The sequence below is a fragment of the Campylobacter sp. BCW_6877 genome, assembly GCF_001762445.1.
In the GTDB taxonomy this organism is placed as follows: domain Bacteria; phylum Campylobacterota; class Campylobacteria; order Campylobacterales; family Campylobacteraceae; genus Campylobacter_D; species Campylobacter_D jejuni.
Genome location: NZ_MJWW01000033.1, coordinates 1 through 57,052, shown reverse-complemented (window position 1 = coordinate 57,052; position 57,052 = coordinate 1). Strand labels below are relative to the sequence as shown.

61 protein-coding genes, 9 tRNA genes and 1 pseudogene (1 of these 71 cut by a window edge) are annotated in these 57,052 nt (G+C 30.7%); 41 read left to right on the top strand and 30 right to left on the bottom strand.

Annotated elements, in window-relative coordinates:
- The 3 genes in view from AJ936_RS03440 to AJ936_RS03430 are tightly spaced (each overlapping or abutting the next) and all read left to right on the top strand, a layout consistent with a single transcriptional unit that may run on beyond the window.
- Positions 1–690, top strand: the 3' portion of a protein-coding gene (locus tag AJ936_RS03440; RefSeq protein WP_070248920.1) for an iron ABC transporter permease. The gene continues 297 nt to the left of window position 1, outside the view; the window shows 690 of its 987 coding nt (coding positions 298–987); the start codon falls outside the window, past its left edge; it ends in the stop codon at positions 688–690.
- Positions 690–1,466: an ABC transporter ATP-binding protein gene (locus tag AJ936_RS03435; RefSeq protein ID WP_044778649.1), complete on the top strand. Its 777-nt coding sequence runs from the start codon at positions 690–692 to the stop codon at positions 1,464–1,466. The genes AJ936_RS03440 and AJ936_RS03435 overlap by 1 nt, the downstream gene beginning before the upstream one ends.
- Positions 1,463–2,269 carry an ABC transporter substrate-binding protein gene (locus AJ936_RS03430; protein ID WP_044778648.1) on the top strand — a complete coding sequence of 269 codons (807 nt, stop codon included), beginning with the start codon at positions 1,463–1,465 and terminating at the stop codon, positions 2,267–2,269. Before AJ936_RS03435 ends, AJ936_RS03430 begins: the two co-directional genes overlap by 4 nt.
- On the opposite strand, the gene AJ936_RS03425 is transcribed toward AJ936_RS03430, so the two are convergent.
- Positions 2,266–3,123 (bottom strand): radical SAM/SPASM domain-containing protein, encoded by an 858-nt coding sequence (locus tag AJ936_RS03425; RefSeq protein ID WP_070274062.1) that lies wholly within the window; start codon positions 3,121–3,123, stop codon positions 2,266–2,268. The genes AJ936_RS03430 and AJ936_RS03425 overlap by 4 nt on opposite strands.
- 165 nt (positions 3,124–3,288) lie before the next feature.
- Between AJ936_RS03425 and AJ936_RS03420 the strand changes: the two are divergent.
- A pseudogene (locus AJ936_RS03420) lies at positions 3,289–4,547 on the top strand (MFS transporter).
- Here AJ936_RS03420 and mutY read toward each other — a convergent pair.
- On the bottom strand, positions 4,533–5,552 hold the full coding sequence (gene mutY, locus AJ936_RS03415) for an A/G-specific adenine glycosylase (RefSeq protein ID WP_070248911.1): 1,020 nt from the start codon (positions 5,550–5,552) through the stop codon (positions 4,533–4,535). The pseudogene AJ936_RS03420 and the gene mutY sit on opposite strands and share 15 nt — an antisense overlap.
- A 72-nt stretch (positions 5,553–5,624) precedes the next feature.
- Here mutY and AJ936_RS03410 point away from each other — a divergent pair, with 72 nt between their 5' ends.
- From AJ936_RS03410 to AJ936_RS03380, 7 genes are all read left to right on the top strand, one after another.
- Entirely contained in the window at positions 5,625–6,377 is a 753-nt protein-coding gene (locus AJ936_RS03410) for a hypothetical protein (RefSeq protein ID WP_070248909.1), read from the top strand.
- Positions 6,378–6,448: 71 nt separating this feature from the next.
- A tRNA-Gly gene (locus AJ936_RS03405) sits at positions 6,449–6,523 on the top strand.
- 9 nt (positions 6,524–6,532) lie between these two features.
- Positions 6,533–6,621: transfer RNA gene (locus AJ936_RS03400), tRNA-Leu, on the top strand.
- 18 nt (positions 6,622–6,639) lie between these two features.
- Positions 6,640–6,713, top strand: a tRNA-Cys gene (locus tag AJ936_RS03395).
- Positions 6,714–6,734: 21 nt separating this feature from the next.
- A tRNA-Ser gene (locus AJ936_RS03390) sits at positions 6,735–6,822 on the top strand.
- Positions 6,823–7,025: 203 nt separating this feature from the next.
- Complete coding sequence (ribD, locus tag AJ936_RS03385) at positions 7,026–8,036, top strand: bifunctional diaminohydroxyphosphoribosylaminopyrimidine deaminase/5-amino-6-(5-phosphoribosylamino)uracil reductase RibD (RefSeq protein WP_079463153.1); 1,011 nt, start codon at positions 7,026–7,028, stop codon at positions 8,034–8,036.
- Positions 8,017–8,538: a hypothetical protein gene (locus tag AJ936_RS03380; RefSeq protein WP_070248907.1), complete on the top strand. Its 522-nt coding sequence runs from the start codon at positions 8,017–8,019 to the stop codon at positions 8,536–8,538. Before ribD ends, AJ936_RS03380 begins: the two co-directional genes overlap by 20 nt.
- A gap of 7 nt (positions 8,539–8,545) precedes the next feature.
- Here AJ936_RS03380 and AJ936_RS03375 read toward each other — a convergent pair whose 3' ends face one another.
- The 4 genes from AJ936_RS03375 to AJ936_RS03360 all read right to left on the bottom strand — a co-directional run bounded on the left by AJ936_RS03375 (position 8,546) and on the right by AJ936_RS03360 (position 12,644).
- A complete protein-coding gene (locus tag AJ936_RS03375) occupies positions 8,546–9,910 on the bottom strand; it encodes an L-serine ammonia-lyase (protein ID WP_070274061.1) in 1,365 nt (454 codons plus the stop codon).
- A 14-nt stretch (positions 9,911–9,924) separates the two neighbouring features.
- Positions 9,925–11,175 (bottom strand): serine/threonine protein kinase, encoded by a 1,251-nt coding sequence (locus tag AJ936_RS03370; protein WP_070248905.1) that lies wholly within the window; start codon positions 11,173–11,175, stop codon positions 9,925–9,927.
- 244 nt (positions 11,176–11,419) lie between these two features.
- A complete protein-coding gene (locus tag AJ936_RS03365; protein ID WP_070248903.1) occupies positions 11,420–11,836 on the bottom strand; it encodes a PepSY-like domain-containing protein in 417 nt (138 codons plus the stop codon).
- Positions 11,837–11,900: 64 nt separating this feature from the next.
- Positions 11,901–12,644, bottom strand: coding sequence for a DUF4261 domain-containing protein (locus tag AJ936_RS03360; RefSeq protein ID WP_070248901.1), 744 nt, complete (start codon positions 12,642–12,644; stop codon positions 11,901–11,903).
- Positions 12,645–12,802: 158 nt separating this feature from the next.
- On the opposite strand from AJ936_RS03360, the gene exbB reads away from it, so the two are divergent.
- From exbB to AJ936_RS03345, 3 genes are read left to right on the top strand one after another with little or no spacing between them, the layout of a single operon-like run.
- Positions 12,803–13,228: a TonB-system energizer ExbB gene (exbB, locus tag AJ936_RS03355; RefSeq protein ID WP_002851166.1), complete on the top strand. Its 426-nt coding sequence runs from the start codon at positions 12,803–12,805 to the stop codon at positions 13,226–13,228.
- The gene (gene exbD, locus AJ936_RS03350; protein ID WP_002851470.1) at positions 13,221–13,610 is read left to right on the top strand and encodes a TonB system transport protein ExbD; all 390 of its coding nucleotides are present in this window, start codon (positions 13,221–13,223) and stop codon (positions 13,608–13,610) included. Before exbB ends, exbD begins: the two co-directional genes overlap by 8 nt.
- Complete coding sequence (locus AJ936_RS03345) at positions 13,607–14,290, top strand: energy transducer TonB (protein WP_002862271.1); 684 nt, start codon at positions 13,607–13,609, stop codon at positions 14,288–14,290. The genes exbD and AJ936_RS03345 overlap by 4 nt, the downstream gene beginning before the upstream one ends.
- A gap of 12 nt (positions 14,291–14,302) precedes the next feature.
- On the opposite strand, the gene AJ936_RS03340 is transcribed toward AJ936_RS03345, so the two are convergent.
- A complete protein-coding gene (locus AJ936_RS03340; RefSeq protein WP_002862272.1) occupies positions 14,303–15,172 on the bottom strand; it encodes a hypothetical protein in 870 nt (289 codons plus the stop codon).
- A 3-nt stretch (positions 15,173–15,175) separates the two neighbouring features.
- Positions 15,176–15,337 (bottom strand): hypothetical protein, encoded by a 162-nt coding sequence (locus AJ936_RS03335; RefSeq protein ID WP_002778908.1) that lies wholly within the window; start codon positions 15,335–15,337, stop codon positions 15,176–15,178.
- A 94-nt stretch (positions 15,338–15,431) separates the two neighbouring features.
- Between AJ936_RS03335 and AJ936_RS03330 the strand changes: the two genes are divergently transcribed.
- Complete coding sequence (locus AJ936_RS03330; protein ID WP_002862273.1) at positions 15,432–16,415, top strand: MnmA/TRMU family protein; 984 nt, start codon at positions 15,432–15,434, stop codon at positions 16,413–16,415.
- A gap of 84 nt (positions 16,416–16,499) precedes the next feature.
- On the opposite strand, the gene aroC is transcribed toward AJ936_RS03330, so the two are convergent.
- The 4 genes from aroC to AJ936_RS03310 are packed head-to-tail and all read right to left on the bottom strand — an operon-like array spanning position 16,500 to position 19,662.
- Positions 16,500–17,588 (bottom strand): chorismate synthase, encoded by a 1,089-nt coding sequence (gene aroC, locus AJ936_RS03325; protein WP_002862274.1) that lies wholly within the window; start codon positions 17,586–17,588, stop codon positions 16,500–16,502.
- On the bottom strand, positions 17,588–18,262 hold the full coding sequence (rnc, locus tag AJ936_RS03320) for a ribonuclease III (RefSeq protein WP_002862275.1): 675 nt from the start codon (positions 18,260–18,262) through the stop codon (positions 17,588–17,590). The genes aroC and rnc overlap by 1 nt, the downstream gene beginning before the upstream one ends.
- Positions 18,249–18,689 (bottom strand): ribonuclease HI, encoded by a 441-nt coding sequence (gene rnhA / locus AJ936_RS03315; protein ID WP_002851277.1) that lies wholly within the window; start codon positions 18,687–18,689, stop codon positions 18,249–18,251. The genes rnc and rnhA overlap by 14 nt, the downstream gene beginning before the upstream one ends.
- Positions 18,676–19,662 carry a hypothetical protein gene (locus AJ936_RS03310; RefSeq protein ID WP_044779894.1) on the bottom strand — a complete coding sequence of 329 codons (987 nt, stop codon included), beginning with the start codon at positions 19,660–19,662 and terminating at the stop codon, positions 18,676–18,678. The genes rnhA and AJ936_RS03310 overlap by 14 nt, the downstream gene beginning before the upstream one ends.
- A 69-nt stretch (positions 19,663–19,731) precedes the next feature.
- Here AJ936_RS03310 and dnaG point away from each other — a divergent pair, with 69 nt between their 5' ends.
- From dnaG to AJ936_RS03245, 13 genes are all read left to right on the top strand, one after another.
- Positions 19,732–21,549: a DNA primase gene (gene dnaG, locus AJ936_RS03305; RefSeq protein WP_070274060.1), complete on the top strand. Its 1,818-nt coding sequence runs from the start codon at positions 19,732–19,734 to the stop codon at positions 21,547–21,549.
- An 81-nt stretch (positions 21,550–21,630) separates the two neighbouring features.
- Positions 21,631–21,903, top strand: a complete 273-nt coding sequence (locus AJ936_RS03300; protein ID WP_002866611.1) for a NifU family protein — start codon at positions 21,631–21,633, stop codon at positions 21,901–21,903.
- Positions 21,890–22,441: a hypothetical protein gene (locus AJ936_RS03295; RefSeq protein ID WP_002855727.1), complete on the top strand. Its 552-nt coding sequence runs from the start codon at positions 21,890–21,892 to the stop codon at positions 22,439–22,441. Before AJ936_RS03300 ends, AJ936_RS03295 begins: the two co-directional genes overlap by 14 nt.
- The gene (locus tag AJ936_RS03290; protein ID WP_002862278.1) at positions 22,425–23,708 is read left to right on the top strand and encodes a UDP-N-acetylmuramoyl-L-alanyl-D-glutamate--2,6-diaminopimelate ligase; all 1,284 of its coding nucleotides are present in this window, start codon (positions 22,425–22,427) and stop codon (positions 23,706–23,708) included. The genes AJ936_RS03295 and AJ936_RS03290 overlap by 17 nt, the downstream gene beginning before the upstream one ends.
- 3 nt (positions 23,709–23,711) lie before the next feature.
- Entirely contained in the window at positions 23,712–24,023 is a 312-nt protein-coding gene (locus AJ936_RS03285) for a YbaB/EbfC family nucleoid-associated protein (protein WP_002851172.1), read from the top strand.
- Positions 24,020–25,114 (top strand): PDZ domain-containing protein, encoded by a 1,095-nt coding sequence (locus AJ936_RS03280; RefSeq protein ID WP_002862279.1) that lies wholly within the window; start codon positions 24,020–24,022, stop codon positions 25,112–25,114. Before AJ936_RS03285 ends, AJ936_RS03280 begins: the two co-directional genes overlap by 4 nt.
- On the top strand, positions 25,111–25,956 hold the full coding sequence (locus AJ936_RS03275) for a polyprenyl synthetase family protein (RefSeq protein WP_002883129.1): 846 nt from the start codon (positions 25,111–25,113) through the stop codon (positions 25,954–25,956). Before AJ936_RS03280 ends, AJ936_RS03275 begins: the two co-directional genes overlap by 4 nt.
- 9 nt (positions 25,957–25,965) lie before the next feature.
- Positions 25,966–27,864, top strand: coding sequence for a transketolase (tkt, locus tag AJ936_RS03270; protein ID WP_044779896.1), 1,899 nt, complete (start codon positions 25,966–25,968; stop codon positions 27,862–27,864).
- Position 27,865: 1 nt separating this feature from the next.
- Complete coding sequence (locus tag AJ936_RS03265; protein ID WP_070274059.1) at positions 27,866–28,975, top strand: ABC transporter permease; 1,110 nt, start codon at positions 27,866–27,868, stop codon at positions 28,973–28,975.
- Entirely contained in the window at positions 28,976–29,698 is a 723-nt protein-coding gene (locus tag AJ936_RS03260; RefSeq protein WP_002862283.1) for an ABC transporter ATP-binding protein, read from the top strand.
- 2 nt (positions 29,699–29,700) lie between these two features.
- Positions 29,701–30,591, top strand: coding sequence for an MlaD family protein (locus AJ936_RS03255; protein WP_002862284.1), 891 nt, complete (start codon positions 29,701–29,703; stop codon positions 30,589–30,591).
- The gene (locus tag AJ936_RS03250) at positions 30,591–31,190 is read left to right on the top strand and encodes an ABC-type transport auxiliary lipoprotein family protein (RefSeq protein ID WP_002862285.1); all 600 of its coding nucleotides are present in this window, start codon (positions 30,591–30,593) and stop codon (positions 31,188–31,190) included. Before AJ936_RS03255 ends, AJ936_RS03250 begins: the two co-directional genes overlap by 1 nt.
- 55 nt (positions 31,191–31,245) lie before the next feature.
- Positions 31,246–31,746, top strand: coding sequence for a flagellar FLiS export co-chaperone (locus AJ936_RS03245; protein ID WP_070209901.1), 501 nt, complete (start codon positions 31,246–31,248; stop codon positions 31,744–31,746).
- Between the two features lie 370 nt (positions 31,747–32,116).
- On the opposite strand, the gene map is transcribed toward AJ936_RS03245, so the two are convergent.
- The 6 genes from map to AJ936_RS03215 form a co-directional block, all read right to left on the bottom strand.
- Positions 32,117–32,875 (bottom strand): type I methionyl aminopeptidase, encoded by a 759-nt coding sequence (gene map, locus AJ936_RS03240; protein ID WP_002856112.1) that lies wholly within the window; start codon positions 32,873–32,875, stop codon positions 32,117–32,119.
- A gap of 9 nt (positions 32,876–32,884) precedes the next feature.
- The gene (gene murI, locus AJ936_RS03235; protein WP_002871264.1) at positions 32,885–33,628 is read right to left on the bottom strand and encodes a glutamate racemase; all 744 of its coding nucleotides are present in this window, start codon (positions 33,626–33,628) and stop codon (positions 32,885–32,887) included.
- 1 nt (position 33,629) lies between these two features.
- The gene (locus tag AJ936_RS03230) at positions 33,630–34,091 is read right to left on the bottom strand and encodes a C40 family peptidase (protein WP_002862288.1); all 462 of its coding nucleotides are present in this window, start codon (positions 34,089–34,091) and stop codon (positions 33,630–33,632) included.
- 8 nt (positions 34,092–34,099) lie between these two features.
- Positions 34,100–35,269: a Na+/H+ antiporter NhaA gene (gene nhaA / locus AJ936_RS03225; RefSeq protein ID WP_070274058.1), complete on the bottom strand. Its 1,170-nt coding sequence runs from the start codon at positions 35,267–35,269 to the stop codon at positions 34,100–34,102.
- The gene (gene nhaA, locus AJ936_RS03220; protein WP_032603391.1) at positions 35,266–36,414 is read right to left on the bottom strand and encodes a Na+/H+ antiporter NhaA; all 1,149 of its coding nucleotides are present in this window, start codon (positions 36,412–36,414) and stop codon (positions 35,266–35,268) included. The genes nhaA (AJ936_RS03225) and nhaA (AJ936_RS03220) overlap by 4 nt, the downstream gene beginning before the upstream one ends.
- Before the next feature lie 141 nt (positions 36,415–36,555).
- A complete protein-coding gene (locus tag AJ936_RS03215) occupies positions 36,556–36,738 on the bottom strand; it encodes a YjfB family protein (RefSeq protein ID WP_002856010.1) in 183 nt (60 codons plus the stop codon).
- A 360-nt stretch (positions 36,739–37,098) separates the two neighbouring features.
- On the opposite strand from AJ936_RS03215, the gene AJ936_RS03210 reads away from it, so the two are divergent.
- From AJ936_RS03210 to AJ936_RS03170, 9 genes are all read left to right on the top strand, one after another.
- Positions 37,099–37,311 carry a hypothetical protein gene (locus AJ936_RS03210; RefSeq protein WP_002862290.1) on the top strand — a complete coding sequence of 71 codons (213 nt, stop codon included), beginning with the start codon at positions 37,099–37,101 and terminating at the stop codon, positions 37,309–37,311.
- A 351-nt stretch (positions 37,312–37,662) separates the two neighbouring features.
- The gene (locus tag AJ936_RS03205) at positions 37,663–39,756 is read left to right on the top strand and encodes an FTR1 family protein (RefSeq protein ID WP_070274057.1); all 2,094 of its coding nucleotides are present in this window, start codon (positions 37,663–37,665) and stop codon (positions 39,754–39,756) included.
- On the top strand, positions 39,753–40,292 hold the full coding sequence (locus AJ936_RS03200; protein WP_002778842.1) for an iron transporter: 540 nt from the start codon (positions 39,753–39,755) through the stop codon (positions 40,290–40,292). The genes AJ936_RS03205 and AJ936_RS03200 overlap by 4 nt, the downstream gene beginning before the upstream one ends.
- A gap of 82 nt (positions 40,293–40,374) precedes the next feature.
- Complete coding sequence (locus AJ936_RS03195) at positions 40,375–41,778, top strand: Fe-S-containing protein (RefSeq protein ID WP_070274056.1); 1,404 nt, start codon at positions 40,375–40,377, stop codon at positions 41,776–41,778.
- Positions 41,768–43,057 (top strand): ABC transporter permease, encoded by a 1,290-nt coding sequence (locus AJ936_RS03190; protein WP_070274055.1) that lies wholly within the window; start codon positions 41,768–41,770, stop codon positions 43,055–43,057. The genes AJ936_RS03195 and AJ936_RS03190 overlap by 11 nt, the downstream gene beginning before the upstream one ends.
- Entirely contained in the window at positions 43,047–44,165 is a 1,119-nt protein-coding gene (locus tag AJ936_RS03185; protein ID WP_070274054.1) for an FtsX-like permease family protein, read from the top strand. The genes AJ936_RS03190 and AJ936_RS03185 overlap by 11 nt, the downstream gene beginning before the upstream one ends.
- Complete coding sequence (locus tag AJ936_RS03180) at positions 44,162–44,815, top strand: ABC transporter ATP-binding protein (protein ID WP_079860926.1); 654 nt, start codon at positions 44,162–44,164, stop codon at positions 44,813–44,815. The genes AJ936_RS03185 and AJ936_RS03180 overlap by 4 nt, the downstream gene beginning before the upstream one ends.
- Positions 44,812–45,300: a TlpA disulfide reductase family protein gene (locus tag AJ936_RS03175; RefSeq protein WP_070274052.1), complete on the top strand. Its 489-nt coding sequence runs from the start codon at positions 44,812–44,814 to the stop codon at positions 45,298–45,300. Before AJ936_RS03180 ends, AJ936_RS03175 begins: the two co-directional genes overlap by 4 nt.
- Entirely contained in the window at positions 45,261–45,764 is a 504-nt protein-coding gene (locus AJ936_RS03170; protein WP_070274051.1) for a conjugal transfer protein TraF, read from the top strand. Before AJ936_RS03175 ends, AJ936_RS03170 begins: the two co-directional genes overlap by 40 nt.
- 9 nt (positions 45,765–45,773) lie before the next feature.
- Here the strand turns inward: AJ936_RS03170 and AJ936_RS03165 are convergent, their stop codons facing one another.
- The 12 genes from AJ936_RS03165 to recA form a co-directional block, all read right to left on the bottom strand.
- Positions 45,774–46,211: a DUF411 domain-containing protein gene (locus AJ936_RS03165; protein ID WP_070274050.1), complete on the bottom strand. Its 438-nt coding sequence runs from the start codon at positions 46,209–46,211 to the stop codon at positions 45,774–45,776.
- Between the two features lie 283 nt (positions 46,212–46,494).
- Positions 46,495–46,938 carry a hypothetical protein gene (locus AJ936_RS03155; RefSeq protein ID WP_070274049.1) on the bottom strand — a complete coding sequence of 148 codons (444 nt, stop codon included), beginning with the start codon at positions 46,936–46,938 and terminating at the stop codon, positions 46,495–46,497.
- 175 nt (positions 46,939–47,113) lie between these two features.
- Positions 47,114–47,198: transfer RNA gene (locus tag AJ936_RS03150), tRNA-Leu, on the bottom strand.
- Positions 47,199–47,203: 5 nt separating this feature from the next.
- Positions 47,204–47,280: transfer RNA gene (locus AJ936_RS03145), tRNA-Arg, on the bottom strand.
- A gap of 14 nt (positions 47,281–47,294) precedes the next feature.
- Positions 47,295–47,371: transfer RNA gene (locus AJ936_RS03140), tRNA-Arg, on the bottom strand.
- A 3-nt stretch (positions 47,372–47,374) separates the two neighbouring features.
- Positions 47,375–47,451, bottom strand: a tRNA-His gene (locus tag AJ936_RS03135).
- A gap of 24 nt (positions 47,452–47,475) precedes the next feature.
- Positions 47,476–47,553 (bottom strand) — tRNA-Pro (locus AJ936_RS03130).
- A 42-nt stretch (positions 47,554–47,595) separates the two neighbouring features.
- Positions 47,596–48,444: a DNA ligase gene (locus AJ936_RS03125; protein ID WP_070274048.1), complete on the bottom strand. Its 849-nt coding sequence runs from the start codon at positions 48,442–48,444 to the stop codon at positions 47,596–47,598.
- Entirely contained in the window at positions 48,444–49,106 is a 663-nt protein-coding gene (gene cgpA, locus AJ936_RS03120; RefSeq protein WP_052794987.1) for a glycoprotein CgpA, read from the bottom strand. The genes AJ936_RS03125 and cgpA overlap by 1 nt, the downstream gene beginning before the upstream one ends.
- On the bottom strand, positions 49,096–49,299 hold the full coding sequence (locus tag AJ936_RS03115) for a hypothetical protein (protein ID WP_002839177.1): 204 nt from the start codon (positions 49,297–49,299) through the stop codon (positions 49,096–49,098). Before AJ936_RS03115 ends, cgpA begins: the two co-directional genes overlap by 11 nt.
- A gap of 65 nt (positions 49,300–49,364) precedes the next feature.
- Complete coding sequence (gene eno / locus AJ936_RS03110) at positions 49,365–50,609, bottom strand: phosphopyruvate hydratase (RefSeq protein WP_002856489.1); 1,245 nt, start codon at positions 50,607–50,609, stop codon at positions 49,365–49,367.
- Positions 50,609–51,640 carry a recombinase RecA gene (gene recA, locus AJ936_RS03105; protein WP_002862302.1) on the bottom strand — a complete coding sequence of 344 codons (1,032 nt, stop codon included), beginning with the start codon at positions 51,638–51,640 and terminating at the stop codon, positions 50,609–50,611. Before recA ends, eno begins: the two co-directional genes overlap by 1 nt.
- Positions 51,641–51,746: 106 nt before the next feature.
- Between recA and AJ936_RS03100 the strand changes: the two genes are divergently transcribed.
- The 4 genes from AJ936_RS03100 to AJ936_RS03085 all read left to right on the top strand — a co-directional run bounded on the left by AJ936_RS03100 (position 51,747) and on the right by AJ936_RS03085 (position 56,989).
- A complete protein-coding gene (locus AJ936_RS03100) occupies positions 51,747–52,607 on the top strand; it encodes a menaquinone biosynthesis family protein (protein ID WP_070274047.1) in 861 nt (286 codons plus the stop codon).
- Between the two features lie 11 nt (positions 52,608–52,618).
- Entirely contained in the window at positions 52,619–52,888 is a 270-nt protein-coding gene (fliQ, locus tag AJ936_RS03095; protein WP_070261516.1) for a flagellar biosynthesis protein FliQ, read from the top strand.
- Positions 52,885–53,661 carry a UDP-N-acetylmuramate dehydrogenase gene (locus AJ936_RS03090; RefSeq protein WP_070261517.1) on the top strand — a complete coding sequence of 259 codons (777 nt, stop codon included), beginning with the start codon at positions 52,885–52,887 and terminating at the stop codon, positions 53,659–53,661. Before fliQ ends, AJ936_RS03090 begins: the two co-directional genes overlap by 4 nt.
- 205 nt (positions 53,662–53,866) lie before the next feature.
- The gene (locus AJ936_RS03085) at positions 53,867–56,989 is read left to right on the top strand and encodes an autotransporter outer membrane beta-barrel domain-containing protein (RefSeq protein ID WP_070274046.1); all 3,123 of its coding nucleotides are present in this window, start codon (positions 53,867–53,869) and stop codon (positions 56,987–56,989) included.
- Positions 56,990–57,052: the final 63 nt, after the last annotated feature.

Below are 57,052 nucleotides of genomic sequence, written 5' to 3'. Positions count from 1 at the left end.
GCAACCTTTGGAGCGGTTTTAGCGTATTTGTTAAAATTGAATGATTATTATTATGGAATTTTAGGTTTTGTTTGCTCTGCCTTTTTTGCCCTAGGAGTTTTTAAAATTTCTTCTAAAGCTTCTATAGCAACTTTACTCATTATCGGCATAGCAGCTTCATCTTTTTTAGGAGCTTTTACTTCTTTTTTCACCTATCTTATAGGCGAGGATTCTTTTAAAATAGTCGCTTGGCTTATGGGAAATATAGGCAATGCTTCTTGGTTTCGTGTGGGAATTTTAATCTTACCTTTAATTTTTTGTTTGTTTTATTTTTACGCTCATAAAAACGAATTAAACATACTTTTAAGCGGAGATGATGAAGCTAGAAATCTAGGGGTAAATGCTCAAAAATTAAAGATAAATTTACTCATTGTCTCATCCTTGGCTGTATCTTTTGCGGTTGCTTTTAGCGGACTTATAGGCTTTGTTGGGCTCATCATTCCTCATACCATAAGACTTTTGCTTAAAAATTATGATAATGCCTTAGTTATCCCTTTATGTACAGCATTTGGAGGATTATTTTTACTTATTTGTGATACTTTAGCAAGAACTCTTTTAGCCCCTGTGCAAATTCCGATTGGAATCCTAACTGCATTTTTTGGAGCTCCTATTTTTTTATACTTGGCTTTAAGCGCTAGGAGATTTTTATAATGCTAAAAATACAAAATTTAAGCTTTGCTTATCACCAAAAAGATTTACTAAAAAACATTCATTTAGAACTTAAAAATCAGGCTTTTATAGGAATTTTAGGGCCAAATGGCTCAGGTAAAAGCACTCTTTTAAAACTTATACTTAAAAATTTAAGTCCAAATAAAGGAGAGATAAGTCTTTTTAATACAAATATCAAAGATTTTTCTCTTAAAGAATTTGCCAAAATTTGCGGCTTTGTGCCTCAAAAATCAGAATTAAACACCCCTTTAAAAGTCATCGATGTGCTTTTAATGAGCAAATATGCAAATTTAAAACACGCTTTTAGTTCTTATTCTAAAGAAGATATTATAGAAATTAAAGAATTTGCTAAGAATTTAAGACTTGAAAATTTTCTAGAAAGAAGCATACTTTCTTTAAGTGGGGGTGAATTTCAAAGAATGCTTTTGGCAAGAGCTTTGCTTAAAAAGCCAAAAATTCTTTTTTTAGATGAACCCACTTCAGCCCTTGATTTAAACTATGCTATAGAGCTTTTAAGTCTTTGCGAAAAACTAGTTAAAGAAAAAAATATAGCCGTTGTTGCTATCTTGCATGATTTAAATTTAGCTTCTATGTTCTGCGATAAAATCCTTTTTTTAAAAGAAGGGGAAATAAAGTATTTTGGAACGAGTAAAGAGCTTTTTACTCAAGAAATTTTAAAAGAAATTTATGATTTAAACTGCGAGATTATTTATAAAAATTCTAAACCTTATATTTTAGCTTTAAAGGAGAAAAAATGAAAAAAATTTTAATTATTATGAGTTTGTTTTTAATCACACTAAATGCAAAAGAACGCCTTGTAGTGCTTGATCCTGCAAGCATAGAAACCCTTTTTATGCTTAAAGCTGGGGATCAAATCGTAGGCATTGCCACTTTACAACACTCAAATATCTATCCTAAAGATCAAACCTCAAAACTTACAAGCGTAGGCACTTTTTCAAATCCTTCGCTTGAAAAAATAGTAGCATTAAAACCAAGTTTGGTGATTTTAAGCTCTTATTCTTTAAATTTAGAAGAAGGACTTAAAAATTTTGGTATCAAAAGTATCAATTTAAAAGCCGAGCGTTTAGAAGATATAACAAAAAATATCACAATCTTAGGTCAAATCACCAAGAAAGAAAAAGAAGCGGAGCTTTTAAAACAAGAATTTGCTCAAAATTTAAAAAAATTAAGCGATAAACCCTTAAATAAAAGTGCGATTTATCTTTATTCTAGCAACCCTTTAATGGCCTTTAATGATAATTCTTTAATAGCTGATATTTTAAGACTCATAGGGATTAAAAATTTAAGTCCGCAAAGTCAAATTTCAAGACCTGTTATATCAGCAGAATATATACTAAAACAAAATCCAGACATACTCATTCTTGGAATGAATGCCAAAAACAATCTTTTAGATACAAATGCTTTATTGAAAAATACCAAAGCAGTTAAAACAGGAAGTATTTATTTTAACAAAGATACACATATATTATTACGCCTTAGTCCTAAGATAATAGATAGAATTCAAGAATTTAAAACAAAGCTAGAAAATAACAATTTTTAATCACCCAATCTTGCTTTAAAAAATTCGCAAGTTTGACAAAGTTTTTCTATGCGTTTATCTTCTTCAAAAGCTTTTTTCATCATCTTTATACGCGGTGATTTAAAAAGCTTATCAAAGTTATTTTCAAAAACATTTCCTAAGTTAATATCTGCTTTAGTATCCAAACAGCAAGGCACCAAACTTCCATCACTTAAAATCCCAATTTGCTCTTTTAAAGCATGACATTTTCCTTTTTTATAAAGGGGCTCATCTTTTAAATTAGGCCATTTAAAAAGTTTATTTTGATGAAGCAAAATATGTCTTTGCAAGCGATTTTTACTTAAGTTTGTATCAATCTTAACTTCAAATTCTTTGGCTAAAAACTCATAAATTTTTAAATTTGACTTAGGTGCTTTAAAATTAGCATCTAAATTCCAAAGTCTTAGATTGATAAAAGAAAGGCTTTTTTGCTCTAAATGCTTTTTGCAAAGTTCTAAAATAGGCTTAAAATACTGTTCTAAAGAAATTTTGCTTTGACTTAAAAAAGATATTAAAGAAATATTGATTTGATGGATATTCTCATACCCTAACAATAAAGCTTGATTTTTAGAATTTAAATAAAAGCCACTTGTAGTGATTTCAAGTTTCATAGCTTCACCTTTTGCGATTTTTAGATAATTTTCCAAATTAGGTAAAAGCAAAGGATCGCCCAAAAGATGAAAGGTAAAAAGCTCAGCTTTATTAGAAATTTCATAAGCTAATTTTTGAAATTTTTCTTCACTCATTACCCCGCGAATTCCTTTTTGAGAAGGACAAAAATCACATTTTAAACCACAAATATCACTTAATTCTATATATATTTTTTTAAATTTCATTATATTTCCTAGAGTAAACATTTTACCAAAATTTATGAAATTTATTAAAATATGTAACATTTTTATCGATATTTTTATCTTTTTTATTTCTCTTCTTTATTTTTAAATATATTAAACAAAAATCACACTATACTTAAATAAAAATCTAAAATTAAGGAAGGGTTTATGCAAGAGCTTACTCGCACAAAAAAATTCGCTCTATTATTGCTGCAAGTAGCGGAAATTTAGTAGAGTGGTTTGATTTTTATATCTATGCTTTTACAGCAACTTATTTTGCTCATACTTTTTCAACTTCAGATAATCCTGTTATCCAGCAAATCAATGCCTTTGGGGTTTTTGCAGCAGGGTTTTTTATGCGTCCTATAGGTTCTTGGCTTTTTGGCTCTTTAGCTGATAAAGTAGGTCGTAAAAAATCTATGGTTATATCAGTGGTTTTAATGGCTTTGGGCTCTTTTATGATAGCAGCCTTACCAAGCAAAGATACAGTGGGAGATCTTGCTATTATCTTACTTTTAATAGCAAGACTCATTCAAGGTCTTAGTGTAGGCGGGGAGTATGGCATAGCAGCTACTTATCTTTCAGAACTTGCTACAGAAGGAAAACGCGGTTTTTACTCATCTTTTCAGTATGTAACCCTAATAGGCGGTCAACTTTTGGCCGTTGCAAGCATTAGTATAATGTTTTTATTTTTTAGTATTGATGATATGAAAGATTACGCTTGGAGAATACTTTTTGTAATAGGCGGAATTTTAGCGCTAGGCTCGCTTTTTGTAAGAAAAATGATGAATGAAAGTGCTACAAAACTTCACCAGCATGAAGATCGTGGTACTTTAAAAGCATTATGTAAATCTTGGAAACCTTTTTTAATGGTGCTTGGGGTTACTTCTGGAGGTTCTTTAGCTTTTTATACTATTACAACTTATACTAAAACTTTTATGGAAAATACGGGTATGGATAAAATGCTTGTTAATAATCTTTTCTTAGGTGCTTTATTTATACTAATGATCATTCAACCTCTTTTTGGATATATAGGAGATAAAATAGGTCACAAACGATCTTTAATTGTATTTTGTATTTTGGCATTGGTAGGAATTTATCCTATTTTTTCACTTATAGCCAATAACGCACAAAATAATCCTTCTTTGACATTTATGTTGGTGGTATTATTGTTTGTTATTTTAAGTTTTTATACTTCAGTTGCTGGGATTTTTAAAGCAAAACTTTTTCCTGAACATGTAAGAGCTTTAGGGACAGGTTTAGGTTATGCTATTGCAAATGCTGTTTTTGGAGGATCTGCTCCTTGGGTTGCTTTACAATTTAAAAATGCAGGTATAGAAAATGGCTTTTTTATCTATATAGCTATTTTTACAATCATCATGCTTATAGCTACTTTATGCTTGCCTAAAAAATCAGAGCTTAATTAATTTTAACGCTTTTAAAGAAAGTGCCGAAAGCGCGGTACTTTCTAACTCTTTTAAGGTTTTAAATTCATAATTTTTATTTTCATTGTTTAAAATTTGATGATAAACCTTGATATGAAGTTTATACTTAGTATAGCCGTGCTTAAACTCCCCTATAAAACTCATATCTTTAGAAAGTTTATACTCTCCTTCTTTAAAAAAAGGAAAATTATACATACCCTTATAAAGCTTATCTTGGCTTTTCTGTATCGCAAATTTTTTATTAAATTCAAACAAAAAAAGATTTAAATTTAAACTCTCATAAAGTATTTTTTTAACTCTTGGATAAAGCTCTGTATTAAATTTACCTTGACAAAAATCATACAAAGGACAAATTCCACACTTTGCATTTTTACTCACACAAACCAAAGCCCCTATATCAAGCAAAGCTTGGTTATGATCAAAGGCATGATTTAAATTTAAAAGCTCTTTAGCTCTTTTTTCAAGTTCTTTCATACTAGGATTTTCCAAAGCAAAAAGACGAGAAAACACACGGCGTATATTACCATCAACAAAAGAAACTTTTTGATCATAGCCAAAACAAGCTATAGCGCCTGCTGTATAAGCTCCTATACCGCTTAATTTTTTTAGATCCTCAACTTCTTTGGGTAATTTAGCTTCAAACTTATCCACGCATTCTAAGGCTACCTTTTTTAAATTTCTAGCACGAGTATAGTAACCAAGCCCTTGCCAAGCCTTTAAAAGCTCATTTTCATTGGCTTTAGCTAAACTTTGCAAAGTAGGAAATTTTTGCAAAAAGGGAAAATAAAACCTTTCTAAAACTGATTTAACTTGAGTTTGTTGAAGCATAATTTCGCTGATATAAACCCCATAAGCTCTATCAATATGCTTTAAATTTTCATCACAATTTTGACTTTGTAAATTACGCCAAGGCAAAGTTTTGCGTCCATTTTTTTCATACCAAAGAAGTAAATTTTCTTGTAGTTTTTCAAGCTCTTTTTTTTGCATAAATGAGAGTATAACAAAAAATTTTAAAATTTTTTGCTAAAATTAGCTCAAATTAAATTATTAAGGATATCCATGTTAGCTTTTTTTAAAGGTTTAGGTATAGGTTTTTTATGTTTATTACTTTTTGTTGCAGGAGTAGTTTTTAATGTAGAATTTTTAGGCAAAAAAGACTCTAATCATGATTTATATTTTTCAAGAAATATAGAAGTAAGCAATACGCTAAAACCCGATATTTTATATGCAAATATTAATTTTTGGGCAAATGAAAATTTAAGCTCAAAAATCACATTAGATAATAGTGAAAAAGCCGAAATCACAAATACTTTCAATCAAATTTTAGAACGCTCAAAAAAAGAAAATTTTTGTAGCGGAGGAAGTTTTTCTTTAGAGCCTAATTTTTCCTATAAAGATGGTATACAAACTCCAAAAGGTCAAAGATTTGATGCGAATTTAGAATGTGAATTTAAAGAAAACCGACTTGCAGATTTTAACAAGCTTTTAAATGACATCAATTCTATCATAGCTAAAAATAATTTCATCAGCGTTTCAACACCAGCCATACAAACAAGATTTTCAAAAGATACACTAAACAACAACAAAGAAAATCTCTACAAAGAGCTTTTAAAAACATCATACGAATATGAAAAAACTTACTCTTTAGATCTTAATAAAACTTGTGTATTGAAAAATTTACAAGTAAATACAAATGCCAATATCGCACCTAGAATGTTAAATGCAAAATCTGACAATATAGAACTTTCATCTCCAATTATCAGCGAAAAAGAACAAATTTTAAGCGCGAAAGCTTTATTTATTTGCAAATAACTTAAGGCAAAATAAACTCCTTTTAAGTTTATTTTGCTATACTTTTATCTTCAATTCTTTCAGAAATTTATGCGGGAATAGCTCAGGGGTAGAGCACAACCTTGCCAAGGTTGGGGTCGCGAGTTCGAATCTCGTTTCCCGCTCCATAATCACCCGCCCGGGTGGTGGAATTGGTAGACACAAGGGACTTAAAATCCCTCGGAATTTTTCTTCCGTGCCGGTTCAAGTCCGGCCTCGGGCACCACTTTTTCAACATTATCAGGGCGACATAGCCAAGCGGTAAGGCATGGGCCTGCAAAGCCTTGATCTCCGGTTCGAATCCGGATGTCGCCTCCAAAAGGCAAAACTTTACTTTATCGGGAGATGGCTGAGTGGTCGAAAGCGGCGGTCTTGAAAACCGTTGAGGGTCACACCTCCAGGGGTTCGAATCCCTTTCTCCCGGCCACCAAGACTTTCTAGTTTATCAAGCTTATATCATTCCTGAAATTATAAAGGATGCTACAAATGAAAAATAATACTTCGGTCTTACTATTTTTGTTATATCCTAAAAAACTTAGAAAAACTATGACTAATATAACTAAAAATAAGAAATAAAATGGAAAATTTAGAATTTATTATCTTAAAACAAAAATATAAAATTTTAAAAATATGTCAAATTTTAAAATACAAGGCAGGCAAATGAAAGAATTTTATATGAATTTAGCTTTAAATGAGGCTTGGAAATATCAGTTTTTAACCTATCCGAATCCGGCTGTAGGCTGTGTAATCTTAGATAAAAATGGAAAAATTTTAGCCATAAAAGCTCATGAAAAAGCTGGATTAGCTCATGCAGAACTTAATGCCATAACTCATGCTTTTAAAAGTTTAAGACCTGAAATTTCATTGCCTAAAGAAGCAAACGCTTTACATGAGTTTATTTGCAAAAACCATCAAGGTGTATTTAAAGATAGCATAGCTTTTGTCACACTTGAGCCTTGCTCTCATCAAGGAAAAACGCCTCCTTGCGCAAAACTCTTTAGCGAGCTAGGTTTTAAAAAAATTTTCATCAGCGTTAAAGATGAAAATAAAATCGCAAGTGGTGGGGCTGAATTTTTAAAAAAACAAGGCATAGAGGTTGAATTTGACATACTTAAAGAAGAAGGAAAAAAACTTTTAAAACCTTTTTTAAAATGGCAAAAAGGGCAATTTAAACTTTTTAAATTAGCCCTTTCTATGAATGGCTCGCCTTTTGGCAAAATCGTAAGCAATGAGCTAAGTCGCACTTATGCACATAAAATTAGAGCGGTGATTGATTTGCTTGTAGTCGGCGGAGAAACCATAAGAAAAGATCATCCTATACTAGATGCTAGGCTTTGCAAAGCAAAAGCGCCTAATCTTTGTATCTTAAGCCGTCAAAATATAGATAATTTTGATAAAAATATCCCTTTATTTAAAGTTCCAAACCGCCAAATTTATACCCAAATTCCAAGTGAAGCTAAATTTTTAATGTATGAGGGTGGAGAAAATTTTCTCAAAATCTTTAAAGATGAAATAGATATGTTTTTGATTTTCCAAAGTTCAAGTTTAAATGATGAAAAAAATGTTACAATACCTTTAAATTTCAAGCCACTTTATAGAAATTTTTTAGGGAGTGATACTTATGGCATTTATGAACTTTAGTGGGTTTTTTTATGCGAGAAATGATTTAAGATTATTTAAAATAGAAAAGAAAAATGAATTAAAATCCTTTTTTTACAAAGACTACACCTTATCAAGCTACAAAGATAATTTAAATTTAAACAATGAAATCTTTTTTTATCAAAGTTTAAAAGAAGGCTTATTTAAAGAAAATGATGAAATTTTAATTTCAAATTTGGGTAAAAAGATCATACTTTTTAGAAATTTCACTCAAAATTGCGATAATTTTAATGAAGCAAAATTAAAACAAATATTGCTTTTATTTTTTTTATTATTAGCGAGCATATTTTTTGCAAGTTTGGCTATGATTAATGAATTTGGAGCCATAGATCTTGTTTTTTTAATGATTTGCTTATTGCTTTTAGTGATGGGAGCAATCAATCTTGGCTTGCTTTTTAAGCAAATTCGTATTCTTAAAAGTTTTTCCAAAGAAGAAATGAAAGAATTTTTAAATCAAAGAATGAAAAAATACACTAAAGTGTAAAAACACTTTAGCATACTGTTTTTAAATTTGTAGCAAGACCACCTAAAGAAGTTTCTTTGTATTTATAATTCATATCTTTTCCTGTTTCGTACATGGTTTCTATAACCTCATCAAGGCTTACCATAGGAGTAGATTTACGTGTCATTGCCATTCTAGCAGCACTTATAGCCTTAATAGCTCCAAAGGCATTTCTTTCTATGCAAGGAATTTGCACAAGCCCTGCAACTGGATCGCAAGTTAAACCTAGATGATGTTCCATTGCCATTTCAGCAGCGTTACATGCTTTAAAAGCATTAGCTCCTAAAACTGTTGCCATAGCTGCAGCTGCCATAGAACTAGCACTACCAATTTCTGCTTGACAGCCTGCTTCTGCTCCGCTAATACTTGCATTTTTCTTATAAAAAGAACCTATAAGCATTGCTGTTAATAAAAACTCTATAGCCTTTTCATCACTAAAACCTATAGTATGATTTTTAAGATAAAGCATAACAGCAGGGATAACAGCACATGCTCCATTTGTTGGCGCGGTTACAACCTTTGCTCCGCTAGCATTTTCTTCAGCAATCGCAATAGCATATAAAGAAATAAAATCGATAATGCCCATAGGATCAGTTGTCATCGCCACTCTTTCTTTAAGTCCTTTAGCTCTACGCTTTAAATGAAGTTTTCCAGGCAAATAATCTTCATTTGGATGTGTACCATTATAATACACTTCTTGCATTATTTCCCAAATTTCAAGACAATAAGCACGAATTTCCTCTTTAGTGTGAAATTGCAATTCATAACGATAAGAAAGCTCTGCTAAATCCCAATCTCTTTTATCGCAAAGCTCTAAAGCTTCTTTTGCATTGTTAAGCTCTATATCTAGTTTTTTCTTTTTATTTTGGTTGGAATTTTTACCTTTTTTTTCTAATTGTGCAGCTGTTAAAACAAAGCCTCCACCTACAGAATAATAAGTTTCTTCATCAACTAACCCGCCTTTACAATCATAAGCTTTAATCTTCATACCATTCTCATGTAAAGGTAAAAAATCTTTGGAAAATATCAAATCTTTTTCATAATTAAAACAAAGTTTTTTCTCTCCACAAAAATCAATTTGAGCATTTTCAATAGCATTTTTATTTACTTCATCTTGTATTGCCGCGCTTAAATTTTTAGCTTCTAGACCATTTAACCCCCAAATTACAGCCTTATCACTCAAGTGTCCTTTACCTGTTAATGACAAAGAACCATAAAGAATGACTTCAACTCTATCAATTTCATCAAGCTTTTTAGCAACTTTTTTACAAAATAAATTTCCAGCAAGCATAGGCCCTAAAGTATGAGAAGAAGAAGGACCGACACCTATTTTAAAAATGCTTAAATTACTCATTTTTTATCCTTAATTTATAAAAGATTGTGAATTGCAGCAGAAATTGCAACTATTCCCATTACCAAAATAAAAAGATCTAAAAATTTATTACGAAATCTTGCCAAAATATCAAAACGATAAATACAATAAAGTGGCATCAAGAAAAGCAAAATAGCCAAAACAGGACCACCAATAGCCTCAATAATTCCTATAACACTTGGATTTTTATACGCAACAAGCCAAGCGATAGCAAAGGTAATGATCGCTGTTAAAGTTTGAGCGAATTTACCTTGAATTTTACCATTACTTGCTTTATATAAAATGCCATTTAAGCCTTCTTGAGAACCAAGATAATGTCCTAAGAAACTTTTACTAATGGCCACAAGTGCAACAATAGGCCCAACATAAGTCAGCAAAGAAACTTCAGGAAATTTATTTGCTATAAAGGTAAGAATATTGATATTTTGATCTTTTGCTGATGCAAAATCTTCTGGTGTAAAAGTTAAAGCACAAGAAAAAACAAAAAACATTACAACAAAAACCATAAGAATAACTGCCAAAGAAATAATTTTTCTAGCGCGAGGTTCAGCATAATCACCATATTCTTTTTTACAATAACAAGCAAGCGAAGAAATAATAGGAGAGTGATTAAAACTAAATACCATCACAGGAATAACAAGCCATAAAGTAACCCAAAAATTACTTGTTGAAATTACAGAAAAATCGGCATTTGTAAATAATGATGAATTCCATTGTGGAATTAAAAGCAATGAAAAAATAAATAAAAATATAATAAAAGGAAAAACAAGAAAACTCATTGCTTTTGTCACAACATTTTCACCAAGAATAGAAATCAAAACCAAAACTCCAACAATCAAAAAACTCACCCACCAACGAGCAGCATGAGTAAGATCTGCATTGAAATTAAACTGATTGACTAAAAATTCAAGTAAAGTTGTTGTAAGATTAGCACTATAAACCAATAAAATGGGCAAAATAGCAAAAAAATACAAAAGCGTAATTAAAAATCCACCACCCTTGCCAAAATAACCTTCTGCAACAAAAGTAATATCATCTTTTGGATTAGAACTTGAAAGCACAAAGCGACATAAATTTCTATGAGCTAAGTAAGTCATAGGAAAAGCTAAAACAAGTATAACTAACAAAGGTATCAATCCACCAAGCCCAGCACTAATAGGTAACAAAAGTACACCGGCTCCAATAGCTGTTCCAAAAAGAGATAAAACCCACCTTGTATCGTGACTAGTCCATTTAGGAGTATTCATTATTCTTCCTTAAAATTGTAAGATTATATCTCTTTTATTTTAGCAAAATATTTATAAATAATTATTTTTTTTAAAAAATATTTTAAATTTTATGTAACATTTTGTAAATTTAATTTTATAAAAAAACAATCACTTGTATCAATAAAGTATTATTTTAAAACTAAATATATTTTGGGTTTTACAATCAAAAAATAAAAATTTGGAAGACTATGCTTCCAAATTAAGAAGGTTAAATTTTCAAAAATTAATCTAATTTTTGACCTAGGACATTTCCTTGCATATCCGTATAAACTTTCATGTTATTATTAAACTTAAATTTATAACTATTAATTTCTTTATCTATTTCAATAATTTGAGCATTTGGTTGAGTTGCACTCACTTTTTTCATAACACTAGGTAAAATAGTATGCGGTAAAGCCTTATATTTTCCATCAACTTCTTTCCAATCTCCATTGATCGTAAAATCAATTTCAGTTCCATCATTTAAAATTACATCATAAGAATCTATATCTTTTTTCACTAAACCAATTTGAGCGGTTTTAAAATTTTTAGAAATAAATTCTTTGGCATTATTTGGAAGTTCGCTAGCAGGAACAACCATATCTTTAGCTAAAAGCACCGTAGCGCCCAACAAAGCAAGTAAAGTTAATTTTGCTTTCATAATTTCTCCTTTTGTGTTTTGGTTGGCAAAAGTTTAACTCAGAACTGTGAAGTGAATGTGAAACTTAAAAAATAATTTTCAAGATTTCGTTCTCAACACTTATGCCTTGACTTTTTATAAATTTTATTTCTTTTCCATCTTCAAATTTTAAAATATCTTTATCTTTTAGATTAATATCATAAGTTAAAATATGTAAAACAATATCATAAATACAAAAGAAAAGTTCTTTTTCTTCTATGTTTAAATCACAAACTTCAAGTTCTAATTTATCAAAATTTCTAAGCCCACAAGTATAAGCATTGACTCCATTTTCACTAGGATAAACACTAACATATATCCAATTATATACCGGCAAGCGATTATCATCTAACATTTTTGCATTTTCTATATAAAAACTGGGCTCTAAAACAACTGCACCTGTATAAAAACCTAAAGCATGTTTATTATCCAAACATAAAGCTGCAATTTTCGTAAACATTTTAGCTTGTTCTAATTTGCTTTGATCTTGACTTAACACCGCTATAAGAAGATGAGCTTTATGTTTTTTAGTTTGCTCTAAGGCATCTTTCCACATAAAATTAAAATTTGCATAGTATTCTGCTTCGTGATTAGGTATAGGATTTTTAATCAAATTTAGAGTAACCAACATATTTTCATATAAAAAAATCACGCCCTCTTTGGTAAAATTTTCATCAGCTATTTTTATATTAAATTTATATTCTAAAATGCTTTTTAATTCCGAAAAATTAAAATCAACTTCATCAAGAAGAACAAAAGAGGTAAAATTGTGATTTAAATCTATAGTCATGTTAAACCCTATTAAATTTTTATAAATTATAACCTAATAAAAATAAAAACTATAAACAAGAATTTCTTAAAAATTATGATAATTGATATTAATTATAAATTTATTTTTTATATAGTATAATCTTCTAAAATTTAGTAAGTATATTTTTGGAGAAAAATGTGGAATTTCTAAAAGATTACATCGATTTAATTATCTTTTTAATTCTAGGAATTATGGCATTTATAGCTTTTTGGTGTGTTGTAGAAAGAATGCTATTTTTTAGAAAAATTAACTTTAAAAATTATGAGAATCAAGAGCAATTTGATGATGCGATTAGTGAAAATTTAACCACTATATATATCATCTATTCCAATGCCCCTTATATAGGACTTTTAGGCACTGTAATAGGCATCATGGTTACATTTTACGAAATGGGCTTAGCGGGCAATATAGATGTCAAATCTATAGTCGTAGGACTTTCTTTAGCTCTTAAAGCTACAGCCTTGGGACTTTTGGTTGCTATTCCTGCTTTAATGGCTTATAATGCCTTACTTAGAAAAGTTTCCCTCTTAAGCAATGCTTATAAGGCAAATAAAAATGCTTAAACTACCAAAAAATGAAGGTTTAAATATAGTTCCATTTATAGACATTATGCTTGTTTTGCTTGCTATAGTACTTAGTATTTCAACCTTTATTGCGCATGGAAAAATTCAAATCTCACTTCCTTCAAGTGAAAATGCTACCAATATAAGTAATAATGAAAAAAAACTTCTTATAACCATAGACGAAAAAAATACTTTTTATTTAAATGATAAATTAGCTGATTTAAATGAAGTTCAAAATGCTATTTTTTCACTTGATAAAAAAACCATAGTAGAACTAAAAAGCGATAAAAATGCTAAATTTGAAAGCTTTGTAAAAATTATAGATTTTTTAAAAGCCAAAGAACATGAAAATTTTCAAATTCTTACTGAGAAAAACAAATGAAAACTTTATTTTTAAATCATAAATACCAAGCTTCTTATATAACTTTTATAGTCTTTATACCTTTGCTTTTTGTCATTTTTCACTCAAATGACTTTTTTAAAATGGAAATTAAAAATGAAGATTCTTTTTCTTTAGCAATAAAACAGTTTACCCAAACTAATCCAACAAATGAGACTAAACCAACAGAATCCATTATAGAACCTATCAAACCAAAACCTCAGCCAAAAGTTATTAAAAAAACTCCTGAAAAAATGCAAAAAAAGATAAAAAAAACACCTTCACATCCAATACCAAATAAAATCCCAATAGCACCAACTCAAGAAGTTAAAACTTTTACAAAAACAACTGATACAAATGTCAAACCTAAAATCACCCAATTAACACAAGGAAAAGATAATCACCCTGTATTAAAAGAAATCCAAAAAGCTATACAACAAGCACAATTTTATCCAAGGCAAGCAAAAAAAATGCGTATGCAAGGAACTGTAAAAGTAGAATTTTTATGGAAAGAAAATAAAACTTTAACAGATTTAAAAATCATAGAAAGCTCAGGATATGATTTGTTAGATAAAAGTGCTTTAGAAAGCATAAAAAAAGCTTCTTTAAATTTTCCACACTATAACGGGGATTTAAGAATTACACTACCTATTATATATGATTTTAAAATCTTAAGAGGGTAAAATTATAATTTGCTACACTCTCTTATCTACAATTTGTGTTTCTTGATTTTCAATTTTATTTTGAAAATCTTTACTTAAATTCTGACTTAATTCTTGCAAAGATTTTTGCTTCAGTTTTTCAAATTCTTCAGGATTGCTAGCCTCAAGCTTTGCCTGCTCATCAGCACTTAAAGCACTTAAACCTTTTTCTTGGGCTTTTTGAAGTAAATCTTCGTCTTCTTTTTCTTTGATATTATTTTCCTTATCATCTTTTTTATTGATTTTTTGCGGATCTATGGTTTTCATAGCATTAGCTCCACCACCTGATGCTTCTTTAATGTCGCTTAAAATTTCTCTCATGCTAGGCTCTTTAACATCACTATCATCAACTTTACCATCTTTATTTACATCTTTATCAATAAAAAAATTTAATTTTTCTTCTATATTTGCATCATCAGATATTTTTTCATCGCTTGTTTTAAAGCCTAAATTTTGCATACTTTGTTGAAGGGTGCTTGTATTAAAATTTAATTTTACACTTTGTTGTTTATTATTTAAATTTGAATTTAAAGAACCAAAATTATCTTTTACACTTTCAAACCAATTTGAAACAAATTGGTTTGCTTCGCCATTAAGCCTTATACTACCATCATTTCTAGCAACATAATTCGTATAAGAACTGAAATTTTTTTGTAAACTACTATAATTTTCATCGCTTAAATTTAAAGCTATAAGTTCACCTTGCTTATTTTCAAAAACAACCTTAACACCATCGCTATTTAAACTCGAAAGATCTTGCACGGGAATTTTATCTTGATCTTCTTTTTTTAATACGCTAAGCTCTTTTTTATCAACATTATTAGTTAAAGAATGAGTTAAACTAGTAGAAGTATCGATTTTCATTATTTATCCTTTTTTACATTTTGCAAATAAACCTAAACGACACATTTTTCTCTCATGTGAATTTTTTAAAGAATTACACTTTTTAAGTTCTTGCTCGTAGTTAGCACAAGAATTTGCAAAAGCAAAAGAACTCAAAATGCTTAAAACCAAAATTATTTTTAACATTTTCCAATCCTTATTTTAAAGATTTTTTAGTTAAAATTATACCTTTTATAATCGACAAAATCTTAAAAAATTTTATAATCTCAGAAAGGAATCAATGAAAGCATTAGCTCTTTTTAGCGGTGGGCTTGATAGTATGCTTGCAATGAAACTCATCACTGCACAAGGCATAGAAGTTAAAGCTCTAAATATCAACATAGGTTTTGGAAGCACAAGTGACAAAAGCGAAATCATGAAAAAGCGTGCGGCAATGGTAGGTGCAGATTTTGAAATGATAGATGTAAGAAATTCCTATCTTCAAGAAGTGCTTTTTAATCCACAATATGGCTATGGCAAACATTTTAATCCTTGTATAGATTGTCATGCTTTTATGTTTAAAACTGCTCTTGCTATGTTAAAAGAAGAAAATGCAAGCTTTATCATCACAGGAGAAGTTTTAGGACAACGCCCTATGAGTCAAAGAAGTGATGCGATGGCAAAGGTTAAAAAACTTGCTCTTGATGAAGAAGATTTAATCTTGCGTCCTATGTGTGCAAAAAACCTACCTCTAACCAAACCTGAAAGAGAAGGTTGGGTAGATAGAGAAAAACTCGAAGGTATTAGTGGAAGAAGTCGTAAAAGACAACTTGAACTTGCAGCTAAATTTGGCTTAGAAGACTTTGAAAGCCCAGGTGGAGGTTGTTTGCTAACTCTTGATAGTTTTGCTAAAAAAATTCGAGATTTCATAGAATTTGACAAAGATATGCAGGTTAATGACGCACAACTTTTAAAATATGGTCGTCATTTAAGATTACCCAATGGAGCTAAAATGATCATAGGTAGAAATGAACTTGAAAATACTCTTTTAAAAGGTTTAAAAACTCCTAAATATGAAGTAATAGAACTTGGAGATTTAATCGGAGCTTACTCTTTGGTAGATGAAAAAATTTCAGAAAAAGACTTAGAACTTGCCTTAAAAATAGCCCTTACCTATACTAAACACGAAGTAGGAAAAAGCCATGAACTTAAATTTAAAAATCAAGCTTATACAAGTATAGCTTTTGAAAATAAGGCTGATATTAATCAATTTTTTATTAGTTAAAGTATAAAGTATTTAGCAAAACAAGCGATATAGTATTTGAATCTTTTCAAAATATTGCAATCAAGCCCATGAAAATGGGCTTTTTTATTTTAATCCATAAGCATTTTTTAAATTGTTTAAATTCGCACTCGCATTCAAAAGCAAACAATCAGCCAAAACCAAACGCACCATAGCACTAGCTACAACACTTCCTCTAACACCTACACAAGGATCATGCCTACCTTTGAGTTCAAATTCCAAATTATTGCCAAATTTATCTATACTTTCTTGCTTGGCAAAAATAGAAGGAGTAGGTTTAAAATAAGTTTTTAAAATAAGATTTTCTCCATTTGAAATTCCTCCTAAAATTCCTCCACTATGATTGCTTAAAAACTTGCCATCTTTTAAAGCATCATTATTACACGATCCGCGCATTTTGCTTGCATTAATACCTTCGCCTATTTCAACTGCTTTAACAGCATTAATTCCCATTAAAGCATGAGCTAATTTAGAGTCTAACTTATCATAAAGAACTTCTCCAAGTCCCACAAGCATACCACTAACTTTTGTAAAAACAGCAGCGCCTACACTATCTTTTGAATTTCTAGCATTTAAAATTTCATTTTTAAAGTCACTTTCTAGTTTTGGATCAAGGCAAAAAATTTCACTTTTCTTAGCAAATTCAAAATCAAATTCTTCTTCTTTCAAATTTGATACAAAAGTTCCTATTCCAAAAACACCACTTTGAACACAAATGCCAAATTCACACAAAAGCATCGCTGCAACTGCACCACCAGCCACTCTAGCAACACTTTCTCTAGCGCTTGATCTACCTCCACCCCTATGATCTCTTATGCCATATTTATAAAAATAAGCAAAATCCGCATGAGCAGGACGAAATAGATCTTTTAAATTATCATAATCCTTAGAATGAGCATTTTCATTAAAAACTACTATAGCTATAGGATGACCCGTTGTATATCCTTCAAAAACTCCACTTAAAACCTGAGCTTTATCGCTTTCTTTTCTTGGTGTTGCAAATTTACTTCCGCCTTTGCGTTTATCAAGCTCATTTTGTAAAAATTCTTCATCAAATTTAACTCCAGCAGGCACTCCATCAATAATACATCCAACAGCCACACCATGAGACTCACCAAAACTTGTAAATTTCAATCTCGTACCAAAGGTATTCACTATAAAGCTCCTAATTTCTCAAGTGCAATTTTTGCTGCCATTTGTTGTGCTTCTTTTTTGCTTCCCGCAATAGCTCTTGCAAGTTCTTTACCATCAAGCATTAAAGCGATTTCAAATTGCTTTAAATGATCAGGACCAAAAGCACGCACTGTTTCATACTGCGGAGTTTGTCCGATTTTTCCTTGTGTAATCTCTTGTAATTTTGTTTTATAATCTTTTATAAGAATTTTTGCATCAATTTGAGGGAAATTTTTTTCTATAAGCCTTAAAGCAATAGTTTTTGCAAACTCAAACCCAGCTTCTAAATGTATAGCACCTATAATGGCTTCTAACGCATCTGAAAGTATAGAAGGCTTTTCTTTTCCTCCATTGTTTTCCTCAGCAACACTCATAAAAATAAAATCGCCCAAATTTAAACTATTTGCAATTTTTGCAAAAGACTTTTCATTCACTAAAGCCGCTCTAAGCTTAGATAAATCTCCTTCGGCATCTTTGGCGAATTTATGAAAAAGGTATTCACCCACAACTAAATCAAGCACGGCATCACCTAAAAATTCCAAGCGTTCGTTGTTGTAAGATTTTTTAAAACTTTTATGGGTTAAAGCATGTATAAGAAGATTTTTATCTTTAAATTCATAAGTTAAACTCTGCTCTAGTTTTTCAATGTTTTTCATCATTTTCCCTTGCAATTTTCAAAGCAGCTTCACGCGCCAATGTATCACATCTTTCATTTTCCAAATGTCCATTATGTGCTTTTACCCAAAAAGCCTTAATCTTATGAGATTTTGCCACTTTAATATATTCCTTCCATAAATCTATATTTTTTTTACCTTTAAAATCCTTTTTTATCCATCCTTCTAGCCATTCATTAATACTTTGAACCATTAGGTTAGAATCTGTAAAAAGCGAAATTTCACAAGGCTCTTTTAAAGCCTTCAAAGATTCAATAATTGCCATTAGCTCCATTCTATTGTTAGTGGTATTAGCCTCAGCTCCAAAACCTTCCTTTTGATACTCCTTATAACGCAAAATATAAGCCCATCCGCCAAAACCTGGATTATTAAGACATGAACCGTCTGTATAAATTTCAATGTGTTTCATTGTTTTTCACTTCATAAATAATTGTACAAGTATTAAACTCATAACAAATAGGACAGTGATAAAAAAATAAAGGCATAACATTTTTACACTCAGAACAACGATATGAAAATTCTAACCCCGCATTAAAAGAATTATCTTTTAAAATTTTTAACATTTTAAAATTAGAATTTTTAAAAACAAACTGATGTGTATCATCATGCTTTGAAATTTTGCCCAAAGCATAAAAGAATTCTAAAAAATCTTGATTTTCTAAATTAAACGCTTCATTTTCTCTATAAAGCAAATCACAAATATCAAAAAAATTTTGCCCTAAAAACATATGATATTTTTCAAAAACTAAACGCCCTAACATAGGATTATCTTCTATTTTAAATTCTAAAAGTTTTTTCTTTTTTTCTTCATCAGTGATATTAAAAGTACAAAGTTCTAAAGCTTTGATAAAATCATGCTCTTTTTGTACATCTTCATTAAGCTCAAAAAGACATTCTAAAAGTTCTAAATTTTCTTTATAAGAACGAAGTTTTAAATAAACAATTTTTAAAAGTTTTAAGGCTTGTATATTTCTTGGACGCAGTTTTAAAACTTGTAATAAAACTTCTTTTGCACGCTCTAAAAATCCTGCTTTAAAATAAACTTTTGCCAAAGAAAGGAAAATAAATTCTCTTTCTTGTTTATCTTTACATTTTTCAAGAGCAATCAAATAAATTTGAGTTGCTTTTTCAAATTCTCCGCTTTTAGTAAAAATTTCGGCCAAAAAACTTAAATTTCCAAAACTCAAGCTACTATTTCTTAACAACTCTTTATGAGCGTTATCCATTTCAAATTTTTTTATAAATTTTTCAAGCTTTTGTTCTTCATCTTTGTTAGCAAATATTTTCCAAATATAATTTGCAACAGCTACAACAAATACTAAAATGGTTAAAATTATAAGCCCTACTAAAGGGTCTCTGTATTCTACAAAGAAAAAATCCATAGTCTCGCTCTAAAAATTTTATGCCAAATTATAGCCAAATCTTTGTATAATTTTAACAAGGTTTGTAAAATGATAACTAAAGAAAGTATAGAAAATTTATCCCAAAGACTTAATATTGTTGATGTTATAGAAAATTATATTGAAGTAAAAAAACAAGGCTCTAGTTTTGTATGTATCTGTCCTTTCCATGCAGATAAAAACCCGTCTATGCATATCAATCCTACCAAAGGTTTTTATCATTGTTTTGCTTGCAAGGCTGGTGGAGATGCTTTTAAATTTGTAATGGATTATGAAAAATTAAGTTTTGCCGATGCAGTTGAAAAAGTTGCAAGCCTTAGTAATTTTACTTTGAGCTATACAAAAGAAAAACAAGAAAATAAAAAAGAGCTAAAATCTATACTACCAAGCTTAAATGCGTATTTTAAAGATAATCTCAAACACCACAAAGAAGTTTTAACCTATCTTTACCAAAGAGCTTTAAATGACAAAGATATAGCCAAATTCGAATTAGGTTTTGCAGGAGCAAGTGAAGATAGTATAAGATTATTGCAAAATCAAAAAATTCCTTTAGAAGATGCTATGAGTGTTGGAGCTTTAAAAAAAGATGAAAATAATGAATTTTACGCAAGTTTTATATGGCGTATCACCTTTCCAATCTACGATCATAAAGACTTATTAGTAGGGTTTGGAGGGCGTACTTTAAATCCCAATGCACCGGCAAAATATGTAAATTCACCCCAAAATATACTTTTTGATAAAAGTAGAATTTTTTATGCTTTTAACATCGCTAAAGAAAATATAGCCAAAAAAAAAGAAATAATAGTATGTGAAGGCTACATGGATGCAATAGCTTTTCACAAAGCAGGGTTTAACAATGCTGTAGCAGTTCTTGGAACAGCATTAACCGAACATCATCTACCTTTAATCCGCCGTTATGATGCAAAAGTGATTTTATGTTTTGACAATGATGAAGCAGGATTAAAAGCTGCGACACGATCTGCATTTTTATTAAGCACAAACAAAATAGACGGTAAAGTGGCAATTTTACAAGGCGGAAAAGATCCCGCTGAGCTCGTAGCAAAAAATGAAAGCACAAAACTCCATAATATACTCGATGAAGGAATAGAGCTTGGTGAATTTTATATCAGACGCTTAATATCCACTCATTCCATAATTTCTGCTCTTGACAAACAAAAAGCTTTAGAAACTATACAAAAATTCACCTTTAATCTTGAACCTTTAGTGGCAAATTCTTACACTAGTCTAGTTTCAAATTTATTAAAAGTGGATGAAAAATTTATCGTCTTATCACAAAATTCAAAAAAAACCATACAAACCCCTTTAATTTCTCAAAATAAATACAATTTTCCTAAAGAAAAAATTCACATTGCAGAATTAGAACTTATAGCTTTTTTAAAACAGCATCCAGATATATGTAACGATTTTAAGCAAATTAGTGATAGTGTTTGTTTTAAGCATAAAATTTTATTGGATAAAATTTTAGAAAAAAAAGGTTATGAAGATAGTGATATTAGAGAATTTGAAAGTAAAAATATTCGAAAAAATTTAAACTATAGCGAATTCTTGTTAGGTATTTGCAAGGTTAATTTAGCTTTTTTAAACAATGTAAAAATTAAAAATTCTACACTCGCATTAAAAAAACAACTTTTTACGCTTATTGATAAAAATTTAAATCTTTTAATTAAAAATTTAAATACCGAAGAATTAAATAATTTTTTAAAAGAATATTTAAGCTTCTTAAAATATGAAAAAAACGAAGAAATTCTGCAACAATCATTTAGAAACTTAAATGGAATTTTTAGTAACAAAAACTTTACAGCTTATGATTTAGGATTTAGCGCACAAGATAATGACGAACCTTTTTAATTTATTTAAATTTCAAGCCTTAATTTACCTTTTTTTAAACACAATCACGCTAAAGTATATAAAAATTTTTAAGGATAAATTATGATGCCTTTTAGTGATGAAGAGCTTATAAATCCTGTTAAAGCAAGTTTAGAAAAGAGCTTGCCTATGCTTGAACGTGATGGCGGAGGGCTTGAATTTTTAGGGATTAAAAATGGGGTTGTTTATGTCCATTTAATAGGAGCTTGCAAAGGTTGTGCATCAAGTGGAACGACACTAAAATACGGTCTTGAAAGGCAACTTAAGATTGATATTCATCCAGAAATCACTATAATCAATTTAAACGGCGGAGCAGACGAATTTGCAAAATTATAAAAAACTTGGAATTGAACATTTTTACAAGAAAGATTTTAAAACTGCAAAAATGTATTTTTCTATGGCTTATGAAAAACGCAAAAATAAACGCTTGCTAAATTTTATCTGCCTTTGTGATCTTGCTTTAAAATCTCCTAAAGAAGCTTCTTTACTTTTTGATTTTTATATAGAACATTACAAAATCTCTAGCATTGATAAAGACTTAGAAGAAATTTTAAGTACGATTGAATTTAAAAAACAAGAAAACAAACAGGAAAACGAATTTGAAGATGGGCATGCGTTAAATTATCAAGATTTTTTAAAAAGCGAAGAAGAACTTGGTTTTCAAAAAAGTTTTGAAAATATCATTAACAGCACTAAGTTAGTTATTGATAATCGTGATGATTTTTTAGATTTTTTGGAAAAATTACTTGATAATGGCTATAAAGATATGACTTTAAATTATATAGAAAATGTTATGCCTCATTTTTGGGCAAATGATAGATTTATCAAACTCCAAGAAAAACTCATAGGATTTAAAAGTGAAATTAAAACTTGAAAATTCATTCATTACAGATAATACCTTAGAGTGTGAAAAAGAATGCTTTTTTTTACAAACCACACAAAATGCTAAATTTCACGCTCAAGCCTTAGAAAAAGGTGCAAAAATCATTGATGTAAATGAATGTAAAAAACTTTTAAAAATCGATGAAAAGATTCAAATCATAGGAATCACAGGAACCAATGGTAAAACCACAACCGCAGCAGCGATTTATTCTATCTTATTGGATTTAGGTTATAAATGCGGGCTTTGCGGGACAAGAGGAGCTTTTATCAACGATGAACAAATTGATGAAAAATCCTTAACCACCTCCCCTATTCTTAAAACCTTAGAGTACCTACAAATAGCCACTCAAAAAAAATGTGATTTTTTCATCATGGAAGTAAGCTCACACGCACTCGTTCAAAACCGTATCGAAGGCTTAAATTTTGCTGCTAAAATTTTTACCAATATCACTCAAGATCATTTAGATTTTCACGGTACTTTTGAAAATTACAAAGAAGCAAAAGAACTTTTTTTTACAGATGAGAGTTTAAAATTTATCAACAAAGATGCTTTGGCTATTAAATTTAATGTGCGTAACGCTTTTACTTACGGCATAGAAAATCCTGCTTTATATCAAATCAAAGCCTATTCTTTAGAAGAAGGCATTAGTGCTATTGTAACAAATAAAAATCAAACTTTTCACATAGACTCGCCCTTACTAGGACTTTTTAATCTTTACAATCTTCTAGTTGCTAGTGCTTGTGTGAATGAACTTGTAAAGCCTGATTTAAAAGATTTGGAAAAAGCTATCAGTGGATTTGGCGGAGTTTGTGGCAGGGTAGAACAAGTAGCAAAAGGTGTGATTGTGGATTTTGCTCATACGCCTGATGGCATTGAAAAAGTGCTTGACACTCTTAAAAATAAAAAACTCATCGTTGTTTTTGGAGCAGGTGGAGATAGAGATAAAACCAAACGCCCTTTAATGGGAAAAATCGTCGAACATTTTGCAAAAATTGCTATCATTACAAGTGATAATCCACGCAGCGAAGAACCAAAAACCATCATGGAAGAAATTTTATCAGGCTTTGCTAAAAAAGAAAAAGTTTTAACGATAGAAGATAGAAAAGAAGCCATAAAAAAAGCTTTAGAACTAAAAGAAAATGACGATTTAGTCGTTATTTTAGGCAAAGGTGATGAAACTACTCAAGAAATTAAAGGGATAAAATATCCTTTTAGTGATAAAGTAGTTGTTAATGAAATTTTAAAAAATCAAGGATAATCAATGTTTGAAAATATGGATTTTTCTAAAATGGGTGAACTTTTAAATCAAGTTCAAGAAAAAGCAAAAAATATAGAACTAGAACTTGCAAATCGTGAATTTAGCGCCAAAAGTGGAGCAGGACTTGTTAAAGTAAGCGCTAATGGAAAAGGCGAGATTATCGATGTTAGCATTGATGATTCTTTACTTGAAGATAAAGAGTCCTTGCAAATTTTACTTATTTCTGCGATTAATGATGTTTTAGCCATGGTTGCGCAAAATCGCTCAAGTATGGCGAATGATGTTTTAGGCGGTTTTGGAGGTATGAAATTATGAAAAAAATTTTAATTATTTGCATGCTTTTTACTTTGTCTTTTGGTATAGAAAGACCTAAATTTGAAGATTTTTTAGCAGGTTATGAAAGAAATAAGGCAAGCATGCTCAACTATGAAGGAATGCCAGCTTTTGCACTCAGTGAAAATTTACTTGCTGTGTTAAAACAGCCTAATACTAAGCTTAACAAATATGTAAAATACGATCCATTTTTAAATTTATATCTTGTAAGAACTGACTTTAGCCTAATCCCTACTCCTATGGGTGATGAAGAAAAACTTACTCGTAATGATTGGGTTGGAATTTGGGATCCTAATAAACCTTATATAGGGCATATTAAGTATTTAGCTCAAAATATTGATGAAAAAGATCAACTTGATTTTAATTCTAAAATAGGACTTTTAGGGACTCCATGCTGTGAAATGATGGGGATTGCTTTAAATAATAGCTCTTTTATAGGCAATCGCTATTTAAAACATTTTATGAAATATAACGATGTTTATTGGGGGGATATTGGCGTTGATTTTGTTGTTCGAGAAAATAAAATTTATGTTAACAATGTAAGAAAAAATCCACAATTTTTAATCAACGATCAAGTTATAAGTGTTGATGGCTTACCCGCCAATGATTTAAGAAAACTCAATGAAAAAATTCTTTTTGCAGATCGCGGAAGCACTCTTTATTTTCAAGTATTGCGTGATAATATGGATTTAAATATTTCTACTGAAGTTTTTGCAAAAGATTTAAGCAAATTTAACCTTCCTGATTCTAAACCAAAACCAAAAATTACAAATTTCACAAGCAATCTTGGTTTAACGGTTAATACTAGTCTTGTTGTAACCAAAATAGATCCAAAATCAAAAGCATCAAATGCAGGATTTATGGTAGGAGATAAAATTTTACGCGTTAATAATATTATTTTAAATAATTTTAAAGAATTACAAAATATTTTAAGTGCTGGTAATGACTTTAGCATCTTAATTGAACGCAAAAGTACTAAATTACCTTTATCAAATTTCAACAATGAACTAGGCGGAAATGCCAACTCAGGTGGCGATGGTAAATTTCAATTTTTCATAAGGCTTACTAAGTGAATTTAAAAGAACTTTTTATCCATCACTTAGAAAAAAATCTACCTAAAGTTGAAAGCTTTCATCCTTTTTTTAATGAAGCTTTAGCCCTTATGCTAAAAGCGGGAGGAAAGCATTTTCGCGCACAATTGCTTTTAAGCGTAGTACAAAGCAATAAACCTGAACTTTTAAATCAAGCTTTAGATGTGGCTTTAGCTTTGGAATTTATCCATACTTATTCACTCATACACGATGATTTACCCGCTATGGATAATGCGGATTTTAGACGAGGAATTCCAACCTTACACAAAAGCTACGATGAAACTACAGCCATCTTAGTTGGCGATGCTTTAAATACTGAAGCTTTTTTAGTTCTAAGTCATGCTCATTTAAAAGATGAAATCAAAATCAAACTCATCAAAACCCTTGCCTTTAATGCAGGACTTAATGGAATGGTTATAGGACAAGCTATTGATTGTTTTTTTGAAGACAAAAGACTGAGTTTAAATGAACTTGAGTTTTTACACACACATAAAACCGCAAAATTGATCGCTGCAGCTTTAAAAATGGGTTGTGAAATTTGCGAACTTAACAACGAAGAAAGCAATCAAATTTACAAACTTGGTTTAAAACTAGGACTGATTTTTCAAATCAATGATGATATTATCGATGTAACTACAAGTCAAGAACAAAGCGGAAAGCCTACTAATAACGATATTCATAAAAATTCTTTTGTCAATTTGCTTGGACTTGAACAAGCCATAAAAACAAAAGAAAATCTTCTTAGTGAATGCGAACAAGATTTAGAAAAACTTAATGAAAAACTCGCACAAATGATACAAAATTTAATAATTCAATACTTATAAAGGCAAAAAATGGACATTCAAATTTTACAAGAACAGGCAAATACTCTAAGATTTTTAAGTGCCGATATGGTGCAAAAAGCAAACTCAGGACACCCAGGTGCACCTTTGGGCTTAGCAGATATTTTAAGTGTTTTAAGTTATCATTTAAAACACAATCCCAAAAATCCAACTTGGCTAAACCGTGATAGACTTGTATTTTCAGGTGGACATGCAAGTGCTTTACTTTATAGTTTTTTACATTTAAGTGGCTATGATTTAAGCCTAGAAGATCTTAAAAATTTCCGCCAACTTCATTCTAAAACCCCAGGACACCCTGAAATTTCAACTCTTGGAGTAGAGATTGCTACAGGCCCTTTAGGACAAGGCGTTGCCAATGCTGTAGGCTTTGCTATGGCGGCAAAAAAAGCACAAAATTTACTAGGTAGTGATTTAATCGATCATAAAATTTATTGTCTTTGCGGAGATGGAGATTTGCAAGAAGGCATTTCTTATGAAGCTTGTTCTTTAGCAGGACTTCACAAGCTTGATAATTTCATACTTATTTACGATAGCAACAATATCTCCATAGAAGGCGATGTAGGTTTAGCCTTTAACGAAAATGTAAAAATGCGTTTTGAAGCACAAGGATTTGAAGTTTTAAGTATAAATGGACACAATTACGAAGAAATCAATAAAGCCTTAGAACAAGCTAAAAAATCCACAAAACCTTGTCTTATCATCGCAAAAACAACTATAGCAAAGGGTGCAGGAGAGCTTGAAGGCAGTCATAAAAGCCATGGTGCACCTTTGGGCGAAGAAGTGATTAAAAAAGCCAAAGCACAAGCAGGTTTTGATCCAAATATCAGTTTTCATATCCCACAAGCAAGCAAAATCCGCTTTGAAAGTGCTGTAGAACTTGGGGATTTAGAAGAAGCAAAATGGAAAGATAAGCTTGAAAAAAGTGGTAAAAAAGAACTTTTAGAAAGGTTATTAAATCCTGATTTTAGCAAGATAGCTTATCCTGATTTTAAAGGAAAAGATCTTGCTACAAGAGATAGCAATGGTGAAATTTTAAATATTTTAGCTAAAAATTTAGAAGGATTTTTAGGTGGAAGTGCGGATTTAGGCCCTTCAAATAAAACAGAACTTCACGGCATGGGAGACTTTGTAGAAGGTAAAAATATCCATTTTGGTATCAGAGAACACGCTATGGCAGCGATTAACAATGCTTTTGCAAGATATGGAATTTTCTTACCATTTTCGGCAACTTTTTTCATCTTTAGCGAGTACTTAAAACCTGCTGCAAGAATAGCGGCTCTAATGAAAATCAAACATTTTTTCATTTTCACACACGATAGCATAGGTGTGGGCGAAGATGGACCAACACACCAACCTATAGAACAACTTAGCACTTTTAGGGCTATGCCAAATTTTTTAACCTTTAGACCTGCTGATGGAGTGGAAAATGTCAAAGCTTGGCAAATAGCCCTAAATGCAGGTATTCCAAGTGCTTTTGTGCTTTCACGCCAAAAACTCAAAGCTCTAAATGAACCCGTTTTTGGAGATGTAAAAAACGGAGCATATTTACTTGAAGAAAGCAAAGATGCTAAATTTACACTTTTAGCGAGCGGAAGCGAAGTTTGGCTTTGTCTAGAAAGTGCAAACGAACTTGAAAAACAAGGTTTTGCTTGTAATGTTGTTTCCATGCCTTGTTTTGAACTTTTTGAAAAACAAGATAAAGCTTATCAAGAAAGATTGTTAAAAGGTGAAGTTATAGGTGTTGAAGCAGCACATTCTAATGAACTTTATAAATTTTGCCATAAAGTGTATGGCATAGAAAGTTTTGGAGAAAGTGGCAAAGACAAAGATGTGTTTGAACACTTTGGCTTTAGCGTTTCAAAGCTTGTAAATTTTATCCTTAGCAAATAAAATGAATACAAATTTCAAATTTCAAAATAACACTCTTTTTATCTTTGGAATTTGGGATAAAACAAGTATTTATAAGTTAAAAATAAAAGATTTTTTAGCTTTGATTCAAAGCAAGGAAGTGATTTTTGATTTTAAAGATCTAAAAGCAATCGATACCGCTGGAGTGAGATTTTTCCTTGCTTTGGAAAATGACCTTAAAGATAAAAATATTAAAATCACCAAAGAAGGCTTAAATTCACGCTTTCAAACCCTTTTTGAACTTTGTGAAAAAAACTACCAAAGACTAAGCAAAACAAAAAAATCACATAAAAATTTCAGTGAATACTTTATCGATCTTGGAAAATTAAGTTTAGAACTTTTAAAAATTTTAAGAAAATTCATCAATTTCACAGGAGCTTTTTTCACAAGTCTTTTTTTATGCCTTAAAAATCCTAAAAATTTTCGCTTTATTGCTTTTTTATATCATATAGAAAATTCTGCTTTTAAAGCCTTGCCTATAGTTATTTTAACTGCTCTTTTAGTAGGAGTGGTTTTAGCCTATCAGGCCGCTTATCAACTCGCACAATTTGGAGCCAATATTTTCATAGTGGATTTGATGGGAATTTCAGCCACTAGAGAACTTGCACCTTTAATCGCTGCCATAGTGATCGCAGGAAGAAGTGCAAGCTCTTATACCGCACAAATTGGAGTGATGAAAATCACTGATGAAATTGCAGCTATGAATACTATGGGTTTTCGTTCTTTTGAATTTATTATTATTCCACGTGTTATGGCTTTGGTAGTGGCTATGCCTTTAATCGTTGCCATTAGCGATGCAATCAGTATTATAGGTGGAATGATGGTTGCAAAATTAAATCTTGATATTTCAATTGCCGAATTTTTAAGACGCTTTAGAGAAGCTGTAGATATAAAACATATCTTTATAGGACTTGTAAAAGCACCTATTTTTGGATTTTTAATAGGGCTTATTGCTTGTTTTCGTGGTTTTGAGGTAAAAAACACTACACAAAGCATAGGAATTTATACCACAAAAAGCGTTGTAAATGCTATTTTTTGGGTGATAGCTTTTGATGCTTTATTCTCTGTTATTCTAACTTCTGCAGGAATTTAAATGGTTATTAAAGCACAAAATATCATTACAAAATTTGGAGAAAAAATCGTCCATGATGGCGTAAGTTTTGAAATCAAAAAAAACGAAATTTTTGGTATTTTAGGAGGTAGTGGAAGTGGAAAATCCGTCCTTTTAAAACAAATGCTTATGCTTGAACATTTTGATGGTGGAGAATATGAAATTTTAGGCTATAAACTTAAAAATATCAACGAAGAAGATGCACTTGCTTTGCGTAAAAAATGGGGTGTGGTTTTTCAGTTTGCTGCACTTTTTAGCTTTTTTAATGTTTATGAAAATATAGCCATTCCTTTAAAAGAATACACTCATTTAGATGAAAATAGCATACAAGAACTGGTTTTAATGAAGCTAAAAATGGTAGGTTTAAACGAAAGTGTTTTAAAACAATTTCCAAGCGAACTTAGTGGTGGTATGCAAAAAAGAGTGGCAATTGCTAGAGCTTTAGCACTTGATAGTAAGTTACTTTTTTTAGATGAACCTACCTCAGGACTTGACCCTCATAGTAGTCGCGAATTTGACGATTTGGTTTTAGAATTAAAAAAAAGTTTTGATTTAAATATCATTTTGGTTACACATGATAAAGAAAGTATGAAAAATTTACTCGATCGCTTTATCATTTTAGAAAATAAAAAAGTTGGATTTTGCGGTACTTATGAAGAATTACGCCTGCAAAATGAACGACTTTTTAAAAGATTTATGGAGTAAAAGTGGAAAATAGAGCAAATTATTTTTTTGTAGGACTTTTTGTTTTTGGAGTGTTTTTTGCAAGTCTTGGTTTCATACTTTGGCTTGGTGGATACTCTAAAGAAGAAAGTTTTAAGTATTATGAAATTCACACGCAAGAATCCGTTGCAGGACTTGGCATAAAAGCACCCGTAAGGCTTTTGGGCGTGGAAGTAGGTAGCGTAGAAGAAATCAGCATTTACAATCAAGATGAACTCGGCGTTAACATACGCATTAAGGTCAAAAACAATACCCCTATAAAAGAAGACACCTTTGCTACTTTGCAACTTCAAGGTATCACAGGGCTTAAATTTGTCCAACTTCAAGGCGGAAGCAAAAATAGCAAAGATTTAGTATCTATACAGGGAAAACTTCCAGTCATTCCTTTTAAAGAAAGTTTTTTAGCAACCATAGACAGACAAAGTGAACATATTTTTTCTTTGGTTAAAACGGCCGATGATAAATCAAAAGAACTTTTAAGCGAAAAAAATCTTAAAAATCTAGAAATCTTTTTGCAAAATCTAGCAGAATTAAGTGCAAATTTAAATGCTAATTCTAAAAATTTAAGCCTTAATCTTTCAAACACAAGTTTAAAAATAGGAAAAATGGCTGATAATATAAGCCTTAGTGCGCAAAATTTCAACTCCAGTCTTAAAGACATAAAAGAAAGCACGATGATTTTAAAAAATTTCATAAAAAAAGCTGATGAAAAATTAAACACTTATGATGATATTAAAGCATCTTTGATGCAAAATTTAGAGCTTTTTAAACGAATTTTAATTGAAAGCAATATTCTAATAGAAAATTTACAAAACAGCCCTGCTGATTTGATTTTTAAAGAAACTAAACCTAAACTAGGACCAGGAGAAAAATAATGCTAAAGCAATTATTCTATATTTTGACTTTTATTTTTATATTATGCGGATGCTCTTTAAGACACGAAACCATCAATAAAAATGAAAATATCATATTAAAAGATGAAGGAATAGACTCAAATATTTTTTTTAAAAAAACCGGTAAAATTCTTAAAATTCGCAATGCAAATGCACCTTGGTATTTAAACTCGCGAGCTATTGTTTATATAGATAATGGTTTTAGCAACAAATACGCACATTATTTCTGGGGAGACTTACCAAGCAATCTTTATTCTTTTTTAATTTTATCAAAATTTGAACAAAGCAATATTTTTACAACCTTACTTTCTTCAACAAGCTCTTTAAATGCGGATTATGCCCTTGAAAGCAGGATTAACTCTTTTGAACAAATTCTTAACAACAATGAAAACTACGCTCAAATTTCTATAAGCGTAAATTTCATAAATCTTGAAAACAATCAAATAATAGCTCATAAAATTTTCAATACTAAAGAAAAAATAGAAAAAAAAGATATCCGCTCTACTTATAATGCTTTTCAAAAAGCCTTAAATAAAATTGGAAATGAGATTGTTTTTTGGGTAAATTCTAATTTATCCTAATTTAGGAACACTTTTTGCTTTTTAAATATTTAGCAATATTTTTGAAAGGTAAACAATGAAAAGTGATTTAGATATATTTAAAAAACACTTAGGCGAAATTCAAAGCGTGAATGAATTTAAAGCAAATCAAATTTGCTCTCAAATCAATGATGCAAATGATTTTATAGGAGCACTTCAAGTACTTGATATGTCTTTAAAAAAAATAGAAAAAAGCATTCTAGAAAGAATAGATGAAAATTCAGATGATATGCAAAAAAGAACTCTTGATGCCACAGCATCACAACTTATACAAAACTGCTCTTTCATGGGAATAGCCCTTTTTGGAAATATTTTCAATGTTTATGTTGGTAAAAAACTTTTTGAATTTGAAATTGCTAATCCACTTTTAATTCTTCAAACAAGTAATTACGAAGGTGTATTAGCCTATATACAAGATAAAAGAGATGAAATAAAAATCATTCTATCAGAGTTAGCAACCGCAATCACCATGGGCGAAACTGTGGATAATGCTGGAATTTATAACTCTACAATGGATTTTAAAAATTTATTTAAATAAGAATAGTAATCATTTGTTCTCTTTAAGCAAATATAATATATTTTAGCTTAAAGAGATTTTCCAAACTCTAAAAGAGAGTTAGGCTACGAATAAAAAGGGGGAGGGAAATAGCCTAACCCAAACGAGATCTTAAAAGATCTCTTTAAACTAAAATAAATATTTAGATAATTTAATAAAAATTATTAAATTATCTAAACCATATTTATGTTTTAGTTTAATACGATGTGACACTTTATTCTAATAACACTTAATATATGATAAAAATATTATTTAGTAACTTAAATTATTAAAGAATATTACTACAATATTATTTAAAAAATTTTAAATTTTTAGGATTTTAAGAAAAAAATATTATTTTTATAATTTAATATCATATCATAGAAAGAATTTCAGCACGCCCATTAATCACAGCAACACAATGTTCATAATGAGCCGCATTAAGCCCATCAATACTTCCAGCATCCCATTTTCCATTATAATGTTTTGGTGTTCCATCTTTTTGGCATATCATAGGCTCTATGCAAAACACCATTCCATTTTTAATTTTAGGGCCACTTTTTGCACTCGCACCTTTTTCTAAATAATTTAAAATTTCAGGCTCTCCATGGGGCTTTCGTCCTATACCATGTCCACAATATCCACGAAGCGGGACAAAACCTCTTGCATGGATAAATTCGCCTAAAGCAGCTGAAAGTTCCTTAAAACGCATTCCATCATGAATAATATCTATAGCATGATATAACGCGTCTTTAGCACAAGAGATTAAAGCTTTATCAGTGGGTGAAACTTCTCCTATAGCAATAGTTCTTGCTGCATCCCCATAATACCCATCAATCAAACTTCCCACATCAAGACCTAAAATATCACCCTCTTTGATAATTTTATCATCTGGAATTCCATGGATACAAACTTGATTTAAAGATGTACAAATGGCACCTGGAAAACCATAAAGCCCCTTAAATGATGGCTTGGCACCAAGGCTTAAAATATAATCTTCTGCCATTTTATCAATTTGTTTTAAACTCATTCCTATTTTAATTTCATTCTCTAAAAAATTTAAAGTTTTTGCTACAATTTGATTTGCTATTCTTAATTTTTCTATTTCATCTGGTTTTTTCAATTCTATCATTTTGTTTCCTTATAAATTTAGCCAAATTTTAGCAGTATTTTTTAAAGATTCAACATCGCTTGAAGCATAAAAATGCAATCTTGCTTTATGATTTTTCAAATCTATATTTTCTCTTTCTTTAAGAAATTCAACTATAGCATCTCCTGAATGAATTAATTTTGTTTTATCGCCAAAATACTTACTTAAAGAACGACCTAGTAAAGGGAAATGAGTACAAGCGAGTATCAAAGCATCTGGAGTTGTGATATTTTTAAAATAATACTCCATAGCACTTTGCAAAAAATCTCCTTCAAAAATACCTTCTTCAACCATAGGCACAAAAAGCCCTGTAGCTAAAGCATTTATATTTGTATATCCTTGAGATAATAAACGCTTTTGGTATTCTTCTGATTTAATGGTTGCTTTTGTTGCAATGACTAAAATTTCTTTATTTTTATCATGTAAAGCTTTTATCGTTGCTTCAACCCCTGCATCAATTACGCCATATACTGGAAAATGTGCTTTTGCTTTTAAAGCATCTAAAGCATAAGCACTAGCAGTATTACATGCAATGATAAGCATATCAATTTGAAATTGTTCAAAAAATTCCAATGCTTCAAGACAGAACTTGATAATAGTATCTTTATCTTTTACCCCGTAAGGAACTCTTGCGGTATCTCCATAATAGATAATTTCATCAAAAAGTCTAGCTTCATAAAGAGATTTTAAAACACTAAGCCCCCCTACTCCGCTATCAAATACACCTATTTTCACTTTAATACCTTCTTGCTCCTATATAACGAGCCTTCCAATAAGAACTATTTAACTCGACTTCTTTTACTCCACCTTTAGTAGATAAATGTATAAATTTTCCCTTGCTCGTATAAATACCAACATGCATACCATTTGGCCCTCTACCTGTCTTAAAAAATACCAAATCTCCTGTTTGCAATTTTGATTTAGAAACTTTTCTCCCAGAACCTAATTGAGTTTTTGTAGTGCGAGGTATGCGTATATTAAGCTGAGCTAATGCACTCTGCGTAAATCCTGAACAATCAGCACCTTTTTTAGTAGTTCCACCTAAAACATAAGGAGTTTTTTTCCATTCATTTGCTATAGTCTTAAGTTTTGTTTCTTTATTTGTATTATAAATCGGACGAGTATAGTTTAAATTCTGATAAAAACTACATCCACTTATAAAGAATACAATCGTGATGATGAAAAAAATATGCCTCATCAGTCCCCTTAAGATCGAGTAGCAAAGAATTTAAGATAAATAAAACCCCAAATCCCAGAACAAAATGAAGCTATAAGAATAGCTAAATTATCTGCATAATTAAAAATATCACTGACTTCATACGCCAAGCCATCGATAAACAAACTCATTGTAAAACCAATACCTGTAAGTATACAAACCCCATAAAGTTGTTTCAAATTTGAACCTTGGGGCAAGGCTGCAAATTTAAAGCGGATTGCCAAATAAGAAAACAAAAATACACCCACTTGTTTACCCACAAAAAGCCCCAAGAAAATACCTATACTTACACCTGAAAAAATTGCTCCTATGTCGATATTGGATAAATTTACCCCAGCGTTAGCAAAAGCAAATAAAGGCAAGATAACAAAAGCGAGCCAAAATTTTAGACTTTCATAAATTTCTTCTAAAAATGCTTCTCCATTTTTAGTTTGCATCGGTATAAAAAATGCTGTTATGATTCCAGCCAAAGTTGCATGCACACCACTTTTTAAAACACTAATCCAAAGAATAACTGAGCAAATAAAATAAAAAGACTTTCTTGTTATTCCTAAAATATTTAAAACAAGCATTACCAAAATAGCAATTCCTGCAACGACAAAAGCAACTATTGATAATTTTGTCGTATAAAAAATAGCTATAATTAAAATAGCACCCACATCATCAAAAATAGCCAAAGAAAGTAAGAAAATTTTTAAACTTGATGGAATATGCTTACCACACATCATTAAAATCGCTAAAGCAAACGCTGTATCTGTAGCTGTAGGTATAGCCCAACCTTTTAAAGTATAAGCATCTCCTATATTTACCAAAGCAAACAACATCGCAGGTATAAGTATACCCCCTAAAGCAGCCATAAAAGGTAAAACAATATTTTTAGGATTTTTAAAATCCCCATGCAAAAATTCCTTCTTAAGCTCAAGCCCTATAGCAAAGAAAAATATAGATACAAGCCCATCATTTATCCAAAGCAAAAAAGGTTTATTAAGCTCAAATTCACCTACACTAAATCCGACTTTTAAATTTAGAAATTCTCGATAATGTTCGCTAAAAGATCCATTTTGCACAAGCAAAGCAAGCAAAGTACAAACTATAAGTAAAACACCACCAAAAGCCTCATTTAAAACTAAAGTTTTTAATTTATGTACTATATTATTCATTTAACAATCTTAAGATAAATAAAACCAACAATGGCACTTAAAAAACTAGCTATTAAAATAGCAAGTTTATCCGCATGTTCAAAAATATCACTATTTTTATAGGCCAAACCATCAATAAATAAGCTCATCGTAAAACCAATGCCTGTTAAAATACATATACCATAAAATTTTCCATATTTAATATTTTCAGGTAGTTTTGCAAGCTTAAGTTTGATAGCAATAAAACAAAAAGTAAAAACACCTAGTTGCTTTCCTAAAAATAATCCTAGAATAATTCCAAGGCTTACAGGTGAAAATACTGAACCAAGATGCATATCTCTGATATCAATCCCAGCATTAGCAAAAGCAAATAAAGGCAAGATAAAATAAACCACCCAAGGATTTAAATCCTTAAGAACTTCATGCAAATAAGGTTTTTTATTTTTTGTATCAAGCGGTATAAATAAAGAAATAATCACACCAGCCAAAGTCGCATGTACTCCACTTTTAAGCATAGCTATCCACAATACAACACCTACTAACACATACAAAGAAAGATGGGTGATGTGATAATAATTTAACAAAAGCAGAGCAAATATACAAAACAAACAAATAATAATCGCCAAAGCTGAAAGCTGATCTGTATAAAATAAAGCAATAATAACAATAGCGCCCAAATCATCAAAAATAGCTAAAGAAAGTAAAAAAAGCTTTAAACTTGTAGGAATTTTATTTCCTAAAAGCATCAAAATGCCTACTGCAAAAGCTATATCAGTTGCTGTAGGTATTGCCCAACCTTTCATAGCAAAATCATGGGAATAATTAATAGTAGCAAAAATTAAAGCAGGAGTAATCATACCCCCAAAAGCTCCAAATATAGGTAAAGACACAGCTCTTATATTTTTAAGCTGTCCGCGTAAAATTTCATATTTTAACTCAAGCCCTATACATAGAAAAAATATAGCTATCAAACCATCATTTATCCATAAATCCAACGACTTTGAAATTTGAAAATGATCAAATCCTACTGTAAAATTAGCATGAAAAAAATCTGTATAAATAACACTTAAAGAAGAATTTTTACATAATAAGGCTAAAAATGTAAAAAATATAAGCAAAATACCAGGGAAAGTTTCACTTAAAACCATCTTCTTTATCATTTGCATCCTTGCTCCTAAATAAATATTATAAAAATTTAATACGATAAATAAAATGGCAAAATTATAACGAAAAAATACTAAAGAAATAATTATTTAAAAAAACAAGCTCAAGATACCAACAAGTTCTTAAGCTTGTTCTTAAGATATTTAAGCGTAAATATCCAAACCACTAGAGCTAGAAACTTGTGGAGCGGAGGCTTGAGAGACACCTTCCATACCTTCGATGAGTTCATTCATCAATGCCTCGTTTGTGTCCATAGATTTTTTCAAAACTGAAGTATTAACAGCAGTCATTAAATTAGCATTACCCATAGAAACATCTGAAACCATATCATCCTCCTTTTAGATTGAGTCTTAAGACTTTATTTAAATCGGATGATATTTTTAAAACTTAATATTTTTTACTAAACTTTTTAAAATTTTTCAAGGAAACCAATATCTGAAATTAAAAATCATAAATTTTTTAAGATAAAATCCTATTTTAAAAATTTTTACACTATGAAACAATAAGCAAAATATAAATGGTTGGTACTTTTAAAAGTGAATTAAATGGATAAAAATTTATTTCAATAAATTTAAGTTTTATCTTATTTTATACGATTTATAATATAATCAAAAATTACAACTTAAGAAAAAAATGAAAAAAATATCTTAAGTTTAGTAAACATTGTAAACTAAGAGGTTAATGAAATGATACTGGTAACACCTTGTGGCGTTATGGATACCACAAATTTTGGCAAAAGTGAAGTAAATAGGCAAACTATAGATTTTTCTTTAAAATCTCAAGAAAAAAAAGAGAAAGTAGAAGCTGAAGCTGAGAAAGAAGAAGTAAATAAAGACAATAGCGATTCTACAAACACAGATACCAACAAAAAAGATAAACTTTTGGATATATCTGCTTAGTCTAAAATATACTATAGCTATATCTCCTTAAAGAATACGCAATAAATGATTTTTTGATTTTTATTAAGCTTTTAAAACACTAAAAAATGAAAAATTAAAAATACAAAAACAATATCCCAAAGTGCATAGCTTAGAAGAAAGCCTTGCGATACTTAAAAACAACCCATATTAAATCACAAAAATAAGATATATTTAAAAATTTATTAAAATATATCTTAAATATAATTAATAAAAAATATTATCGATACAAAAGCTTATTTTTTAGTTCTATTTAAGATTTTTAATATTATACTAGCCATTATTTATTTTGATAATAAATATTATTTTTATCAAAAACCAAGGGTAATGATAATGAAAATTTTTAAAATTATATTTTTAATTATAAGTATTTTTTTATCAAGCTCAGCTTTTGCTAGAGTAGATGATTATATTAATGAAGCAAATCTTATCAAAGATATGCTAAAACAAAGCATAGAAACTTACAAAAAGGGTGATAATCTAGGTGCTAAAAAGCTTAGCGAAGATGCGTATTTTCAACATTTTGAAAATATGGAAGGCCCTATAGGAAGAAACATAGGAAGAAAAGCCATCACCATGGAGCGTAAATTTGTAAATTTGCGTCGCATGTATAAAGATGAAGCTCCTTTAACACAAATTAATGCTTTAATTGATAGTCTTTATTATGATCTTGATGAAGTAGCCCCAATCTTACAAAATGGATATCGTTTAAAAGCAGAAGCAAGCGATACAAACTATGATAAGGCTAAAGCTGAAAAATCAAGCCTAGAAGCCAATGCCAAACGCGAAGCTGATGCAGAAGCTTTAATCGCACAAATGATGGGCGTGGATAAAAAAGATTTAGCACAAAGTTCTTTAGACACTCAAACTCCTAATACACCTACAAACAACGATGCGAGCAAACTTACAGATGATAATGCAAGCGCTGATTTACAAGCTGCTGCTGCAATGGACGTAAGATTGCAATTTATACTAGATAATATCTCTACCAAATTTTCACAGGCAGCTAATGCTTTTAAAGAAAAAAACTACCAAGCTAGTAAAGATTTTTTAAATGATGCCTTATTTAGTGATTATCGCAATACCAAAGTAGAAATTTTAGTAAATAAATTTACCAAAGCAGGAAACGATCAAAAAATTCAACAAGCCATACGCACCCTTATACGCCAAATCAACGATGCAAAAATAGATGAAAAAGACTTAAGAAATGGCTTAGATAACATAGAAGAACAAATTTTTGATGTTTTCTTACAAATTCCAAATTCAGAACTTTCAAGTTTGCAAATTTCAGGCTTTAATGATGAAACAAAAGGCAAAGATTATGCCAAAGTTTCTAATGATATCAAACTTGCCTTAGATGGAATTTTGAAAAATTATGATGGCTTTAGCGCTTCTATAGTAGATGATTTGCAAGGAATTTATCTAGATACTTTTGAAGCAAGCGGTATGGAAAATAAAATCGGTGCTGTAGATAGCGGCTTAAAACTTAAAATAGAAAGTTTATTTTCCAAAGGCGTAGCACTGATTAAAGCAAGTGCAGATAAAAAAGAGCTTGAAGCTACTTTTAATGACTTAGAACAACTCATAGCAAACAGTGTAGATAAAATTCAAGATTCTACTCCTTATTCGTTGTTTATATGGGCTTTAGGCATTATTTTGCGTGAAGGCTTGGAAGCTTTGATTATCGTTGTAGCCATTGTTTCTTATCTTGTGCAAAGTGGTAACAAAAATCGTCTAAATATCGCCTATAGTGCTCTTTTTACAGGAGTGATTTTAAGTTTTATTACCGCTTTTGGAGTTTCTTGGCTATTCAAAGAAAATGCAGGACAAAGTAGAGAGCTTATAGAGGGTATTACCATGCTTATAGCCGTATTACTACTCTTTTATGTGGGCTTTTGGCTACTTTCAAACGCACAAAATAAAAAATGGACAAGCTTTATCAAACAAGGTGCTATAGATGCTATATCAAACAATAGTGCAAAAACCCTTTGGATCACCGTATTTTTAGCTGTTTATAGAGAAGGTGCAGAAACTGTGCTTTTTTATCAAGCCTTGCTTTTTGATGCTAAAACAAGCACTGATTTTAGTGCTGTTTTTGGTGGGCTTGGACTTGGAATTTTAATACTTATTGTTTTATATTTTCTTTTAAAAGCAGGAGCCATTCGCATACCTGTAAAACAATTTTTCTATATCACTTCTTACATTATTTTTTACATGGTTTTTGTTTTTACAGGCAAAGGCATAGCTGAACTCATAGAAGGAAAAGTCATCATTCCTAGTCTTATACCTATGAATTTTGAACCGATTTTATGGCTTGGAATTTATCCTTACTATGAAACCTTAATATCTCAATTTATAGTTTTGATCATGCTAATTATTGGCATTTTAATAACAAAACAAATTTCAAAAAAAGGAGTAAAATCATGATAAAAAAAGTTTTATCAGTAGTTGCTGCAGCTGCGGTTATTAGTACAAATTTATTTGCAGGCGAAGTGCCAATCGGCGATCCAAAAGAACTTAATGGCATGGAAATAGCCGCTGTTTATTTACAACCCATTGAAATGGAGCCAAGAGGTATTGATTTAGCTGCATCTTTAGCAGATATTCACCTAGAAGCTGACATTCACGCACTTAAAAACAATCCAAATGGTTTTCCAGAAGGTTTTTGGATGCCTTATTTAACCATAGCTTATGAACTTAAAAATACCGACACAGGTGCGATTAAACGTGGAACTTTGATGCCTATGGTGGCTGATGATGGTCCTCACTATGGTGCAAATATCGCTATGGAAAAAGATAAAAAAGGTGGCTTTGGCGTAGGAAATTATGAACTTACTTTTTATATCTCAAATCCAGAAAAACAAGGTTTTGGACGCCATGTTGATGAAGAAACAGGCGTGGGTAAGTGGTTTGAACCTTTTAAAGTAGATTATAAATTCAAATACACAGGTACGCCAAAATGATTTTACGCTCGGATTTTCCGAGTGTTTAAATATTTTTATTTTTATTTGAAAAATTAAAATAACAATGTTTAAAGAGTAAATTATGAGTATATATTTTGTGCATTTTCTTATCAGTGTTTTACCGCTAAGTATTTTAATGGCCTTTATCACTCCTGATAAAAAATATATTTTTAAAAGTTTTTTAGTAGTTTTTTTGGGCTTTTTATTTGGATATTTTGCTTTTTTTATCGCAGCACAATTTTTAAAAACTGAAAATTTAATCTTTAATTTTGATTTTGTTTTTATAGGTTTATTGCTAGTAAGCTTTATATTTTATTTTTGGAAAAAAATTGAAATTTTAAATTTTATTTTATTAGGAATTTTAAGTTTTTGCACCGCTTTGCATTATTATTTTTTAAGTCAAGATTTCCCTATTTTTACTAGCTCTTTAATCGATAGCGAAGGTATAAGTTCTTTAGGTTTTATTGCTTTAGCCTTGCTTGCTTGTATTTTGATTTTCTTCTTTTTAAAATGGCAAAAAAATTTTAATCAAAAAACAAGCTTTATGCTGTTTTTACTGCTTATCCTTATAGAAAGCGATAAAGCTCTAGCCAATATCTTGCTTACTTTAATGCGAAATTCCATCATAGAAACTCATACTTTTTTGGTGAGTTTTGTAGGAAAAAGTAATTATTTTGGTGTTTTTGGAATTTATGTTTATTTAATTTTCATCGCTTTTTTAGCATTCTTAAGCTTAAAAATTCGCAAAAAAAATATAAGCAAAAAACAAATTTTAGATATAAATTATCGCAAAAACGAAGCTAAAACAAGTCTTATTAATCGCTATTTTTCCAGTGTTTTTATCTCCTGTGTTATAAGTTTTTGCATTGTTTTATACTTTTTTATGGTAAGCTCTAAGCCTTTAACCATAGATGAGCCTAAAGAAATTTTACCCGATAAGAATGGCAAATTTATCTTTGATATAGCTCTTTTAAGGGACAACAAACTCCACCGCTTTGCTTATATCAGTGCTGAAGGCAAGGTGATAAGGTTTTTTCTTATCAACAAAAGAGAAGATAAGGATTCTCCTGTAGCTGTTTTTGATGCTTGTATGATTTGTGGAGATATGGGCTATATCAAAAAAGATGGACAACTCATTTGCATTTCTTGCAATGTACGTATTTTCTTGCCTAGTGTAGGCAAAAGCGGGGGTTGCAATCCTATCCCACTCAAATACGAATACGATGGTAAAAAAATCACCATAGATGTTAAAGATGTAATAGCAGGATCTAATTATTTTAGCCAAATCAAAGAAATCGAAGTGCAAGATCCTGTATCAAAAACAAAAATTATAAACACCCAAGCTCCTTTTTCTTATAGTTATAAAGGGATTACTTATTATTTTTCAAATCAAAACAACTATGAAGAATTTAAAAAAGATCCTACAAAATATGTAGAAGAAAACGAAGCCCAATTTTTAATCCAAAGGAGAAACGATGTTGGCTAAAATGATTTTTAACTCTATATTTAAAAACAAAATTCAAAAATTTTTAGCCTTTCTTACTTGTTTTTTAGCCACGCTTTTGCTCTCTACTATGCTAAATATTACCCTAAGTATAGGCGATGAAGTAACTAAACAACTCAAAAGCTATGGCTCTAATATCCTTGTTTTACCCAAAGGCTCAAGTCTTAGTATAGAAATAGGTAATGAACTTTATGAACCCTTAAAAAACAAAAACTACCTAGAAGAAAAAAATTTATATATGATTAAAGACATTTATTGGCGTAACAACATCACCGCACTTGCTCCTTTTTTGGAAGGTAAAATCGCAATTGAAAACTCCCAGCAAAAAGCACTTATTTATGGCACTTATTTTCAAAAAGCCATAAAAATTAAAGATGATGATGATTTTATCACAGGTATAAAAAGTCTTTATCCTTATTTAGCAGTGCAAGGAGAATGGGCAAAAGATGATAGCAATGAAATCATGCTAGGCGAAGACTTTGCTAAAAACAATAAATTAAAATTAGGAGATACTATCAAACTCACAGGAGAAAACAATCAAAGCAAAGAAGCAAAAATCGTAGGCATTTTACTTCATGCCAATCCTAAAATGTCGAATAAAATCATCGCTCCTTTAAATTTAGCTCAAGATTTACTCAACAAACAAGGGCTTTACTCAAGTGCAGAAGTAAGAGCTTTTACCATACCTGAATCAGCCCTTTCTGAAAAAGTGCGTCGCATGGGCGAAGAAAAATTAGATCAGTTAGAATATGACAAATGGTATTGCTCAGCTTATGTAGGCTCAATCGCTAGTCAAATTAGTGATGGCTTACCAGGTGCTGATGCAAAAGCTCTAAATGCTATAAGCGATGCTCAAAGCTTGGTGGTTAAAAAGATCCAATCCTTAATGGGCATTACTTGCATTATTTGTCTTATTGTTGCAAGTATTGCGATTTCAAGTCTAATGAGTTCTGAAATTCATCGTAGAAAAAAAGAAATAGGACTTTTAAAAGTACTTGGTGCTAATACTTTTCAAATTTATCTCATCTTTGCTAGTGAAAATTTAATCGTAGCTTTATTTGCTGCTTTATTTGGCTTTATTTTTGGCACAGCACTTTCTCAAATCATCAGCCTTAGCATTTTTGGATATTTTATTGATATAGCCTTTATAGCTTTACCTTTAAGCTTTATTTTTGCAGGACTTATTGCCTTACTAGGTTGCTTGCTTCCTATAAAAAATATCACACAACTTTCAGCTGCAGGAGTGCTTTATGGTAGATAAGTTTTTCCTTAATGAGCTTTTTAAAAGCATTAGCTTTTCTTATCAAAGACTTTTTATTATAGTTTTAAGTGTTTTTATAGGAGCACTTACTTGCTCAGCTTTTTTAAATATTTATTTTGATATTGACACCAAACTTTCTAAAGAATTAAAAGCTTATGGAGCAAATGTAATGATAAGCCCTAAGCACGATGAAAATTTTATCTCCAATGCTGAGTATGAAAAAATAAAAGAAAATTTAAAGGCTAGAGCTTTAACTCCTTTTTTGTATGATTTTTTAAATTTAGGTAGTACAAGCGGAGTGGTTTTAGGCACTGATTTTAGGGCTTTAAAAATCACTAAACCTTTTTTAGAAGTTAAAGAAGGAAGCTTTTCTCTAAATGATTTTGATGAAAATTCAGCCTTTTTAGGGGTTAATTTAGCCAAGCAACTAGGTCTAAAAATAGGCAATGAACTTCAAATTTACAATCCAAACAACGGAAAAAGCATAAAACTTACCATAAAAGGCATACTTTCAAGCAATGATGAATTTGATAGCATTGTTTTAGCTCCTTTAAGCGTGGTGCAAAATTTAAGCGATAGAGCCGGTATTAACTATGCTAATGCTGTAGTTTATGGAAATTTTGATGAAGTTAAAGCCAAAACACAAGCAATCAGCAATGAATTCATCGATTCAAAACCTATATCTTCAGTATCCTTAAGCGAAGGTTTGGTGCTTGGAAAAATCAAAGCTTTAATGTTTTTAATCATACTTGTAGTATTGATCATAGTCACTACTAGCGTTAATACGACCTTAAGTTCTATTATATTTTCTCGCAAAAAAGAAATCGCACTGCGTTTAGCCTTGGGTGCGAAAAAAAGTGAAATTTTTAAACTTTTCGCTAGTGAATGCTTTATAGTAAGTTTTTTTGCTAGTTTAATCGGAGCTTTTTTTGGGATATTTTTAGCTAATGTCTTTGGTTATTTGATTTTTAATTCTAGTATTGATTTTAGATTTATAGCTGTTTTTATAGCCTTAATCATTTCTTTGATTTTTGCCTTTTTGGCTGCATTTTTTCCTATAAAAAGAGCATTAAAAATCAATGTGTGTGAAAATTTGAAAGGTGAATGATGAAAAAAGAACTTATTAAAATAAACAACTTAAATAAAGAATTTGGCAAAGTTAAAGCCTTAAACAATATCAACTTAAGAGTCTATGAAGGAGAATGGCTTGCCATCATGGGTCCATCAGGAAGTGGAAAATCAACGCTTTTAAACATACTATCACTCATGGATACTCCAAGTTCTGGAGAGTATATCTTAGACAATGACAACCTAGAGCAAATGGATGAAGAGCAAAAAATCACCTTGCGTCGTGAAAAAATAGGACTTGTCTTTCAACAATTTCATCTTATCCCCTATCTTAACGCCTTAGAAAATGTTATGCTTTCTCAGTATTATCACTCAAGTGTAGATGAAGAAGACGCTAAAATGGTTCTTGAAAAAGTAGGACTTTCGCATAGACTCACTCATTTACCTAGCCAATTAAGTGGCGGGGAGCAACAAAGAGTTTGCATAGCAAGAGCTTTGATCAACAACCCAGAGCTTTTACTCGCAGATGAACCCACAGGAAATTTAGATGAAGCCAATGAAAAAATCGTTCTTCAAACCTTGCAAAAATTAAAAAATGAAGGCAAAACCATAGTTTTAATCACACACAATCCTGATTTGGCTAAATTCGCAGATCGAACCCTTATCTTACAACATGGGGTGTTAAAATGAAAAAAAGCCTTTTAATCTTAAGCATTTTGTTTTTGCTCAATGCTTGTTCTTTTGAAAATTCAAAAGATACTGGAAAAGTTGGAGAAAAAAGCGCTGAAATTTCAGCTAAAGATACTTTAGGAAAAGCTGTAAAACTTGCTGATGATAATACAAGTTTAAAAGTCTTAGTCTTTTTTCAAAATGGCTGTCCTTCTTGCTTAAAAGAACTCCCTTCTTTAGATGAATTCATACAAAATCACCCCAATAAAATCAGTGTTTATGCTATAAATTCCATGGATAATGCCAATGTAGTTAAAGTTTTAGCTGAACAATTTAACTTTAAAAATGTAAAAGTTTTAAAAGACGATCTTAAAATCACCAATGATCGTTACGCTGTGTTTGCAACCCCTACTACCATCATCATTAAAGATGGGATGATAAAAGATAGAATTTTAGGAGAAAAACCATGGGAATTTTTCGAATCCAAGCTTATTTCTTTGCTTTAATCATAGCTTTATTTTTTGTAGCTTGTGATAGTGGAGAAAATTTTAAAGCTTTAAATAGTGATAAAACCTATAATTTTGCCTACAATGGTTTTGAAAAAAGCCTAAAACTAAATGATAAAACACAAAATTTTGCCTTAGTATTTTTCACAAAAGATTGTGGAGTTTGTAAAGAACAAATTCCTATTTTACAGAATTTAGCTAAAAATTATGATTTTAATATCTTTGTGGTTTTAGGCGATGCAAATGATGCAAATGATGCAAAAGCTTGGGCTGATGAAAAAGGTTTATCTAATTTAGCAATGTTTTATGAAAAAAGAGCTGTTAAATACCTCTCAAGTGCCATTGGGGAAATATACGGAGTGCCTGTGCTTAGTTTTTTCAAAGAAGGAAAAATGGATGAAAAATTCATAGGCTTAACTCCTTATAGCATACTTGAAAAAGAAATCAAAAAAGTAAAAAGCTAAAAATTTACTTTAAAGCTTTTTATCTCCTATAAAATATCCATAAAGCTCATAGCTTCCATCTTTTTTCATCAAAATTACAGGATATTTTTCACTATATCCTTGTTCCATTCCTGGGCTTCCTTGTGGCATGCCAGGAGCTGAAATTCCTATAGCATCTTTAGGTTTGTTTTCAAGCAACCAGCTTACAGCACTTTCAGGAACATGTCCTTCAATAGCATAACCTTCGATCACACCTGTATGGCAACTTTGATACTCATCTTTTATACCCATTTTTTCTTTGATTTTAAGAAAATCATTGGTTTTATGAACACTAACCTCATAGCCCTTAGCTTTCATATAATCAGCCCAAAAATCACAACAGCCACAAGTAGGACTTTCATAAACTTGTATTTCCTTAGCCTGCGTAAGAGTGAGTAAAAAAAGAATGGTTAAAATTGTTTTTTTCATAATTGCTATCCTAAGTAAAAGATATATAATAATACTTTTATAAAGTTAATATTATCACATTTTTAACACCAAAAAATAAATTTACAAAATTTAATCAAGAAAAGATTTTTAATTAGTGCTAATTTTTCTTTACAGCAAAGATATAAAAGATAAAACGATTTAAAAAACTAGAAATTTTTAACTTAAAAAGCTTAAAATTTAGATATATTTTATACTTACTATGTTTTTTTATAGTTAAAACCTTTATGGTGTGAAAGCTCTAAAATAATAGAGCTTTCAAGTATTATTTGAAATTATAGAACTTATCAGCAGCTCCACCATCACAAGAAACCTTATCGCTTGATTTTGTATATTTACCCCCTTTAACACATTTAATATTCCATTCAGCAGCCCAATTTGTTTTTCTATCTACAACTAAGAATTCATTATAATAAATAATCTTTCCTTTTGCTATTTCTTGTTTCATTACTTTTAAAGGACCCCTTTGAATAACATCATATTCATGCGGATCATCTTTTTTGATACTTTCTATAGCATAAATCTCTAAGTTATCAGTGTTAAATTGACTTTTCATTTCTTCTTTAGCATCTTCTAAAGCTATTTTTGCATAGGCATCATCTCCTCCTGATACTTTAACTAAATTAGAATCATGTATAGTGATAACCCCTGCAAATGCTGACACATTTAAAGCAACTAAAGCTGCTAAAGCTAAACCTAATTTTTTCATTTTAATCTCCTTGAATTGAATTTTGTATATTTTAATTATTTTTCAAATCTTTTGTAAGATAATTTTTGAATTTATCTAAATTAAATTTGCATTTTATCTAGCAATCATAAGAAATTTTAAAATGAAATAAAAATTTATGAGAAATCAACTCTTGTTTGAAAATGATAAAAGTAAGTGGTGCGGATGAAAGGACTTGAACCTTCACGCATTGCTGCACCAGATCCTAAGTCTGGCGTGTCTGCCAATTTCACCACATCCGCTAAAGTGGTACGCCCAAGAGGATTCGAACCTCTGACCTACGGCTTAGAAGGCCGTTGCTCTATCCAGCTGAGCTATGAACGCATATAAAATCTTGGTGGTGCGCCCGATAGGAATCGAACCCATAACCTACAGATCCGAAGTCTGTCGCTCTATCCAGTTGAGCTACGAGCGCTAGTGGGGTGAGTGATGGGAATTGAACCCACGACCCTCAGGACCACAATCTGATGCTCTAACCGACTGAGCTACACTCACCATTTTGTATAAATTTATAAAAAATGGTCGGGGTGAAAGGATTCGAACCTTCGGCCCCTTGGTCCCAAACCAAGTGCGCTAACCAGACTGCGCTACACCCCGAATAAATAAAAGGAAATATTTTATCACAAAATAATTTTAAAGTCAAGGATTTTCATCTCTTATTCTTAAAAACACCGGAAAGCGAGGTAAGGAATTTTTGGTCAATCCATTAAATTTATAAGTCACAATACTACCAATTTTTGGAGGATTTTTTCTATCTTCATCTTTTAAACCACTGCCTATTTTAATGATTTGTCCATTAGGCATTTTACAAAGTAAGGCACCTACTTGATTTTCAAATTTACCCTTACCCTTGCGAAATCCTACCAACTCACATTCTGCATCATCATAGGGTTTTAATTTCATAGCATTTTTACTTCTGCCTTTTTCATAAGGACTTAAATTTTTGCGTATGACAATACCTTCACCTTGATTTTTTATAATGCTTTCGTAAAATTGATTTAAATTATTTTGATTTTCAACTGGAATTTGAGGAATAATTTTTATATAGACACTAGGATATTTTTGCAAATACTCTTCTAAAACAGCCAAACGATTTTTAAGCGTGCAAGTAGAAATTTGAAATTCTTCGCAAGCATTTGGTACATCAAAAATATTATAAGTTACTTCTTTCCATAAGGTCAAATTGCTATCGCCACTACGAATTAAAGCTGAAATTTCATCAAATTTATTTCTTGCTATCCAAAGCTCACCATCAATAGCGAAAGGAGGGAAATTTTTTGTAAAAAAGTCAGGAGTTTTTATTTTGTAATTTTGGCGAGTTTTTAGATATTTTCCATCCCAAATTCCACGTACTCCATCAAGTTTTTCGCTCATCAAGTAAGTATTAAAATCTTTAGAGTTAAAATCTTGCTTATCGAATTTGCTAAGAAGTAAAATTTCATTAGCAAAAACTAAACAAGCGCAACATATTAAAAAAATAAATCTCATCAAAGCAGATTAATCATATATCCAGTTGCATCTTTTTGAATATTATAATTATAAGTTCCATCAAGATATATTACAAGTCGATAATATCCTTTATGAGATCCAAAGTCTATGCGTTTAAAAATAGAATTGCTAAGGCGTATGTTTTTTGTAGGGCTAATCAAATTAGACCTAAAATCTATAACGATTTTGCTTGGATTTCCTACTGAAAAATCTGTGATCATTTCATCACTAGTGTTAAGTTTTATTTTGTTTTTATAAACCGCGTAAGAAATAAAATCATAAATCTTTGCAACCTGTAAAGGTATTTCAACATTGGCTGTTGAGTTTGATTCTTGTTTAGAGCTATTTTTTTCAGGTATAGTAACTGAAACATCAAGTACTTTTGAAGGATCAGGGCTTTTAAATCTTGATATAGTATAAGTATCGTGCCAATCAATACTTTTATTAACATCTAAATCAATCTTATCTTCACTTCCGTCTAAATTGATATAATTAAAAGTGATGCTTTTTAAAATTCTTGCACTAGAATTAAATTTAACTTCCTCTTTTTGAAATTCAGGTGGAGCAACCAAAGTTATATTTTGATCTGCCTTGAAAGGATTTTCATCAGCATATAAAAGAGAGGTAAAAATAAAAAATATTGCTAAAATTCTAGTTTTCATTTGGGTATAATCCTTTTAATTCAAAATAATCTTTTTGTGCTTTAGCGTTTTGTTCTTTGAGTAAAATAATCTTTTTATTAAGCTCTTCTTTGGTATTTTCTAAGCTTAATAAAGTATCCAAAGAATACTGCCCAAAAAACATATTGCCAAAATAAATTGCTCCAATTACAACAAGAAAAGCCCAAAAAATCATTTTTATAACATGGGTATAAAAACTTTTTTTTCTTGTGCTTTCGTCGTATTCTTTAAGTAAATCGCTCAGAGCTTTTCTCCTAAGTATTCATCACTTTCAAGTTCAATTTCAAGCAAGCGATTGTATTTTGCAGTTCTTTCGCCTCTTGCTAGGGCTCCTGTTTTGATTTGTCCTGTATTTAAAGCTACGGCAAAATCTGCTATAAAAGCATCTTCACTTTCGCCGCTTCTATGACTCATCACGCATTTATAGTTATTTCTTTGTGCTAAACGCACAGTTCTCATAGTTTGGGTAATAGTTCCGATTTGATTTGGTTTAATAAGCACAGCATTTGCCATTTTTTTGATGATGCCTTCTCTTAAAATATCTTCATTAGTTACAAACAAATCATCGCCTACAAGCTGAATTTTATTGCCCAATTTTTCAGTAAGCTTAATCCAACCTTCAAAGTCATTTTCAGCTAAGCCATCTTCGATACTGCAAATTGGATATTTTGCACAAAGTTCTACATAGCGTTCGATCAAATCCTCGCTTGAAAAAGCCTTGCCTTCCATGTGGTATTTACCATCTTTGAAAAATTCTGTACTTGCTACATCAAGAGCAATTTTTACACGATTTTCATAACCTGCTTTTTTGATACAAGTCATTAAAAGATCGATAGGTTCTGTGTTATTAGCTAAATTTGGAGCAAAACCGCCTTCATCACCTAAAGCTGTAGAATGTCCAGAATTTGCGAGTTCTTTTTTTAATATCGCATAAATTTCACAAACTGAACGCAAAGCTTCTTTAAAACTAGTAAAACCAAAAGGCATGATCATAAATTCTTGAAAATCTACATTGTTGTTTGCATGAGCACCGCCATTTATGATATTACACATTGGTACAGGCAAAATGCTTGCATTTGCACCACCTAAGTAGCGATACAAAGGCATTCCCAAAGCAGCTGCAGCTGCACGAGCTGTTGCCATAGACACGCCTAAAGTCGCATTTGCGCCTAAATTTGAGTAATTATTTGTTCCATCAAGCTCACGCAAAGTATCATCAAGTTGAGTTTGATTAAAAGCATCTAGCCCTAAAATTTCATCTGCAATGGTTTCATTGACATTTGCAACAGCTTTTAAAACGCCTTTTCCGCCAAATCTTTCATCATTATCACGCAATTCTAAAGCCTCTTTTGAACCTGTACTTGCACCACTTGGAACTATGGCCGCACCTACACTTCCATCGCTTAGCGTAACTTCAGCTTTTACGGTTGGGTTTCCTCTACTATCAAGAACTTCATAGGCTCTAACATCTTCAATTACTAACATTATTCTTCTCCTTCGTCATCTTCGCTACCGCTGAACATACCTTCTATTCCCATAGAATTTTGAATCGCTTTTGTGATTTCATCTGCAATTTCAGGGTTTTCTTTTAAGAAAGCTTTTGAGTTTTCTCTACCTTGTCCAAGTTTTTTATCTTTATAAGAGAACCACGCACCACTTTTATCTACGATATCAAGTTTTACACCGTAATCAATCAACTCACCTTCACGGCTTAAACCCTCTCCAAACATCACATCAAATTCAGCTTGTCTGAATGGAGGAGCAACTTTATTTTTAACTACTTTTACTTTTACACGATTTCCTATAGGTTCTTCGTTTTGTTTTAAGGTTGCTACTTTTCTAACATCTAAACGCACAGAAGCATAAAATTTTAACGCATTTCCACCTGTTGTGGTTTCAGGAGTACCATAACCCATAGCGCCGATTTTCATACGAATTTGGTTGATGAAAATTACTGTGGTATTCATTTTATGAACTATACCTGTAAGTTTTCTTAGAGCTTGAGACATAAGTCTTGCTTGAAGTCCTACATGTTGATCACCCATATCGCCTTCAATTTCTGCTTTTGGGGTAAGTGCTGCAACGCTATCTACTACGATAAGATCTACTGCACCACTTCTTGCTATAGTTTCTACAATTTCTAAAGCTTGCTCTCCAAAATCAGGTTGAGAAACATATAAATCATCTGTATTTACACCTAAATTTTTAGCATATTTTACATCAAGCGCATGTTCTGCATCGATAAAAGCACAAACTCCACCTGCTTTTTGGCATTCTGCGATAATGTGTAAAGTTAGAGTGGTTTTACCTGAACTTTCAGGCCCATAAATTTCTATGATTCTTCCTTTTGGAACACCGCCTATACCTAAAGCAAGATCAAGCCCAACTGAACCTGTACCTATGCTATCGATTTGCTCGACTTCTTTATCCCCTAGTCTTAAGATAGTGCCTTTTCCAAAGGTTTTATCTAAACTTTTTAGGGCAGCATCTAGGGATTTTCTTTTATTATCATCCATAACTTTCCTTAAAAATTCTAAATTTTTAGTTAGAATTCTAACAAAATAAAATTAAATAATGGTTTATTTTGCTAGAATTAAAGCAAAGATTTACAAGGAAGCATAGATGAAAAAAATTACTATTGCACATTCTCCTGATGCTGATGATATTTTTATGTATATGGCTATTAAATTTGGGTGGATGGGGAATGATTTTGCTTATGAAAATACAGCTTTAGATATACAAACTTTAAATGAATTTGCCTTGAAAAATGAATTTGATGCTACAGCTATTTCTTTTGGGCTTTATCCTTTAATCGCTTCTGAGTATGCGCTTTTACGCACAGCAGTGAGTTTTGGCGAAGGTTATGGGCCAAAACTCATCAAGAAAAAAGATACGCATTTAAAAAGAAATTTTAAAGTCGCTTTGAGTGGAGCAAATACCACCAATGCTTTGATTTTTCGTATGAAATATCCTGAAGCTAGAATTATTTATAAGAATTTTTTAGACATTGAAAATGCAGTTTTAAGTGGTGAAGTAGATGCAGGAGTTTTGATCCATGAAAGCATTTTAGAATTTGATCAAAGTCTTTGCGTGGAAGCAGAACTTTGGGATATATGGCTTGAATTTGCTAAAGAAAATTTACCTTTGCCTTTAGGTGGAATGGCTTTGCGTCGCTCTTTGCCTTTAAGCGATGCGATTAAGATCGAAAAGGATTTAACCAATGCTGTAAAAATCGCCGATGCAAATCGTAAAATTTTAGCCCCTATGCTTATGGAAAGAAAACTTATCCGTGTTGATGAAGAAAAACTGGATACTTATCTTAATCTATACGCCAATAAAAACTCCATTAGCATGAATCAAACTCAACTTTTAGCTGTAGATACGCTTTTTAAACTAGGATATGATTATAAATTTTATGATAAAATCATACATGTAAATGATTATCTTATCCCTAGCGAATACGAAGAAGTTAGAAATTCTTAAAAAGGATAAAAATGGATGAAAGTACCTTAGTTGCTCTTGGAGTGCAAACCTTTAAAATCACACTTTTACTTTCCTTGCCTATGCTTTTAGCAGGGCTTATTGCAGGGCTTGTAATCAGTATTTTTCAAGCAACTACACAGATTAACGAAATGACACTTTCTTTTGTTCCTAAAATCATCTTGGTTGTAGTTGTTTTAATCTTTTTAATGCCTTGGATGACTACAACTATGATTGACTTTACTGAAAACATACTAAATCAAATTCCAACTTTTATCAAATGATCATTGATTTTAAAAAATACTCTTCTGTGCGTATAGGAAATGAATTTGAAGTTTTAGTTTTGGATCAAATTTGTGATTTTGATGGTTTTTTAATAGGCGGCGCAAATAACCTTTTAGTTAGCCCAAAACCTAAAAATATAGGAATTTTAGGAGATAGTTTTGATTTTATACAAATTTTAGATCAAAATAAAGATTTTATACATCTTCGCATAGGCTGCAAAACAAAATCAAGCAAAATGTATCGTTTTGCCAAAGAAAATAATCTTAAGGGTTTTGAGTATTTAAGCAAAATTCCTGGTACACTTGGCGGGCTTTTGAAGATGAATGCAGGACTTAAAGGAGAGTGCATTAGTCAAAATTTAATCAAAATTGCTACTTTTCAAGGCGAAATTTTAAGAGAAAATATAAATTTTGATTATCGTTTTTGTCCTTTAAATATGCCTTTTTTTTGGGCTGAATTTAAACTAAATTTTGGCTTTGATACCCTTAAAGATAAAACTTTAAAAAATGCAAGGAGCAACCAACCTAGTGGGGCAAGCTTTGGCTCTATCTTTAAAAATCCAAAAAACGACTTTGCAGGACGTTTAATCGAAGCTGTAGGACTTAAAGGATTTAGCAAGGGAGATGCTATGTTAAGCGACAAACACGCAAATTTTTTAATCAATAAAAAAAATGCAAGTTTTGAAGATGCGTTTTTTCTTATCGAATTAGCTAGAAAAAAAGTCTTTGAAGAATTTGGCATAAACTTAGAAAATGAAGTGATTATAATCTAAACACAGAAAACAATAAAAGTCTAAAAATTTACTCTTAATCTAACTTTAAATAAAACATAAATTCAAACAATATAGTTTTATTATAATAAGTATTTAATAATATTTTAAGTATAACTATTTTAATATTCTGTCGTTTTATTTTGTATTTTATATTATTTTTAAAAAATATAATATATAGAACAAATTATAAAGGGAGGAAATTCTTATGAAAAATATCACATTAACTAAAACACCTATAGGAGAGGGTAAAGAATCCTGTTTAAATTCTAAAAAGATAGTTTTATCTTTGGCTGCTATTTCTTTCTTAGCTAGTTGTGCAAATGCTGCACCTACTCCTGAAATAAAAACTTATGATGAAATAAGTAAAAATACTAAAGCTAGTTCAGCAAGTGTTTATGCTCCTCAAGCTAGGATTAATACGACTGTAAGTAGTTCAATCAACAATCAAATCAACATTTCTGATTCAGGTGTGCATACCATAATAATTGAAGCAGGTGGAACTTTAGGTAGTATAGGTAATAACAATAAAATCATCTATGCCCATGCTAGTGGTAACAACACTCTTACTCTTACTAATCTTACCAATAAAGGAACTATTAACGGTAAGGTAGCTGTAGAACATGATCAAGGTTTTGCAGGAACCATCACTGTTAACACCTTTGAAAATACAGGTCAAGTTAATGGTCAAATTTATATGGGAGTTTGGGGAGGTCAGGGAACTCTCACTGTGGATCAGTTTGATAACAGTGGAACTATAGCTTCAAGCGATAAAGGAGTTTTTTTCCAAGGCCTTGCTAATAATAAATCCACGATTAATAATTTTAACAACACTGGAGTTATAACAACTTCAACAAATAAAGAAGCTGTTCAGTTTAATTATACCGATGTTAAAACCATTACCAATAATGGAAACATTAAAAGCGAAGGACATAGAGGTATAAGCATAAATAATTCAAGTGTACAAACTCTTAATAATAGTGGCACTATTCAAACCAGCAATCAAGATGTAAAAAACTGGGATACACAAGCAATATATATTGGCAATTCTACAATCCAAACATTTATCAATAGCAAAAACGGAATCTTAAAAGGTGATGGAAGAAAAGATCCAGGAGGACCTAATGGGGCTGCATTTGCGAGCTCTGGGGTTAATCTTCAAGCTTCTACTATAAAAAATTTTGATAACTCAGGCATTCTTTCGGGAAGAGTAGGTATAAATATATCAAGTACTACTATAGATAATTTTAAAAACAGTGGCACTATAGAAGGAACATCTGGAGCCAAACAATTATCAGGAGCAGTATTCATTCAAAGTTGGGGAACTTCAAGCTCCACTATTAAAAATTTTGAAAACACAGGCCTAATTAAAAATCAAAACGGCAATGCTATCTTCATAGGTGATGGCAACAAGATAGAAACCCTTACAAATAAAGGAACTATAGAAGCAGGCAACAATGGTATAACTTTTTATGCATTTGATACAAATAAAAATCCCGTTAATATTGGTAAAATCACTATAGAAAAAGGTGGTGTTATTAAAGCAGGCAATGATGCAATCCATATAGATGGAAGTAAAAATGGTATTGAGGGTGAAGGCATTGAAGTTAAAGCAGGGGGTAGATTAGAAGGTGGTAATGCAGGTATTTATATAGGTGGCGGTAAGCAAGTAAATACTAGCATCAATGTATCTGGAACTATCCAAGGTGGTAATGGGGGTATTATTAATACTGGAACCATAGGAAAAGAAGGACAAGAACAACAAACTCACGGAATCACTATTGAAAATGAAGGTCTTATTGCTTCTGCAAAAGGAAGTGGTATTTTAAATACTGACAATGGAATTATTTATGGTAATATTTTCAATAAAAGTAATAATAATTTAAGTTTAAAAAATGATTCTGATGCGACTATTACAAGTGGTATTAAAAATAGTGGTAGTGGAACCATCTTTGTTAATAACCAAGGAACCATAGATAAAGATAATAGTGGCAATCATTTAACTAACAGCGGATCTGGTAGCATAGTCATAGAAGATTGGCTTGTTACTACAGATAAAGATACGGGTAAATTAGACACTATAGTTGTAGGTGGAAGTGGAAATGGAAATGTAAGTGCTGATAAAATTACTATAGATGAGGGCAATCTCGATCTAGGACAACTTGATAATATAAATGATATCATCTCAGGTGTTAATCAAAACAATATTGGCAATATAGGAACCAATGGTAGTGGAGAAATATCTTTAAGCTTTGATCCAATAACAGGAAAGCTTACTACAGATTTTAATCTTAATGCCTCCATATCAGGTGCAACCTTTAGATCTTTAATCTCTACTACTACAAGAAGATCAACCTTTATAGATAATGTTATGGGTAATTCTATGCAAACTTTTGCTTTAGCTTCTTCAAGTAAGTCTCAAAGCATTGCTATGTCTGAAAAGGGTAATTTATATGCAGATGCAAGTGATTATATAAAGAGTGATTTAAATAATGGAAGCTATGGTTCTAATAAAGAACATTCTTTATTCATCCTTCCTTATGCTTCTTCACAGAATGTTGAACTTTCTTTAAATGAAGAAAGTAAAGGACACACTAAAGGAACCATTATAGGTTATTCTACTTTAAAAGACAGTGGAATATATGGTGTGTATGCAGGTTATGAAGATACAAAAATGGGTTCAACTTATTTTGATATTAATAATAGAACCTATTATGCAGGTTTAAAATATTTTAATACCTTATTTACTACAGAAAAAGGTCAAGAAGTTTATATCAAAGCTCAAGGTAAAGCTGCTTTGATTAAAAATGATTTAACTAAAAAAATAGGAAATAATGAAGCTAAAGCTGAACCTAATTCTTATGCTTATGGAGTCAATACAGCCTTAGGTATGAATTTTATTTCTAATAAAGATATATTCTCCCCTGAAATAGGTCTTGCTTATGAAGGAGGTTATACTGAAGCTTTTTCTATGAAAGATACTATAGGACAAGCAACAGTTAAAGGTGGAGAAAGAACCTATGCAAACTATTTAAATCTTTTCTCTACTAAAACAAGCTTTACTTGGTTTAGAGATTGGTTGCCTAATTTAAAAACTTCAGTAGAACTTGGAGCTAAGTTTAATATCAATCCTAAAGTAGAAGCTGAGGCTAGATTTGGAAATATAAAAGTAAGTGATGAGTTTGATTTACCAAGAATACAAAAATTTGTAAGCACTTCTTTTATCGTTCCTGTTAATGAAGCTTTCTATTTTAGTTTAAACTATAATGGAATGTTTGATAAAGATGGCAATACCCATACAGGATTTGCTCAGTTTAATTATCTTTGGTAATCTTATAAAAGATCATACTTAGTTTAATTAGTTTACTCTCCTACTTGTTAAAAATTTCATCCT

Bases quoted from the DNA above. Each gene is read 5' to 3' on its own strand.
- mutY (WP_070248911.1), bottom strand. From the start codon at position 5,552: ATGCAAAAAAAAGAGCTTGAAAAACTACAAGAAAATTTACTTCTTTGG.
- map (WP_002856112.1), bottom strand. From the start codon at position 32,875: ATGATAGAATTGAAAAAACCAGATGAAATAGAAAAATTAAGAATAGCA.
- AJ936_RS03280 (WP_002862279.1), top strand. From the start codon at position 24,020: ATGAAAAAAATTTTAATTATTTGCATGCTTTTTACTTTGTCTTTTGGT.
- AJ936_RS03090 (WP_070261517.1), top strand. From the start codon at position 52,885: ATGATCATTGATTTTAAAAAATACTCTTCTGTGCGTATAGGAAATGAA.
- rnhA (WP_002851277.1), bottom strand. From the start codon at position 18,689: ATGAAACACATTGAAATTTATACAGACGGTTCATGTCTTAATAATCCA.
- AJ936_RS03300 (WP_002866611.1), top strand. From the start codon at position 21,631: ATGATGCCTTTTAGTGATGAAGAGCTTATAAATCCTGTTAAAGCAAGT.
- AJ936_RS03250 (WP_002862285.1), top strand. From the start codon at position 30,591: ATGCTAAAGCAATTATTCTATATTTTGACTTTTATTTTTATATTATGC.
- nhaA (WP_032603391.1), bottom strand. From the start codon at position 36,414: ATGCAAATGATAAAGAAGATGGTTTTAAGTGAAACTTTCCCTGGTATT.
- AJ936_RS03125 (WP_070274048.1), bottom strand. From the start codon at position 48,444: ATGAGATTTATTTTTTTAATATGTTGCGCTTGTTTAGTTTTTGCTAAT.
- AJ936_RS03365 (WP_070248903.1), bottom strand. From the start codon at position 11,836: ATGAAAGCAAAATTAACTTTACTTGCTTTGTTGGGCGCTACGGTGCTT.
- AJ936_RS03370 (WP_070248905.1), bottom strand. From the start codon at position 11,175: ATGAATACTCCTAAATGGACTAGTCACGATACAAGGTGGGTTTTATCT.
- AJ936_RS03190 (WP_070274055.1), top strand. From the start codon at position 41,768: ATGTTGGCTAAAATGATTTTTAACTCTATATTTAAAAACAAAATTCAA.
- fliQ (WP_070261516.1), top strand. From the start codon at position 52,619: ATGGATGAAAGTACCTTAGTTGCTCTTGGAGTGCAAACCTTTAAAATC.
- AJ936_RS03245 (WP_070209901.1), top strand. From the start codon at position 31,246: ATGAAAAGTGATTTAGATATATTTAAAAAACACTTAGGCGAAATTCAA.
- AJ936_RS03345 (WP_002862271.1), top strand. From the start codon at position 13,607: ATGAAAACTTTATTTTTAAATCATAAATACCAAGCTTCTTATATAACT.
- AJ936_RS03435 (WP_044778649.1), top strand. From the start codon at position 690: ATGCTAAAAATACAAAATTTAAGCTTTGCTTATCACCAAAAAGATTTA.
- AJ936_RS03410 (WP_070248909.1), top strand. From the start codon at position 5,625: ATGTTAGCTTTTTTTAAAGGTTTAGGTATAGGTTTTTTATGTTTATTA.
- AJ936_RS03100 (WP_070274047.1), top strand. From the start codon at position 51,747: ATGAAAAAAATTACTATTGCACATTCTCCTGATGCTGATGATATTTTT.
- AJ936_RS03230 (WP_002862288.1), bottom strand. From the start codon at position 34,091: ATGAGGCATATTTTTTTCATCATCACGATTGTATTCTTTATAAGTGGA.
- dnaG (WP_070274060.1), top strand. From the start codon at position 19,732: ATGATAACTAAAGAAAGTATAGAAAATTTATCCCAAAGACTTAATATT.
- AJ936_RS03165 (WP_070274050.1), bottom strand. From the start codon at position 46,211: ATGAAAAAAACAATTTTAACCATTCTTTTTTTACTCACTCTTACGCAG.
- AJ936_RS03210 (WP_002862290.1), top strand. From the start codon at position 37,099: ATGATACTGGTAACACCTTGTGGCGTTATGGATACCACAAATTTTGGC.
- AJ936_RS03115 (WP_002839177.1), bottom strand. From the start codon at position 49,299: ATGATTTTTTGGGCTTTTCTTGTTGTAATTGGAGCAATTTATTTTGGC.
- cgpA (WP_052794987.1), bottom strand. From the start codon at position 49,106: ATGAAAACTAGAATTTTAGCAATATTTTTTATTTTTACCTCTCTTTTA.
- AJ936_RS03215 (WP_002856010.1), bottom strand. From the start codon at position 36,738: ATGGTTTCAGATGTTTCTATGGGTAATGCTAATTTAATGACTGCTGTT.
- AJ936_RS03425 (WP_070274062.1), bottom strand. From the start codon at position 3,123: ATGAAATTTAAAAAAATATATATAGAATTAAGTGATATTTGTGGTTTA.
- recA (WP_002862302.1), bottom strand. From the start codon at position 51,640: ATGGATGATAATAAAAGAAAATCCCTAGATGCTGCCCTAAAAAGTTTA.
- nhaA (WP_070274058.1), bottom strand. From the start codon at position 35,269: ATGAATAATATAGTACATAAATTAAAAACTTTAGTTTTAAATGAGGCT.
- AJ936_RS03340 (WP_002862272.1), bottom strand. From the start codon at position 15,172: ATGAAAATCGATACTTCTACTAGTTTAACTCATTCTTTAACTAATAAT.
- eno (WP_002856489.1), bottom strand. From the start codon at position 50,609: ATGTTAGTAATTGAAGATGTTAGAGCCTATGAAGTTCTTGATAGTAGA.
- AJ936_RS03205 (WP_070274057.1), top strand. From the start codon at position 37,663: ATGAAAATTTTTAAAATTATATTTTTAATTATAAGTATTTTTTTATCA.
- AJ936_RS03085 (WP_070274046.1), top strand. From the start codon at position 53,867: ATGAAAAATATCACATTAACTAAAACACCTATAGGAGAGGGTAAAGAA.
- AJ936_RS03180 (WP_079860926.1), top strand. From the start codon at position 44,162: ATGATGAAAAAAGAACTTATTAAAATAAACAACTTAAATAAAGAATTT.
- AJ936_RS03430 (WP_044778648.1), top strand. From the start codon at position 1,463: ATGAAAAAAATTTTAATTATTATGAGTTTGTTTTTAATCACACTAAAT.
- AJ936_RS03330 (WP_002862273.1), top strand. From the start codon at position 15,432: ATGAAAGCATTAGCTCTTTTTAGCGGTGGGCTTGATAGTATGCTTGCA.
- AJ936_RS03335 (WP_002778908.1), bottom strand. From the start codon at position 15,337: ATGTTAAAAATAATTTTGGTTTTAAGCATTTTGAGTTCTTTTGCTTTT.
- AJ936_RS03375 (WP_070274061.1), bottom strand. From the start codon at position 9,910: ATGAGTAATTTAAGCATTTTTAAAATAGGTGTCGGTCCTTCTTCTTCT.
- AJ936_RS03310 (WP_044779894.1), bottom strand. From the start codon at position 19,662: ATGGATTTTTTCTTTGTAGAATACAGAGACCCTTTAGTAGGGCTTATA.
- AJ936_RS03175 (WP_070274052.1), top strand. From the start codon at position 44,812: ATGAAAAAAAGCCTTTTAATCTTAAGCATTTTGTTTTTGCTCAATGCT.
- AJ936_RS03360 (WP_070248901.1), bottom strand. From the start codon at position 12,644: ATGACTATAGATTTAAATCACAATTTTACCTCTTTTGTTCTTCTTGAT.
- AJ936_RS03200 (WP_002778842.1), top strand. From the start codon at position 39,753: ATGATAAAAAAAGTTTTATCAGTAGTTGCTGCAGCTGCGGTTATTAGT.
- AJ936_RS03185 (WP_070274054.1), top strand. From the start codon at position 43,047: ATGGTAGATAAGTTTTTCCTTAATGAGCTTTTTAAAAGCATTAGCTTT.
- exbD (WP_002851470.1), top strand. From the start codon at position 13,221: ATGCTTAAACTACCAAAAAATGAAGGTTTAAATATAGTTCCATTTATA.
- ribD (WP_079463153.1), top strand. From the start codon at position 7,026: ATGTCAAATTTTAAAATACAAGGCAGGCAAATGAAAGAATTTTATATG.
- AJ936_RS03155 (WP_070274049.1), bottom strand. From the start codon at position 46,938: ATGAAAAAATTAGGTTTAGCTTTAGCAGCTTTAGTTGCTTTAAATGTG.
- AJ936_RS03170 (WP_070274051.1), top strand. From the start codon at position 45,261: ATGGGAATTTTTCGAATCCAAGCTTATTTCTTTGCTTTAATCATAGCT.
- AJ936_RS03265 (WP_070274059.1), top strand. From the start codon at position 27,866: ATGAATACAAATTTCAAATTTCAAAATAACACTCTTTTTATCTTTGGA.
- AJ936_RS03195 (WP_070274056.1), top strand. From the start codon at position 40,375: ATGAGTATATATTTTGTGCATTTTCTTATCAGTGTTTTACCGCTAAGT.
- AJ936_RS03260 (WP_002862283.1), top strand. From the start codon at position 28,976: ATGGTTATTAAAGCACAAAATATCATTACAAAATTTGGAGAAAAAATC.
- tkt (WP_044779896.1), top strand. From the start codon at position 25,966: ATGGACATTCAAATTTTACAAGAACAGGCAAATACTCTAAGATTTTTA.
- AJ936_RS03285 (WP_002851172.1), top strand. From the start codon at position 23,712: ATGTTTGAAAATATGGATTTTTCTAAAATGGGTGAACTTTTAAATCAA.
- rnc (WP_002862275.1), bottom strand. From the start codon at position 18,262: ATGAAAAACATTGAAAAACTAGAGCAGAGTTTAACTTATGAATTTAAA.
- AJ936_RS03380 (WP_070248907.1), top strand. From the start codon at position 8,017: ATGGCATTTATGAACTTTAGTGGGTTTTTTTATGCGAGAAATGATTTA.